The organism is Sphaerobacter sp., assembly GCF_019683595.1.
In the GTDB taxonomy this organism is placed as follows: domain Bacteria; phylum Chloroflexota; class Chloroflexia; order Thermomicrobiales; family Thermomicrobiaceae; genus Sphaerobacter.
Genome location: NZ_JADGHZ010000008.1, coordinates 1 through 46,473, shown reverse-complemented (window position 1 = coordinate 46,473; position 46,473 = coordinate 1). Strand labels below are relative to the sequence as shown.

Below are 46,473 nucleotides of genomic sequence, written 5' to 3'. Positions count from 1 at the left end.
AGCGGACCGTCGTCGGTCCCCACGGGTGTGGGGCGAATGTCGGCCTGACCGGGCTGACCATGGCTGAGTACCGTCGGTCCCCACGGGTGTGGGGCGAATCCGGGCGCCGAGTCACTGCGACCATCGACCATCGTATTTTTACGAACAACCGTCCGAAACGATTGCCGCCTCACCGGCGGCTCTTATCGGTAATTTACGATGAAGCTGGCAGGCTGTCAACACCCTGGCGAAGCCTTTCCCTTGTGGAAGAGGGGTTGGGGTGAGGGGGATGCGTCCCATCACAGCAGCCACGTGACAAGCCCGACTAACCCGCCGCCGAGGACCAGCCAGGCGGAGTTGACCCGGAAGCGGACGAGCAGGACCAGCGCGGCGAGGGCGAGCCCGGCCGTGAGCGGGTCGACCACGGCCGAGCGGGCAAGCTGCCAGGTGACCGCGGCCATCAGCCCCAGGGCCGCGACGTTGACCCCGTCCAGCAACGGGCCGGTCCAGGGAGAGCGCCGGAGCCGGGGAACGAGCGGGTTGAGCGCCGCGACGAAGATGAATGAGGGAAGGAAGATGCCCAGGGTCGCCAGCGCCGCGCCGGGGAACCCGCCGACGAGGTAGCCGACGAAGGTCGCGGTGGTGAAGACCGGTCCCGGCGTGAACTGGCCGACCGCGACGGCGTCCAGCAGTTGCTGGTCGGTCAGCCAGCCGAGGCGCAGCACGAAGTCGTTGCGGAGGAAGGCGAGCAGGACGTAGCCGCTGCCGAAGAGGACCGAGCCGATCTTGAGGAAGGTGAGGAAGAGCGTCAGCAGGCTGAACGGCACCGCGCCGGCCACGGCTGTCGCCGCCGGGACCGGTGCGCCGACCAGCGGCAGCAGCGCGGCAACCGGCGGCGGGCGTCGCGCCCGACGCGCGAGTGTAATCACGAACATCAACGCCGCACCGCCGAAGAGGAGCGCGATCTCGTTGAAGCCGAGCAGCGCCAGCGCGAGCACCCCCAGGCCGATCACGGCGGCCAGCACGCCCTTGACGGCCGTCTTTGCCAGGTTCCAGAGGGCCTGCGCCACGATGGCGATGATTACCGGCTTGATCCCGTAGAGCAGCCACTCGGCCTGCGGCGTCGTGCCGACGCGGGCGTAGGTCCAGGCGAAGGCGAGGACGATCAGCGCGGCGGGCGTGATGAAGCCGACCCCGGCGGCGACCAACCCTCGCCATCCGGCGCGGATGTAGCCGGTGTGGATCACCATCTCGGTGGAGTTCGGCCCAGGGATCAGATTCGTCGCGCCGAGCAGGTCGAGGAAGTGTTGCTCCGTCACCCAGCGCCGGCGGACGACCACCTCGTCGCGCAGCATGGCGATATGCGCCGCCGGCCCGCCGAAGGCGGTGAAGCCCAGCTTGACCGCTACCCATGCGACCTCTCGCAGGGCTCCGCGGCCGCGCTCGCCTGGTGCGCCGGTCTTGGATGCGTCCTTGTCCGTCGTGATCGTCACCGCCCCTCCGTTTCGGTGCGCCCGCCTCCCTGAGCCGGCTCGTGCCCCTGCCGGCCGTCGTCGAGGCGGGTGGTGCGACGGATCCCGCACCCCGGCCACGGGCCACGGCGCTGGACTTGTCGCACCACCCATCCCGCTCCAAGGACGACCGCGTGCCCTCGATTCGTTCGGCAAGCTCCATGCGATGACCGAGTAGTCTTATCGCACCGGCCGCCGGCTGGCAACGCACTCATCATAGCGACAGCGGGGGAGAGCGGATTGCGGACTTTTCCGTGGTCCGGGGTGATGCGCCGGCGCGGCGGACCCGGCTGTGGGAGAGTAGGCGAGGGCATCGAGGGGAGAGCCTATGGCAGGCGTTGACCTGGACGGGGATCGGCCCGCCTCCCGGCCGCGCGAATCGGTCGTTCAGCGGGCCATGCCGATCTACTACGCACTCCTGTTCGCCATCCTCACCGCGTTCGGGCTCTACCTGCTGATGCGCCTGAGTGGCGTGCTGCTGATCCTGTTTATCAGCCTCCTGTTCGCCGCGGCGGCAGCGCGTCCGGCGTCGCAGCTCGAGCGGCTGCGGATACCGTCCGGCATCGCCGTGCTGCTGGTCTACCTGGTGGCGATGGCCGTGGTAGGGGCCATCGGCTGGTTCGTGCTGCCGCCCCTTTTCGGGCAGGTCGCCACGCTGGTGGATGAAATCCCCAACTACGTCGATCGCTACCAGGCCCTGCGGGGGAGTTGGGAGCGCCTGCGCGAGCAATACCCGGAACTGCAACCGTTCGAGGAACAGGTCGCGACGGCCGGCTCGCGCCTGCTGAGCTCGGTCGGCAGCCGGCTGGCCGAGCTGCCGAGCCAGTTGTTCAGTCTCTTCCTCGACGTCCTGAGCATCTTCGTCATCTCGATGCTGCTGGTGACGACGCGCGGTCGGCTGCTGGGCTTCATCCTGTCGCTCATCAGCCACGAACACCGCGACACCGCGGAGCGCGTGATGCGCGAGATGTGGGAGCGTATCGGCTACTACGTGCGCGCGAAGCTGATCGTCATGACGATCATCGCGGTGATCACCTACGTGGCGCTGATCATCATCGGTGTGCCGTACGCGGTCCTGCTGTCGATCGTGGTGGGGCTGGGCGAGGCGGTGCCGCGCATCGGTCCGTGGCTGGCGCGCATCCCGCTGCTCATCATCGCGGCGCTCCAGGGATGGACGACCTTCCTCCTGGTGTTCGGTGCCTCGCTCGTCATCGAGAACGCCAAGGGCTACGCCATCTCCCCCTGGGTGGAAGGTGACCAGCTCGACATCCACCCCTTGCTCGTCTTCGTAGCCGTACTGGTGGGGGCGGCGCTGCTCGGCGTCGCGGGTGCGTTCGTGGCCGTGCCGGCCGCGGCGATGGTGCAGGTTATGTTCGAGGAGGTGATTCTCCCCTGGCGGCGCGCTCAGATCGCGCCGGAGCCCGCAGCGGAGCCCGCCTCGGACCGCGTACCCGCGCCGGCAGCACGCGAGCACGAAGGGTAGAGCGCGGCGGAGTCCGGCCCGGCGCCGGCGGCTGCCCTCACCGGCCGGCTGAGCCGACTGGCGGGTCGTGCCGGTGTCAGCCCGCTATGGGGCTCGACAGGAGACCCGGTCGCTCAGCTATTCTTAAGGCACGTGTGGTAGGAGTACGGACGAAGGCTGCCTCCGGCGTGCCGCGCCTCGTCGTGGCCGGGCGGGGGCATGGTACGATACCGCCCAGACAACTGGGCAGGTGGTGTTGTTGGGAAGGGCGATGCGGAGGAGATGAGTTCCCAATCAGGCCGGGAGGCACGGCGCTCCCGCAGAGCGGAGCGCCGGCTGGCGGCCGAGCGAGCGGCGCGACGACGGCGGCAGATGTCGATCTTTGGCGGTCTGGTCGCTGTCGCGTTGATCGCGGCCGTCGTACTGATCCTGATCAACCGTCCGGGAGCCGGCGAGGATATCTCGGACATCGCGGCGGCGGCGCCTTTGGACGCGGGTATCCCGACCAACGGGCGCGTCATGGGGCAGGAAGGCGCGCCGGTCCACGTGGTGGAGTGGGGCGATTATCAATGCCCGGGCTGCGGGTACTTTAACCGGAACATGAAGTCGCAGCTCATCGCGGACTACGTCGCAACCGGAAAGATCACGTTCGAGTATCGGGATTGGGCCTTCCTGGGTCCGGACTCGATCCGCGCAGCTCAGGCCGCCTTCTGCGCGGAGGACCAGGGTAAGTTCTGGCAGTACCATGACACCCTCTTCATGAACCAGCGCGCGGAGAACCAGGGTGACTTCAGCGCAACGCGGCTGAAGGAGATGGCGCGGCAAGTCGGCCTGGACATGGAAGCGTTCAACCAATGCTACGACAACGAGACCTTCAAGGACGAGGTCGAGGCCAGCTACAACGAGGGCAAGCAAGCCGGGCTCACCGGGACGCCCAGCTTCATGATCAACGGCCAGCTGCTGCAGGGCTGGAACGGTCGCTACGAGACGCTGAAGGCCGCGATCGATCAGGCGCTGGCGCAGTGATCCGCGGAACCGGCTGGCAGACCGCCTCGCTGGCCCTGGCGATCCCGGGGCTGCTGGTCGCCGGCTACCTGACCTACAGCCACTACGACACCGGCGCCCTCGTTTGCACTATCGGCGACTGCAAGACGGTGCAGAACAGCCCCTATGCGGAGATTGCGGGCATCCCCATCTCGATCCTCGGGATGGGGATGTACCTCGCGGTCATCGGCCTGGGCTTCCTCCGACGGACTCGGCCGGCCTGGGCCAGCACCGCCACCATGGCCGCTTTCGCGCTGGTCCTGTCCGGCGCGGTCTACGCCGCCTACCTGACGTACCTCGAGATCGCCGTGATCGAGGCCATCTGCCAGTGGTGCGTCACGTCGGCGGTGCTGACACTCGGCATCCTGGTCGCTGAGGGCGTCCTCCTCTGGCGCTTCCTCGGCGCCGGCGAGAGCGAGATCGCGTGAACTGTTTCCGCGTTACAGGGAGTGGCCAGACCCCGTGGTAGCGGCCCTCACCCCCAACCCCTCTCCCAACGCTGGGAGAGGGGCGTTTTTTCGTCCTTGACCGCGGCGATCAGTCCGCGGCCGGGGTGACGGCTTCCACCTCCTCGGGGCGGCGGAGCGCCCGGGTGTACAGGCCGAGCGACGGCACGAGCGCGACCGCCACGCCGATCATCGCGGCCGGGATCGAGGCGAGCGTGGCGACCGCGCCGAGGACCGGGCCGCCGGCGATCTGACCCAGGGCATCGGCCTGGCTTGCGATCGAGAGGACCGTGGCGCGCACCCGCGGCTCCAGCCGCTGGTTGACCCAGGCGGTGTAGAGCGGGTCGTGCGTCGTGCGCAGCAGGTAGGTCAGCCAGTAGGCGGCCAGGGCGACCGCGAAGCCTCGGGCCAGGCCGAAGAGCGTGACCGAGCCGATCAGCAGGAGGTTGATGGTCAGCAGCGCCCGTGCGACGCCGCGGTGGCTCGCGGTGTTGACCCGGCGCCGCGCGATCTCCGTCACCCCCGCGCTCAGGACCATCGCCACCGCGTTGATGACGCCGAACCACACGACCGGCTGGAAGTCGGCGATCTGCGGGAAGGTGAAGTTGTCGAGGAAGTGGACCGGCCAGAGCCGGTCGAACGCCTCGCTCGCCATGCCGTAGATGGCGCCGATCGCGAGGATGGTGATCAACACCGGCCTTCCCCGGACCGTGCGGGCCCCGTCGCGCAGGGTGCGGCGCATCGACTGCCACGACGAGCGTTCCTCCGGCGGCCGGGGGGTGAAGTGCCGTTCGGGCATCCGGAGGATGAGATAGAGGCCGAGGAGGACGAAGCACCCCCCGCCCGCCAGGATCGGCAGGTTGAGCCGGACGCTGGCGAGGGCGACGCTGACGCCGGTCGCCAGCAGTGCGCCGGCCTGACCCAGTTGCGTGCCGCGGAGGAAGGCTCGCCCGGCGCGCTCCTCACCGATCTCGTCACTGATCCAGGCGTTGACGGCACCGCTGGTGAAGGTGTAGCCGATCCCCCAGAGGGCCTGTGCCAGCAGGATCGTCCAGAAGATCGGAAGTGCCCCCTCCAGCAGGAACCCGGCGCCGATCAGGAAGACGCCGATGATGACCGACAGGCGGCGGCTGTAGACGTCGGCCACGACGCCGGTCGGGATCTCGAACAGGAAGACCGATGCTTCCAGCACCGTCCCGACCAGCACCAGTTGGAACGGGTTGAGCCCGGCCTGCTCGACCCGGTAGACCGCGCTGACGGTGAAGACGAGCGTGTAGAAGAAGGCCGACGCGGCCGCGAAGATCAGATAGACGGAGTAGGCGTTCCGTCGCTCACTATCCCGCATGGCAGACCGCCATTCGCGCTCCGTTCCTCCCCAGGGCGGGCGTGGTGCGCCGCCGTGCAGATCGATCCCTGCGCCACCTGCGTCAGAAGAAACGTCGCGGTTGTCACGGCACTGCTCCTTGCGGTCGGCGTGGTCCGCCCGGTGATCTGCCTGCGTCGGGCACGCGCGGGATTGTAGCCTACGGCGCTGCTTCCGCGCACGGGCGGGCACGAGCGGTTATCATGCCGGGCGGGCTGATTCGCACCTGAGCAGGGGGAGGCGTGGCATGGACGGGAAGACGATCGACTGGGCGGGCGTGGCCGCGGCGGTTGCGGCGGCCGAAGCGACCGGCGGCACGGTTGGGGCGACCATCGTCGCCCCCGGCGGTGAAACCTTTCGCCACAACGGCGACCGGCGTTTCCGCGCCGCGAGCACGGTGAAGATCCCGCTCATGGTCGCCGTCTACCGGGCGGTGGATGCGGGGGAGCGTGCGCTGACCGATCGGATCGTCCTGCGCGACGCCGACAAGTCGCCCGGGAGCGGCGTGCTGCTGCACCTGCACGACGGGTTGGAGTTGACGCTGGAGGATCTCGTCTACCTCATGATCTCGATCAGCGACAACACCGCGACCAACCTGCTGATCGACCTGGTTGGCCTGGAGGCGGTGAACGACGTCATCGCGTCGCTGGGCATGCGTGACTCGAACCTGGGCCGGAAGATGAAGGGGCGCCCGGCGCTCCCGGACGAGCCGGAGAACTGGGCCACGCCGGATGACTACGCCCTGGCCGTGAAGGCGCTGCTGGAGGGGCGTGCCGCGTCGCCGGCGTCCTGTGAGGCGATGGTGGCGATGCTGGAGAAGCAGCAGAACCCCCGCCGGATCGGGCGCTATGTGCCCGAGGGCGAGGGCATCCGCTGGGGCTCCAAGACCGGCAGCCTGACCGGCGTGGTCAACGACGTCGGCTTCGTCACCACCCCTGCCGGCACGCTGGTCGTCAGCGTCTTCACGGAGGATCTGCCCGACTCCCACGCCGGCGAGCAGGCGATCGGCGACATCACGTGCGCGGCACTCCACGCGACGGGCCTTATCCCATCGGGAGCAGCCTAGCCGGTACCCCGCCGGAATCTCGCGGAATCGGTCATCGCACCTCTTTCGCTGAGTGCGGGGCTGCGCTATACTCGGCGTGATGTGGCGTCCATTGTGATACGTGTTTGTGGCAACGCGCCCGTGCCAGTTCTGTGAGAGCGGTAGCGCGTAGGTGCGTCTTGGTTGCCGAACACGGCATCACCGGCGCTGAGCACGACCGGCAGGCAGCGAAGTATGGACAGCGGGTCAGGGGAGCGGGCCAGAGCGGCGGGGTCAGAAGCGCGCGGGGCGGTGTGGGAGACATCGCCTGCGGGCGGTGCGCCGACGCGGCGCCGGACCGTTTCCCGGTGGCTGATCGGTGTCCTGGCGATCGCCAGCCTCCTGGTGGCCCTCGCTCTGGACCTGACCGTCATGCCTCGGGGGCGGGTCGTCTCCCTGCTCTACGCGCTCCCCGTCCTGGTGGCGGCACGCTGGCTCTCTCCCCGAGCGGTGGGTGCCGTCGGCGCCGCCGCGGTGTGCGTGGCCGTCATCAGCGGCGCGGCCCAGGGGCTCCCCGTCGCGGTCTGGATCACGGACGTGCTCGGGCTGCTCCCGATTGTCGGTGCGGCTGTGCTCCTCGCCCGCCAGCGTGTGGCGTTGCTCCACGACGCGCGCGTGATCGAGGAAGTGAACCGCCGGCTGACCGACGCCCAACAGCAACTCCAGCTCTTTATCGCCGCGGTCACCCATGAACTGCGCCAGCCCCTGACCACCATCGTCGGCTACGCCCAGGGGCTGCAACGCCGCGCCCCACCGGGGCTGGCGGAGCAGGATCGCCGGGCGCTGGACGCCATCATCGAGGCGGTCTGGCGCACGCGACGGATCTCTACCGACCTCCACGACGCTGCCCGCCTCGGTGTCGGCCAGTTCACGCTCCAACCGGCCCCGGTCGACCTGGTCGCGGTCGTCCTTGAGGTCGTCGAGGCCCAGGCCGTCAGCGGGGGGCAGCACCGGTTGCACCTCGATGCCCCGGAGGAACTGACCGGCTGCTGGGACCGCGAGCGGATCACGCAGGTCGTCGCCAACCTCATCGACAACGCCGTCAAGTATTCCCCCGACGGCGGTGAGGTGCGCACCTCCCTCCGCCAGGTGGGAGAGTCGGCGATCCTTACCATCAGCGATCAGGGCCCCGGCCTGTCCGACGACCAGCAGACGCGGCTGTTCCAGCCGTTCTCCCGCGTCGGCGAGACGACCCTGGTCGGCAGCGGGCTGGGCCTCTTCATCGCCAAAGGGATCGTCGAGTCTCATGGTGGCCGCATCTGGGTGGATAGCGCGCCCAACCGTGGCTCGACCTTCACCGTCCGCCTGCCCCTCCGGTCGGCCGATTGCCAGCCCGCCGGGTGATCGCCCGCGGTTCCCCCGCCGGATACTTGTCACCCCAACCACGGCGTCGGAAGATGGGCCGGTGCGAGAGCTGTTCTCGCCGATGACGGTCCGATAGGGGAGGTTGGGCGATGAAGGTGTACATGTCGGTCGACATCGAGGGGATCACCGGCGTGGTCCATGGTGACATGATGATGTCGACCGAGCGGGAGTATGGCCGCGGCCGCAAGCTGATGACCGGTGACGCGAACGCGGCGATCGAGGGCCTGATCCAGGCGGGGGCGACCGACATCCTCGTCAGCGACGGGCACGGCCCGATGCGCAACATCCTGATCGAAGATCTCCACCCCGCGGCCCGGCTGATGACCGGCGCCGGGGAGGCCCGCGACGCCTGCCAGCTCGAAGGCGCCGACAGCGAGCGGTTCGACGCCGCCGTGTTCATCGGCTACCACGCGATGGCCAAGACGCCGCGCGCCGTTCACCCGCACACCATCGCCGGGGCGGCGGTGGCCGAACTGCGCATCAACGGCCGCCCGCACGGCGAAACCGGCTTGAACGCCGCCATCCTTGGCTCCTTCGGCATCCCGGTCATCATGGTCACTGGCGACACGGCAACCGTGGCCGAGGCGCGCGCGTTCCTGGGCGACGACATCGAGACGGTCGCGGTGAAGGAAGCGCGTGGGCGCAATGCGGCGATCTGCCGGCCCCCGGCAGCGACCGGGCCGGAGATCCGGGAGGCTGCCGCCCGGGCGCTGAGCAACCTGAGCCGGGCGCGGGTCTACGCGCCGGAGCGGCCGCTGCGGCTGGAGGTGGACTTCCTCACGATGCAGCAGTGCGACCGCGCCGCGCGCGTCGCCGGCGTCGAGCGCCTCGGCCCGGTCACCCTTCTCGTGCCCGGCGATGACCCGTGGCAGCAGTACCAGACCCTCTGGGCAGCCCTGCGCAACGCCCTCTACGAGCCGGCCGGCTGGCTCGGCTGAGATGTCTCGATCCGGGGTGCCGGCTTGCCCGATCGCGAGGACGGGCGGGCGGCCGGCGCCCCGCGGCCGCGGGGCCGTTTCGACCCGCCTGCTATACTTCAAAGACGTGATCGAGTCCCGCGATGTGGGGAAGGGTGGCCCGAGTGGCCGCGCGTCCGCTGGAACACCAGCTTGCAGACATCCTTACTCGGCAGGAGCTGACGATCGCGACCGCTGAGTCCTGCACCGGCGGCCTGGTCGCCCATCGGATCACCACGGTGCCGGGGAGTTCGGCCTACTTCGTCGGCGGCATCGTGTCCTACAGCAACGACCTGAAGGAACGACTCCTCCACGTGCCGCGGGAGGTGCTCGAGCGGTACGGAGCGGTCAGCCGCGAGTGCGCGCTGGCGATGGCTCGCGGCGTGCGGGCCACGACCGGTGCCGACATCGGCGTCTCGACCACGGGCATCGCCGGGCCGGGCGGGGCCACGCCGACCAAGCCCGTCGGTCTGGTCTACATCGCGTGCGTGACGCCGGCGGGCGAGGTCTGCGAGGAGCATCGCTGGGACGGCGATCGCGCCGACAACATCGCACGCAGCGCCGAGGCGGCACTTCGCCTTGCCGTGGAGATGGCGCGCAACGTGCCGAGTGCGGGGACTGGCGCCGCCTCGTAAGCGTGCCTCGGCGACACTTCGGATCTGTATCCTCAGAAGAATGAGGGAGACGTTGTACCAGAAGACGGTTCTGCCGAACGGCGTCCGGGTCGTTACCAGCCGCATGGACCATGTTCGCTCCGCATCGCTGATCCTCTACTTCCGTGTCGGCTCCCGCTACGAGTCCGACGAGCAGGCAGGCATCTCGCATTTTCTGGAGCACATGGTCTTCAAGGGGACCGAGCGCCGCCCTGATCCGATCATGTTGACCCAGGAGATCGAGGGAGTCGGCGGCATCCTCAACGCCGCCACCAGTCGCGAGAGCACCAACTACTGGGTCAAGGTTCCGAGCGCGCACCTGGCCCGCGCGTTCGACGTGCTGGCCGACATGCTGCGCCACTCCACCTTCGACCCCGAAGAGCTGGAGAAGGAGCGCTTCGTCATCATCGAGGAGATCCGCGGCATCCTCGACACGCCCGACGACCTGATCCACGACGTCATCGACGAGCTGGTCTGGGACGGGCAGTCGGTCGGCCGGCCGGTCATCGGCAGCGTCGAGACCGTGAGCGCCATCACGCGCGACGACCTCTTCACCTACCTGCGCACGCAGTACCGGCCCGACCGGCTGGTCATTGCCGCGGCGGGTGACATTCACCACGAGCAGGTCGTGGAGCTGGCCGAGCAGTACTTCGGCGACCTGCCCGCCAGCGACGTCAATACCTTCGTCCAGGCCGAGGTGCGGCAGCAGGAGCCGCGCGTGCGCCTGTTGACCCGTCCAACCGAGCAGGCGCACCTGTGCGTCGCCGTCCCGGCGCTCCCGTACACCGACGACCGGCGCTACGTCCAGGACATGATCGACGCCGTGCTCAGCTCCGGGATGAGCTCGCGCCTGTTCCAGGAGATCCGCGAGCGGCTGGGGCTGGTCTACGAGGTGTATGGGTACTTCCGCGAGTACGCCGACGTGGGCCAGGGCGTCGTCTACGCCGGGACCGACCCCGCGCGCGTCGAGCAGACCATCGAGGCGATCCTTCGCGAGTTCGACAAGCTGCGCCGGGAGCCGGTGCCGGCGGACGAGCTGGAGCGCACCAAGGAGCTGCGCCGGGGCCGGATCGTGATGGGGCTGGAGGACAGCCGCGCCGTCGCCGGCTGGATCGGAAGCCAGGAGGCCGTCTTCGGCGAGATCCTCACCCCAGAGGAAGTCATGGCGCGGATCGACGCCGTCACGGCGGAGCAGATCCAGGAGCTAGCCACCGAACTCTTCCGGCCCGACGTGCTAAACCTGGCGATCGTGGGGCCGTACGAGGCCGACAGCCATTTCCGGTCGCTGCTGCACCTCTGATGGAGGGAGGCGGAACGGAATGGCGCAGGAGCAGCACATCCTGGTCGTTGAGGACGAGCGCGCGATTGCATCCTTCCTGCGCCGCGGTCTGGTCTTCGAAGGCTACCGGGTCACGGTGGCCGACACCGGGGCGCGCGCGCTGGATGCGGTGCGCGACGACCCGCCGGACCTCATCATCCTCGACATCATGCTGCCGGGCGATATCGACGGCCTCGAGGTCTGCCGCCGGATCCGTGCGGCCGGCGAGGGGATGCCGATCCTGATGCTGACCGCGCGGGATGAAGTGGCCGACCGGGTGGCCGGGCTCGATGCCGGCGCCGACGACTACCTGATCAAACCGTTCGCGTTCGAGGAGCTGCTGGCACGGGTTCGCGCGCTCCTACGGCGTCAGGAGCGGCGCCGCGCCGAGGAACCGGCTGACGACGGCGTGTACCGTTTCGCCGACCTGACGCTCGACACCACCTCGCGTTTCGCCTACCGGGGCGACCGCCGTATCGAGCTGACGACCCGCGAGTACGAGCTGCTGCTGCTCTTCATGCAGCACCCGAACCAGGTGCTGACGCGGGACGTCATCATGGAGCGGGTCTGGGGCTACGATTTCCCCGGCGAATCGAACGTCCTGGAGGTCTACGTCAGCAACCTGCGGCGCCACCTCGAAGCGGGCGGCGAGCCGCGCCTGCTCCAGACCGTCCGCGGCGCCGGCTATGCCCTGCGCCTGCCGACGGAGGAGCGCGCCGGGTCGCACTCATCGTAGGAGCCATCGATGTCGGTTCGATTTCGGATCGCGCTCCTGACGACCGCGCTGATGGCCGTGCTCCTGGTGGCGGTTGGTGCAGGAGTCTACCTCACCCTTCAGCGCTCGCTCAGCGGCGAGGTCAACACCCGGCTGGCGGAAGCCTGGACGCGGGTCGCGCGCCAGGTGCGCGAGCAGTCGCGGGCGGTCCGGGTCGGTCCGGACGGGCCGAGTTTCCCCTTCCCGCCGCCCGACCTCGATCCGGTGACATTCCCCGGCCTCTACTCGCAGTTGACCCTCCCCGATGGGCGCTTCTACTTGAACTCCCCCCAGCTCGATGACTACATCCCGCTGCCCGAGTCGGTGCTCGAGCGTAACCTGCGGGGCGAGCCGGTCTACTACACGGTGCGATTCCATGGTGCCCCCGTACGGGTCCTCAGCGTGCTCCTCGTCGCCTACCCGACGGAGGAGCCGGTCGTGACCCTCCAGGTGGCCGAGCCGCTCACGCCGATGTACGACACGCTCAGCAAGCTCCGGCTGCTACTGGCCGTCTGCGGCGGGCTGGGGCTGGTGGCGACCGCCGTGGGGGCCTACGTCCTGGCGGGCCGCTCATTGCGCCCGCTGACGCGCATCACGCACACGGCCCGGCAGATCGGTGACGAGGGCGACCTGAGCCGGCGGATCGATCCGCCCCCCACGCGGGACGAGGTTCGGCAACTGGCCGAGACCTTCAACGAGATGCTCGACCGCCTGGAAGAAGCGTTCGCCGCCGAGCGCCGCTTCGTCTCCGACGCCTCCCACGAACTGCGCACGCCCCTCACCGCGCTGCGCGGCAACGCCGAGATCCTGCTGCGGCAGATCGACGCCGAGCGCTGGGATCCCGCCGACCTCCGCGACGGCCTGGCCGACATCCGCGACGAGGCGGAGCGCATGGGACGGCTGGTGGAGAACCTGCTGACCCTGGCGCGTGCCGACGTCGGCTGGCGGCCCGACCTGTCCGTCATCCAGCTCGACCAGGTCGTGGCCGATGCCGCGCGCGTGGTGGCCCCGCTCGCTGGTCAGCACACCTTCCGCGTCAGTAACGCCGGCGAGATCGACGTCATCGGGAACGCCGACCAGCTCAAACAGTTGCTCCTGATCCTGCTCGACAACGCCTTCACCTACACCCCGCCCGGCGGTGAGGTGGAGCTCAGCGTCCACCGCCGCGACGACGTCGCGGAGATCGTCGTGCGCGACACCGGGCCGGGCATCCCACCCGAGCAGCGCGAGCGCATCTTCGACCGCTTCTACCGGGGCGACGCCGCCCGCGCCCACGGCGCCGCCGGCGCCGGCCTCGGCCTCGCCATCGCCCGCTGGATCGTCGAGTGCCACAACGGAGCGATCGACGTCGACAGCGATGTGGGTAAGGGGACCTGCGTCCGGGTCACGCTTGCGGTAGCGGATCCCCCTACGACGGGGACGGCAGAGCCGCAGTCCAGCCGCCCCCATCCAGCATCTCGCGATGCCGCCGCACGGGGGAACATACCTACGCCGGTGGAGCCGGGGGCCGGATCGCGTACGTGGGCGGCTCCATCCCGAGTAGGTGGCGAACGAAGTAGTCCCAGCGCTTCCGGATGAAATAAGGATGGCTCTGCGAGATGTGCGTCTCCAGCGCTGCCAGCCCCTGCCGCGCGTCGAAGTAGGAGTGGTTGGTAAACGGGATGATCAGGAGGTCAAAGTCCTTCTCGGCCGCGATCAGGGCGTCGACCAACCGGAGTGTCAGCGAGGGGTGGACGTTGTCATCCATCTCGCCGTGTATGAGGAGAAGCTTCCCCTGGAGGCGATGCGCGAGTTTGATGTTGTCCTGTGTGGCATAGCGGTCCCCCTCGACGAGCCCTATCCAGCGTTCGCCCCAGCTCGCGTTGTAGCCGAGCTGGTCGTGGTTCCCCGCCGACGCCACGGCGACTTTGTAGAAGTCGGGGAACAGGAGCATCGCCCGCGTCGAGGCGTATCCGCCGCCTGAGTGCCCGTAGATGCCGACCCGCTCGAGATCGAGCGAGGGATCGCGCGCCGCGAGTTGCTTGAGCGCGACGACGTGGTCGGTCAATCCCCCGGCCTCACCGAAGTTCGCGCCGGAGGCGACATCGAGGAACTTCTTCGAGCGGTAGGGCGTGCCCATCCCGTCGATCGTCACGACGATGAAGCCGAGTTCGGCCAGTGCCTGGTCCTGCCAGAACCCGTTCGCAGCCGTGGGAAAGGCCTTGGGGGTGCGGATGATCTGGGGCCCGGGGTAGATGGCGTCCAGGACCGGGTAGCGCTGATTCGGGTCAAAATGGGAGGGGCGGATGATCGAACCATAGATGTCGGTGATCCCGTCCCGTGCCTTGACGCAGAAGCGCTCCGGGAGCCGCCAGCCGCGCTCCAGCAGCCCGGTGATATCGGCCTCGGCGAGCGTGTGGACCAGTTCACCGTCGCAGGTGCGGAGCACTGTGATCGGTGGCTGGTCGATGCGCGAATAAGTGTCGACGAAATAGGCGCCTGAGGGGGAGAAGCACACGTCGTGCTCGGCGTCCTCGGGCGTCAGGAGCGTCAGGTCGCGTCCATCCAGGCGGCAGCGGTAGAGGTGGCGGTAGTAGGGATCCCGCCCTGGCTCGCGGCCGCTGCCCATGAAGTAGATCCACCCGTTCTCGGCATCGATCCGGACGATGTCCCGCACGGTCCACGGGCCTGACGTGATCTGGCACCGCTCCTCACCGCTTGCCAGGTCGTAGAGGTAGAGGTGGCCCCAGCCGCTCCGGAACGAGAACCAGATGACGCGCTCATCGTCGCCCACGTCCCGGACCGTCGTGAGTGTCGGCCCTGGGTGCCCCGGCCAGACGGTGGTCGATCCACGCTCCTGCACCAGCACCCGTGCTTCGCCCGAGTTGGGATCGACCACGTAGAGGGAGACCTCTCGCTGGTCGCGCGAGGCGTGGACGACGTAGACATGTGTGCCCGACTCGCTCCACCAGGCGACCCGCTGTTCGAAGAGGCTGGTGCGGGGGCCGACGTTGATCGGTTCCACCGCCAGTGGCGTACGCTTTTTCTCCTCCAGGTCGAAGATGATCAGCTCGCCGACCGGTACGTGCTCGTCGCCCGGCAGCGGGTAGCGATACTCATGGGCAACGGGCCGCGACGATCCCGGTGGGGGGACAGACTGCAGGAGATGGAGCGTGCGGACCTGTCGCTGGTCGAGGCGATACGTCAGCAGGCGCTTCGAGTCCGGCGACCAGGCGACGGCGGGCGGTATCGGGCGCCCGACCAGCTTGTCGGTCACGGCAGAGAGGGACGATCCGGGGAGGGTCGCGTAGTCGTAATCCGGCTCGGCGTCATCAGTCAGCCGGATCTCCGTGCCGTCGTCGGTACGGCGTACATAGAGGTCACCGTCGCGGAGGAAGGCCGCCCAGGCGCCGTCCGGCGAGCGTACTTCGTCCTTCGGCGCCGCCGTGGCGGGCTCGCCTCGCGTGCAGCGGTACGTCGTGAGGTCGCAGGTCCACCGATGGCCTCCCAGGGTGAACTCGAGGACGTTCCCATCGGGGAAGCTCAGGTCGTCGATCGGGAGTTGGTTGTGGACGTGAGGAATTCCGGTCGCCTCCGACAGTCCAGCGGCGAGCCGGGCGTGGTCAAAGGCAGGACCGAGCGTGCCGTTCTCCGGGTCGACCAGAATGAACTCCGTCCCCTCGCGGCTGGCTCGGCGATACCAGAAGCGGTCGCTGCCCTCGATCCAGTGGGGCTTGACCTCGACGTTGAGGAGCAGATGCGAGACGTTCCAGGGGAGATACTGCTCCGCGCGTGCGTAGTCCGCGCGCGTCAGGCGTCGGCTCGTGCCCAGGTCATCGTGTTCCGTAGTCATCGTTCTCCTCGCTGCCTTCACGTGCTGCACCCGTGCGCTGTGGTCCAGCGCGGTGTCAGATCATCGCCGGGGGCCGCTCGGACGGCGGTACCGTGAGGTACCGCTGGAACGCCCGCTCAATGCGTGGGAAGGCGTCTTCCCAGGTCTTGCGCCAGGTGAACATGTGGCTCTCGCCGGGGTAATGAACCACGGCGAAATCCTTGCCGTGCTCAACACAGTCGCGGATGATCGCGTCGATCTGGGCGTAGTCAACTGCTTCGTCGGCGGTGCCCATAAGGTTGAGCAGCGGGCGCGTCATCTGCTGGACGAAGTTGCGGGGCGACGCCTGATACCAGGCCTCGGCGTTGTGCTCGCCCTTGGGGCCACCCAGGCGGGCAAGACCGTGCCAGCGGCTGCCTGGACTGACCTCCTCGCGCGACTGGTTGTACTGCTCGTAGTCCCAGATCCCGGCGATGTTGATCCCCAGCGCAAACACCTCCGGATACTTGGTCAACGCACCCAGGGTCAGATAGCCGCCATAGCTCAGGCCGTAGACCGCGATCGACTCGGGGTCGACGTAACCAAGGCTCGCCAGATAGCGAGCCCCAGCCACCACGTCGGCCAGGTCGCCCTGGCACATGCTGAGGTAGGTTGCCTGCTCATACTCGCGCCCGTAGCCGATGCTGCCCCGGTAGTCGACGGAGAGGATGACGTAACCCCGATGGAGCAGGTACTGGTGGAAGGAGTAGAACATGGCGTAGGAGCGCATGGGGTGCCAGCCGTAACGCATCTGCCGCGCCATACCCCCATGAACCCAGACGATGGCCGGATACCGCCGCTCGGGGTCGAAGCCCTTCGGAAGGAACAGATCGGCATGGACCGCGAGGCCGTCTTCGCTCGGATAGGTGATGTGCGTCGGCAGCGTGATCTTCTCCGAGGTCAGCGTCTCCGGCATTGAGTGGGAGATCTGACGTCGCTCGCCGCTTGTCGGGTCGACGACCCAGATGTCCGGGCTTTCATACGGTCCGCAGTGCACAAAGGCGATGAAACGGCCGTCCGGCGACCAGGCGGCGCAGGAGTCGGTGCCGGGGCCCGGGGTGAGGAGCGTCGACTCACCGCTCGCCACGTCGACGAGCCACAGCCGGCGCTGGTTCAGGTCCGTGTCCCGGTTGCTGGAGTAGACGATCCTGGCACCGTCGGGCGAGAAGGCGTAGGAGTCTCCCGCGTGCCCGGTGTCGTCGCACTCGCCGTCGGTGAGCTGGCGCAGTTCTCCCGTGCTCAGATCACGGTAGAAGAGGTGCGGCCAGTTTCCAGGCGTGAGCACGTAGGCGATCCCTGCGCCGGCAGGATGCACCACTGGCGGGAGTTCTCCCTTTAGGCCGCGCTCGCTCTCCTCGCGGGCCAACTCCTCCTCGGCGCCGGTCTCGACATCGATGAGTCGGTGGACCCGGACGCGGCTGCTGGGGTCGATGGCGGTGTAGTGCAGTCGGCGGTCGTCGACCCACGCGAAGGCGACCTCGTTGTCCGGCGTCTCGGTGCGCCACAGTGCCGTCCCGTCCGCCGTGAGCACTACCAGGTCGCGCTGGGATCCGTCGAGGATGCGGACCGCCAGGCGGGCGCCGCTGGGTGACCAGCGGATGCTCGTCGTGTCGCCGTAGCCGGACACGATCTTACCCGGCAGGGGGAGCACCGAGACGCACGCGGTGCCGAGGTCATGGATCCACAGGGTGCCATCCCGCGCGAAGGCGAGCTGCTGTCCGCTTGGGGACCAGGTGGGCATCGCATCGGTACCGCCGCCCCGCGTCAACTGTGTGGGCTCGTCACCCGGTGCCGCAATCCAGATGTCGCCGCCCTGGGCGAAGGCGAGGCGCCCATCGGGGCCCCATTGGAAGCTGCTGACGCTCGTCTCGCCGCGCGAGACCTGTACCGGCCTGCCACCGTCGACACGCGCCGCCCAGAGATGAACCAACCCGCCATCGTCCCAGCGCCACGCCAGCCACGCGCCGTCGGGTGACCACGCGGCTGGGTCCGGGTGTTTGATCGAGAGCACTTCATCGAGGGTGAATTCGGGCGCGTCCGCCGGCAGCGCCCGCGTCCGGTCAGTCATTCTCGCCTGCCCTTCCCTTTCACTCGCGATCGCGTCCGCTGCACACCGACGACCGACGCTGGCTCCTGCCCGGGCGGCACCGGCAGCGGCTCATCCCGGCCGGAGGGGTCGATGTCGTGCGGAACGAGTCGGCCGTCCGGAGTGGGGGTGCAGCCTGGGGGTGAGGGTGACCGGGCGGGGCGCTGTGTGCCGCCCCACCCGGCTGGGAGCCGGAACGGGCTGGGCCCACCGGCCGCACGCGCGTCTCGCTACTTATCGAGCCAGGCGCGGGTCAGCCCCAGAACTCGCCCGTGCCATTCGAGATCGTAGTCCTTGAGGTATGGCTGAATGGCGTTGATCGTCTCCGGATGCCACAGCCAGACGGCCAACTGATTCTCCTGGTAGAGCATCTGCGCTTCTTTCCCCAGCTCCAAGCGCTTGTCAAGATCGACGGTCGCCAGCATCTCATCGTAGAGAGCCTGGAGCCGGTCGCTGAGCGCCTTCATCTCCGGATCGGTTGCTTTGCCGATCTGGTTGATGGTCCAGAAGGCATCCGGGTTCCAGCCCGCCTGAATACCCGTCACCGCGTTCCAGGTGCCGCCGAGCGACATGTAGGTGAGATTCCACTCACCCTTGTTCTCGCGCCAGTTGTCGAGGTAGGTGCCCCACTCGAACGATTGGATCGTCGAGGAGATACCGATCTCATTGAGCTGCTCCTGGAAGATTTGGGTGTAGAGCGTCCACTCCTCGGAGTCGCGGGTGATGATGTTGAGATGGAGCTTCTGCCCATCGCGCTCGCGGATCCCATCCGACCCGCGCACCCAGCCTGCCTCGTCGAGGATGCGCTCCGCTTCCTCCGGGTCGTACTCGATCATCGGCACGTCGGAGAAATCGTAGGGGCTGCCCGGCATGGCGCCGCCACGGGCCTTCACGGCATACCCGTACATGACCTTTTCGATGATCTCGTCGCGGTTGATGGCACGCGCGATCGCCTTGCGCACGGCGAGCTCGGACGTCGGTGGTTGGGTGACGTTGAGACTGATCAAGCGGATGCCCGGACTCAAGTGTGATTCCACGATCACGCCAAGTTGCTCGACAACCTCGACGTCCTTGGGATTGACCGCATAGACGACATCGACGGTCTTGGCCTGGAGGTTGTCGAGCTGGACGTTCATCTCGGGGATGATCTTGATCTGCACGCCGTCCAGCAGCGGCGCCCCGCCCCAGTAGTCGTCGTTGCGCACGTATTCGGCATGGCTGTCCGGTACGTACGACTTGAACTTGAACGGCCCGGTGCCCGTCGGCTCGGAGGCGTAGTCGTCGCCGAGGCGCTCATAGGCGGTCGGGCTGATCTGGATGGCGCCCCAGCCCGCGAGGTGGAGCAGCATCTCAATGTCCACGTTCTTCAGGGTGAAGTTGACGGTCGTGTCGTCTGGGGTCTCGATGGTGTCGATCACCGAGAACGCGGGATAGAACGCCGAATCGGGCTTGTTGATGTAGCGCTCGAAGTTGAACTTCACGGCAGCCGAGTTGAACGGCGTGCCGTCGTGGAACTTGACGTCGTCGCGCAACTTGAGCGAGTAGTTCAGGCCATCTGGCGATACCTCCCACGCGGTCGCCAGCATCGGGTGCAGGTTTTCCTCATTGTCCGCCTGGATAAGGCGATCGTAGAGGTAGTGCACGGCCTGCCACGTCACCCAATCCGACTTCGTCAGGTCCCACGAGGTCGGGCTGGCCGTGACGGGGATGACCGCGACGCCGCCCTTCTTCGGTTCGCCCGAACTGGTTCCAGGGGTCCCGCCGGTGGACGGGGCGGTGGTTGCGGTACTGTCGCCGGTGGAGCCGCCGGTATCCGGGGCGGTGGTCGCGGCGTCAGGATCGCCGCCGCAGGCGGCGAGGAGTCCTGCCACCACGGGTAGAGCTGCCCCCGCCATCACGGCCTGCCGCAGGAGCATGCGGCGGCTACTGCGGGTACTCAAGATGGACTCACCTCGATCGTGGAGCGTGGACGCCGAACTCATCGTTGTTCCTCCTCACAATCCCTGAACGCATGGATGGGAAATGCCGACCCCCGCGCGGCATCAGCCCATCGCTCCGGCCGCCGATCCACTTCCGATGTCTTCCCCCTCCATTCCGCCGCCGGCCGCGGCCGCAGGCTCAGCGCGAGCGTCGCGTGCTGTGGCCCTAGTTGAGGTGCGGATCCAGCGCGTCGCGCAGCGCGTCGCCGACGATATTGAGTGCCAGGACTGTCAGCAGGATCATCAGACCCGGGAAGAGCACGAGGTGGGAAGCGTTCCGCATGTAGTTGCGCCCGGTGCTCAGCATCGCGCCCCATTCGGGGGTCGGCGGCTGCACGCCGACGCCGAGGAAGCCCAAGGCAGCAGCGGTGAGGAGCGATCCCGCGACGCCGAGCGTGCTATAGACGATGATCGGGGCCGCGGTGTTCGGCAGCAGATGGCGGAACATGATTCGGCTTCGGGTCGCGCCGATGGCGCGCGCGGCGTCCACGAAGTCGCGCTCCCGCAGGGAGAGCACGCTTGCGCGTACGATCCGCGACAGCGTCGGCGTGCCCCACACCGTCAAGGCGATGATGATGTTGAGCAGGCTCGGCCCGACGACTGCCACGATGAAGATGGCGAGCAGGATGCCGGGGAAGGCGTACATGATGTCGACGATGCGCATGGCGATTTGGTCGAACCAGCCGCCGAAGAACCCTGACAACAGCCCGATGATCGTGCCCAGTACCACGCCGCCGATCGTTCCAATCACGCCGATGAAGAGTGAGATGCGGGCGCCGTAGATCAGGCGCGACAGTTCATCCCGGCCGGTCTCGTCGGTGCCGAGCCAGTGCTCGGCAGACGGCCCCTCCAGCCGGTCCATGAGGCTTTGCTTGTTCGGCGGATAGGGGGCAACGATTGGGGCGGCCGCCGCGAGCAGCATCAGTATCAGCAGGTAGATCGCGCTGGCGGTCGCCAGGCGGTTCCGCTTCATCTCGCGCAACAGACGGCGACGGCCGGTCAATACCGTGCGTTGGGCCTCGCCTATCCCCGCCAGTGCCACGGCACCGCGCTGCTCATGCCCTTGATTCATCACCGGTTGGGTTGCCACCGAGCACTCCTCCTGCACCGCGGATGAACTCCGCGCCGGATCAGCCCCCTTGATCTTCCTCAGTCGTAACGGATGCGGGGATCCACATAGACGAGGATCAGGTCGGAGATGAGGTTGGCGAGGACGAAGGAGATTGCCACCAGCAGGACCGTCGCCTGCACGACCGGATAATCACGCCCGTTGATACCGCTGATCAGGTAGCGCCCGATCCCCGGCCAGCCGAACACCGTCTCGACGATGACGGTGCCGCTCAAGATGCGGCCGAAGCTGAGCCCAAGCAGCGTGACGATCGTCGGTAGCGCCGTGCGGAGTGCGTGCTGGAGGATGACCACCGACTCACGCAGGCCCTTGGCGCGCGCGGTCCGGACGTAGTCGTTGTTGATGACCTCGAGCATGCTGGAGCGCGTGTAACGCGCGAGCGAGCCGGCTCCGCTGAGTCCCAGCACCAGGGCGGGCAGGACGATGTGCTTGAACCCCTCCACGGTGTAGATCGGTCCACCCCACCCCGACGGCGGGAACAGGCCCAGGTTCAATGAGAAGAAGAGGATCAGGATCAGCGCGAGCCAGAAGTCCGGGACCGACACGCCGAACAGGGCGCCCACCATCACGGTCCGGTCGATCCAGGTGCCGCGCCGGACCGCGGATATGACTCCGACCCCAATCCCCAGCACGGTTGAAAAAAGGAGCGCCAGAACCCCAAGCTGCAGCGTGTTGGGAATGCGTAGGAGAAGATCCTGGGCCACCACCGTGTTCTGGCGGATCGAGCGACCGAAGTCGCCGGTCATCATCTGCTTGACGAAGGCCACGTATTGCACGTGGAGCGGCTTGTCCAGCCCGTACTGGGCGCGGATCTGCGCCTTGAGCTCCTCGGTCGCCGGTCCTGGCGTGTCCGGCGGCACGAAGAGCGCGACCGGATCGCCCGGTACGATGCGCATCATGAAGAAGACCAAGGTGACGGCACCCAGGATGGTGGGAATCGCCAGGAGCAGGCGCTTGATCAGATACTGCTGCACAACCGCTGTTTTCCTTTTCCTCGCACGCCGCCGGTTGAGATACCTGCGGACGGACCGTACGGGTAACCGTCCCCTGCTCGGAGCGGCACTGACCACCGGTAATGCCTGCTAGCGCAGGCAACAGCATGCTGGTCGGCCACCCAGGGGGTGCGGATGGACGCGCAATCCCGTAGGATGCTGGCACGTGGCGGTGTCGCCTCGGTTCCCAATTCCTCCGATCCGATGCCGGACCGGCGGGCTAAGCCGAACGGTACTTACGAAAAGAGTGACCAAGTGTCCACTCGGCGTATCGCGTAGCAGGAGCACTCACGCCCGCGGTCAGTATTCAAGGGTCGATACAACTATTATAGCAGTATGAATGATATCTGGTACTGTGCCGAGAGTACCATCCGGCATGACGTCGTGTCAATACCGGCTGAAACGGCTAAGAAATGATTCATTCGCGCCGGATGAGGTCATGCCTTGCCCGGAACACATACCTTTCCTCTGGTTTGCTGTTGCTGGGTGAGCCCGCTCCGCCGGGGAGTTGCGGGTGCGGGCCGTTGGGGTGATACTGGCGGTACGCTGGGTATCAGTTGGAGGAACTGCCGGGGTGCGCCGGCCCGTCCGTCTCCGGAGGGCGGGAGTATCCCCGAACGACGGCCGCGGGAGGTGCGCGATGGAAGTCGTCAACCCGATTGTCCGCCGTTGGCAGCAGGAGGCGGCCGACGATTACGAAGGATTCTGGGCGCGCGCGGCTGAGCAGATACCCTGGTTCCGCACCTGGGACCAGGTGTTCGCCTGGGATCCGCCCGGCTTCCGCTGGTTCATCGGTGCAGAGACGAACCTGTGCTACAACACGCTCGACCATCACGTCCGGCGCGGCTGGGGCGGACACGCGGCGCTGGTGGCCGAGAACGAGCGCGGCGAGCGGCGCGTTCTGACCTACGCGCAGTTGCTGCACGAGGTGGAGCGTGTGGCGGCCGCCCTGCGTGGGCTGGGGGTGCGTCGGGGCGATCGGGTCGGTATCTACATGCCCACCTGCGCCGAGGCGATCATCGCGATGCTTGCCACCGCACGCATCGGCGCGATCCACCTGGTCGTCTTCGCCGGGTTCGGGAGCGGGGCGTTGGCCCAGCGGCTGCAGCTCGCCGGGGCGCGGGTCCTCCTGGCCGCCGATGTGACCTGGCGCAAGGGTCGCACTGTCCCGTTGAAGCCGATCGTGGACGCCGCGCTCGACACGCTCGACGGGCAGGTCGAGCGGGTGGTTGTGCTGCGGCGGACGGATGACTCCGCCATGCAGCCCGGGCGCGACCTCGACTGGGACGACTTCCTGGCGCTGGGAGCCGGGCAGAGCGCCGAGCACGAGGTGATGGAGGCGAACGAGCCGGCGTACATCCTGGCCACCTCGGGGACGACGGCCAGCCCGAAGCTCGCGGTGCACAGCCACGGGGCCTATCAGGTCGGCATCCACAGCACGGCGAACTGGTGCTTTGGGTTGAAGCCGACCGATGTGTGGTGGTCGACCTCCGACATCGGCTGGGTGGTCGGTCACAGCTTCATCGTTTACGCGCCGCTTCTGGTGGGTTGTACCACCATCGCCTACGAGGGCGCGCTGGACCACCCCGGCCCGGAGACCGTCTACCGGATCATCGAGGAGAATCGGGTCACCGGGATCTTCACCTCCCCCACCGCGGCCCGACTGCTGATGCGCTACGGTACCGAACCGGCGCGGGCGCACGACCTGTCGTCGGTCGAGCGGGTTTTCTGTGCCGGAGAGCTGCTCAACCCGCCCGCCTGGGAATGGTTGCAGAAGGAGGTCTTCCAGGACCGCGTCCCGGTGCTGGATCACTGGTGGCAGACCGAGACCGGTGGACCGGTGGTCGGCAACCCCTATGGGCTCGGCATCCTGCCGATCAAGCCCGGCTCGGCCGGCGTGCCGCTGCCCGGATTCGCACTCGCGGTGATGACGCCGGACGGGGAACGGTGCGGTCCGGGCGAGCAGGGGATCGTGGTCATCGAGCGGCCCTTCCCGGGGCTGACCCCGACGATCTGGGGCGATCCGGAGCGCTACGCCAATGAGTACTGGCGGCGCATTCCCGGGGTCTACTACACCGGCGACTCGGGCGCGATCGACGAGGACGGCTACGTCTGGTTCTCCGGCCGGGCCGACGAGATCATCAAGATCGCCGGGCACCGCATCGGCACGGCGGAGGTGGAGAGCGCCTTCCTGCGCCACCCGGCCGTCGCTGAGGCGGGGGTAACCGGGCGGCCGGATCCGGTCCGCGGCGAAGTCATCTCGGCCTTCATCGCGCTCAAGCCGGGCTGGCAGCCCTCGGAGTTGCTCAAGAGCGAGTTGATCGGCACCGTCCGCCAGGAGCTGGGGCCGGTGGCGGTCATCGGCGAACTGAACTTCGTCAGCATGCTGCCGAAGACGCGCAGCGGGAAGATCATGCGCCGTGTCTTCCGGGCGGTCATTTTGAACCAGGACCCCGGCGACGTCTCGACCATCGAAGACGAGGCCTCGGTCGAGGAAGCTCGCGCCGCCTGGCGTCGGATGCGGGCGGAAATCAAGGGCGGCGAAGGGAACGGCAGCGCGTCCTGAGCCGGATCGGGGGCGGGCGTCTCGCCTGACCCCGTTGCGCGAGAGTGGCCCTCACTCCCGACCCCTCTCCCAACCTTGGGAGAGGGGAGCTACGTACGAGGGCCGAGCAGGACGCCCGCGACCATCAGAGCCGGGAGCGGGCAAGAGGCCCGCGCTCCTGGGGAGCGGGGTGGGCGGCTCGCCCGTGCTAGAATCGCCGCGGCGGGGTGAGGTCCCGCTACGCGATGCTTCCTCGCGGCAGGACGCCGGTAGGCGAGCCGCCGTGCGGAAAGGGGGAGTGGCCCGCTGGGGCCGAACGACGATGATTCACCCACATGTCCTCTCGCTCATCGGGGAGACGCCGCTGGTCCGGTTGAACCGGGTGACGCAGGGGATTGCCACGCCCGTGGTCGCCAAGGTCGAGTTCGTCAACCCCGGCGGGAGCGTCAAGGATCGCATCGGCTTCCGCATGATTGAGGAGGCCGAGCGGCGCGGCTGGCTCAAGCCGGGCGGCACGATCGTCGAGCCGACCAGCGGTAACACGGGCGTGGGCCTGGCGATGGCGGCGGCTGTACGGGGCTACCGCTGCGTGTTCGTCATGCCGGACAAGGTGTCGCAGGAGAAGGTGGCGCTGCTGCGCGCCTACGGCGCCGAGGTGGTCACCACGCCGACCGCCGTGCCGCGCGAATCGCCCGAGAGCTACTACAGCGTAGCCGACCGGCTGACGCGCGAGATCCCCGGCGCGTTCCAGCCCAACCAGTACTTCAACCCGATTAACCCCCGCGCCCACTACGAGACGACCGGGCCGGAGATCTGGCGGCAGACCGAGGGCAAGGTTACCCACTTCGTGGCCGGTGTCGGCACCGGCGGGACCATCAGCGGCGTCGGCCGCTACCTGAAGGAGCAGAACCCGGACATCAAGATTATCGGCGCCGATCCCGAGGGATCGATCTACACCGACCCGGACAACATCCGGCCCTACAAGGTCGAGGGCATCGGGGAGGACTTCTGGCCGGGTACGTTCGACCGCGGGATCGTCGACGAGTTCATCCAGGTCAGTGACCGGAATTCGTTCCTCACCGCCCGCCGGGTGACGCGTGAGGAGGGCCTGCTGGTCGGCGGCTCGGGGGGTACGGCCGTCTGGGCGGCGCTGCAGGTTGCCGCCCGGCTGAACGACCCGTCGGCGCTGGTGGTCGTGCTCTTGCCCGACAGCGGGCGAGGCTATCTATCGAAGATCTACAACGACGACTGGATGCGGGAGAACGGCTTCCTCTCGCGCTTCGCGCACGGGTCGCGGGTGGCGGCCCTCCTGGCGCGTGAGGTGGACGCGGAGATCCCCGCCGTGGTCGCGGCGACGGTCGATCAGACCGTCGAGGAGGCGATCGACCTGCTGCGGCGCTACCGCATCTCGCAGATGCCGGTGGTGCGGGCCGGCGGCAACGGGGACGGCCGGATCGAGGTCCACAGTGTGGTCGGCAGCTTGCAAGAGCGAACGCTGCTCGACCACGTCTTCCGCCGCCCGGAGGCGATCCGCGAGCCGGTCAGTACGGTGATGGACCCGCCCTTCGCGCTGGTGGATGTCAAGGAAGAGGTCGAGCGCGTGTTCCCGCTCCTGGCGGCCGGTTCCCCGGCGGTCCTGGTGCAGGAGGAGGGGGTGCTGGTCGGTATCATCACCCGCGCCGACCTGCTGGACTTCGTAGCGCACCAGAAGAACGGCGGGTAAGGGGAACGGCCCTCGCTCCGTTCCGTCCCCCACGCTTTGGCTCCATTCTGGGTAGGCTCGCGGGAGGGGACGTATACGGGGCAACGCATTACGCACAACAGGGGGTGAGGGGGCGTCCCCGTACCACACGAAAGGACACGAATGCATATGGCGACGGATGAGACGACGCCGCGATTCGAGACCCTTGCCATTCACGCGGGGCAGGACCCGGACCCGGCGACCGGGGCGGTGATCGTGCCGATCTACCAGACCTCCACCTTCGCCCAGGAGGAGGTCGGCAAGCACAAGGGGTTCGAGTACGGCCGCACCGACAACCCGACCCGCAGCGCGTTGCAAACGGCACTCGCCGCGCTGGAGCAGGCCGACTGGGGGCTGTGCTACGCCTCCGGCCTGGCGGCAACCCAGAACACCTGGTACCTGCTCAACCCCGGCGACCACTTGATCCTGTCCGACGACGCCTACGGCGGCACCTACCGCCTGGCGGCGAGGGTCGCCTCCCGCTACGGCATCACCTTCTCGATGGTCGACCTGACCGACCTAGACGCGGTGGCGGGCGCCATCCAGCCGAACACGCGCATGATCTGGGTCGAGACGCCGACCAACCCGTACCTCAAGATCGTCGACATCGCCGGGATTCGGGAGGTGATCGGTGACCGGCCCATCTGGCTGGTGGTCGACAACACCTTCGCCTCGCCGTACCTGCAGCAGCCGCTGACGTTGGGCGCCGACCTGGTGCTCCACAGCACCACCAAGTACCTGGGCGGGCACAGCGACGTGATCGGTGGCGCGGTGTTGGGGAACGACCCCGAGATCTACGAAACGCTGAAGTTCCACCAGAACGCGGCGGGCGCGGTGCCCGGCCCGTTCGACTGCTGGCTGGTGCTGCGCGGGATCAAGACGCTGTCGGTGCGCATGCGCGAGCACAGCGCCAACGGCAAGGCCATCGCCGAGATGCTGCGCGAGCACCCGGCGGTTGAGCAGGTCTTCTACCCCGGCCTGCCGGATCACCCGGGTCACATGGTGGCGCGGCGGCAGATGCCGCGCGGCTTCGGTGGCATGGTGTCCTTCACCGTGCGGGGAGGCTACGAAGCGGCGCGAACCGTCGTCAGTCGCACGCGTCTCTTCACCCTGGCTGAGAGCCTGGGGGGTGTCGAGTCGCTCATCGAGCACCCGGGACAGATGACGCACGCCAGCCTGGCCGGCTCCGGCTTCGAGGTGGCGCCGAACCTGATCCGGCTTTCGGTCGGGATCGAGCACGTTGACGACCTGATCGCCGACCTCCGCGAGGCCCTGTCCGCGGTCGTCCCGGCGAGCGTGCCCGGGAACTAGCGGTAGGGGCCGCGGCCGACGCACCGGGATGAGGCGCGGTGCCCGTTCACTGCGCGTGATGATTCGGACGGGTGGTGCGAGGGTCCCCGCGGTGTGGCGCGGGCTTGGTTGGTGCAAGGATCTCCGGCCGTGACATGAGCCCGGGGCTAAAGCCGCCGGGCTCACAACGAAAGCCCGCTGAAGCGGGCTGAAGGCAGTGAGCCGGACGGGTGGTGAGAGGATCCCGGCGCCCGGTGTGTGCCCGGGGCTAAAGCCGCCGGGCTGACAAGGAAAGCCCGCTCAAGCGGGCTGGGGTGGGACAGGCCTCACGCCTCGGCATGGGGTCCCACCGCCCGGCATGTGCCCGGGGCTAAAGCCGCCGGGCTGACAACGAAAAGCCCACCGAAGGGGCTGGGGACGCTGGGTTCGGTCGGTGGCCGGATCCAATACGCTGAGATGTCGCCATCGCAGCCCCTTCAGTGGGCTTACCAAACTATCAGCCCGGCGGCTTTAGCTCCGGGCACGGGCCGGCAATGATGCTCCGCTCACCAGCCCGCTAGACTTCGTCGTCGTTCCCAGCCGGCTTCAGCCGGCTTTCCTTGTCAGCCCGGCGGCTTTAGCCCCGGGCACGTGCCGACCACCTACACCCAAATTAATTCGTCAAACTCCATTACCCCCTGGCACGTGCCGACCGCGTACATCCGTGAAATTCGTCGAATTCCATCACCCCCGGGCACATGCCGTCCTGAATTCTTCTACGTCGGCCGGTACTCGCCCCAGACTTCGCGGAGGCGGCCGCAGATTTCGCCGACGGTGGCGCCGGCGAGGAGGGCGGCCTTCATCGGGGGGAGGAGGTTGTCGGTGCCGCGCGCTGCGGCTTCCACCTCGTCGAGCGCGGCGGCGACGCGCGCTCGGTCCTGGCGCTCGCGGTAGGCGATGACGCGCTTGATCTGCCGCTGCACCGACTCCTCGTCGATGCGCATGATCGGCACCGAGATGTCTTCCTCGACACGGTACTTGTTCACTCCGACGACGGTGCGCTCGCCGGATGCGACGGCCAGCTCCCACTGGTAGGCGCTGTCGGCGATCTGGTCCTGGATGAAGCCGGACTCGATGGCCGCGACCGCGCCGCCCCGCTCTTCGACCTCGTCGATCAAGGCCCAGGCGCGCTGCTCCAGCTCGTCGGTCAGGGTCTCGACGAAGTAGCTGCCGCCCAAGGGATCGGCGGTGTCGGCGACGCCCGTCTCCTCGCTGATGATCTGCTGGGTGCGCAGGGCGAGGGTGGCCGCCTCCTCGGTCGGGAGGGCGAGGGCCTCGTCGAAGCCGTTGGTGTGGAGGCTCTGTGTGCCGCCGAGCACGGCGGCCAGGGCCTGAAAGGCGACGCGCACCACGTTGTTGAGCGGCTGCTGGGCGGTGAGGGTGCAGCCGCCGGTCTGGGTGTGGAAGCGGAGCATCCAGGAGCGGGGGTTCTTGGCACCGAAGCGCTCGCGCATGATTTTCGCCCACATGCGCCGGGCGGCGCGGAACTTGGCGATCTCCTCGAAGAAGGTGCTGTGGGCCGCGAAGAAGAAGCTGAGGCGCGGCGCGAAGTCGTCCAGGTCCAGCCCCGCGTCAAGCGCCGCCTGGACGTAGGCGATGCCGTTGGCGAGGGTGAAGGCGATCTCCTGCACCGCCGTCGCACCCGCCTCGCGGATGTGGTAGCCGCTGATGCTGATCGTGTTCCAGTTGGGCAGGTGCTCACGGCAGTAGGCGAAGGTGTCGGTGACCAGGCGCATCGATGGCCGGGGCGGGAAGATGTACGTCCCACGGGCGGCGTACTCCTTGAGGATGTCGTTCTGGATCGTGCCGCCCAGCTTCGCCGGGTCCACCCCCTGCTCCTCGGCGACGATCTGGTACAGGAGCAGCAAGAGCGAGGCGGGGGCGTTGATCGTCATGGAGGTGGTGACTGAGGACAGGTCGATCCCGTCGAACAGCCGCCGCATGTCGTCGAGCGTGCTGATGGCGACCCCGACGCGACCGACTTCGGCCCGCGCCGCCGGGTGGTCGGAGTCGTAGCCGAGCTGCGTCGGCAGGTCGAAGGCGACGCTCAGCCCGGTCTGCCCGCGTTCCAGGAGGAGCCGGAAGCGGCGGTTGGTCTCCTCGGCCGAGGAGAAGCCGGCGTACTGGCGCATCGTCCAGCGGCGTCCCCGGTACATCGTCGGGTAGATGCCGCGCGTGAACGGGTACTCGCCCGGATCCGGCTCAGGTGGGCGTTCCGTCGCGCGGTAGACCGGTTGGATGACGATGCCGGAGTCGGTCACGACCTCCCGGCGCCCCTTCTCGGCCATCGGATGCTCCTCTGTGCGTCATGCGTCACGCGTCATGCGTCATCACTGGTCCCGACTGCGTGCTGCGTATTCGGTGGCGCGATCAGCGGTTGCGGAGCAAAGGCAATGCATCACGGAACACGCACCACGCATGACGTATGACGCCTGACGCGTGACGCGTGACGCGTGACGCGTGACGTCTTACTCCACCTCCACCAACTCCACCAGCACGCCGCCGCAGGAGCGGGGGTGGAGGAAGGCGATGCGCCAGTCGTGGATGCCCCGCCGGGGCTCGGCGTCGATGAGCTCGATCCCGGCCTCAGCCAGCCGGCGCAGCGTCCCGCGCAGATCGCGCACGCCGAAGGCCACGTGGTGCATCCCTTCGCCGCGCGCCGCCAGGAAGCGTGCCACGCCGGTGTCGGGGACGGTCGGCGTGAGCAATTCGATGTGGCCCGGCCCGGCGTGGAAGGAGGCGACCCGCACGCCTTGATCGGGAACGTCGAACACCTCGGGCTCACCGAAGCCGAGTGTTCGGTAGCGTGCGACTGCCGCCTCCAGGTCGTGCACGACGATGCCGACGTGGTGGAGGGCCGGTTGCCCGAGCGCCTCCGGGATCATGACCACCTACCTTCGCTGTGGCACCCCGGAGCGGCGCACCGGCACGTTCGCCGTCAAGCTCTCGCCGCGCTCACCCCGGGTGATGTGGATCTGCAGGGCGTCGGCGTCGATGTCGAGGTGGCGCGAGAGGATCTTGACGATGTCCTGGCGGATGGCCTCCATCGCGGCCGGCGTCAACTTGACGTGGTCCTGGATCAGGACCTCGACAAGCCGCTGCTTGGCCACACTGGCGCTCGCGGGTTGGGACGGTCGCGATGCCTGGCGGCGGCCAAACAACGTGTCGAACAGGCCCATCAGCCCCCTCCTCCCCGAACCGCGACGCCACCCTGGTTCCCGCCGCCTAAGCCGATCGCTCGGAGGAAGCGGCGGAAGGCGCCGTCCGGCTCTTCCATCACCATCAGCGGCACATCCTGCCCAGTCAGCCGCGCGGCGATGTTGCGAAATGCCTGCCCAGCACGCGAGCGGGGATCGAGCGCGGCCGGCTCGCCCCGGTTGGTGGAGGTCACGATCGTCTCGTCGTCCGGCACGATCCCCAGGAGGGGAATCGAGAGGATGTCGGTGACATCCTCGACGCTCATCATGTCGCCCCGCCGCACCAGCATCAGGTTCAGGCGGTTGACGATGAGCCGCGGCGTCGGCAATTCCGCCGCTTCCACCAGGCCGATGATCCGATCGGCGTCGCGTACCGACGACACCTCCGGGTTCGTCACCACCACGACCTCGTCCGCGCCCGCGATCGAGTTGCGGAAGCCCTGCTCGATCCCGGCCGGGGAGTCGATCAGGATGAAGTCGAATTGCCGCCGCAGCTCATCGCACAGCGCCTTCATCTGCTGCGGCGAGACCGCTTCCTTCTCACGCGTCTGTGCTGCCGGGATCAGGTGCAGGCTGTTGAGCCGCTTATCGCGGATCATCGCCTGCCGTAACCGGCAGTTGCCCTCAACGACGTCGACCAGATCGTAGACGATCCGGTTCTCCAGGCCAAGCACGATGTCGAGGTTGCGCAGGCCGATGTCGGCGTCGATCAGGACGACCGACTTGCCGAGGGCCGCCAGCGCGGCACCGACGTTGGCCGTCGTGGTGGTCTTGCCGACCCCGCCCTTCCCCGACGTGAATGTGATGACGCGTCCGAGGGTGGTCTGCTGCTGTTCCTCTCCCATAGTCCCCACCTTGTATCAGGCGGTCCGGTCCCGGTACGCCGGGCGCGGCTGCCTGCGCCCGGTACCCCCGCCTCAGCGGCTCAACCGGTCCGCCCGCCACGACTCGACGACGATCTCACCGTCCTGGATCCGAGCGAGCATCGGCCCCTCGGCCCGTGCGCCCTGCTCGTCGGGAGGGCGAGCAAAGATGCGACCGATGCGCAACTGCGTCGGCATCAATCGGAGGGCGCAGATGATGGCACCAGGATCGCCATCGATCCCGGCGTGGACCGTCCCGCGGATTGCCCCCCAGACGACGACGTCCCCGGCGGCATAGACCTCGGCGCCGGCGTTGACATCGCCCAGGATCACCACGTCGCCGTCACTCTGCACTGACGCTCCTGAGCGCAGGGTTCGGCGCACGTAGAGTGCGACCCGCTCCCCCTCCGCGGCTGCCGGGGCATCGCGGTCACCCCCCTCGTCGCGGCTGACGAGGCGCAGCGGGTGATAGCCCCAAGTGTGGAGCAACTCCCGGTGCGCGGGCACGCTGGCGGTGACGGTGCGCAGGGTGATTCCGCGCTCGGCCAGCAGCGCCCGCAGCGCGACGATCTCTTCCACGTTGGGGACCCGGGTGCCGTAGTCCAGCACGATCTCCGCCTGCCGGAAGAAGTCGCCCCCGCTGTCGATGTGGCTGCGCACCTGGCTGAGCAGGACCGGCAGCGGCACTTCGGGTGGCAACTGAATGACGAGGCCGTCCTGGGTGCCGCGCACCCGGACCTGTCCCGACTCGCTGCGGTGCGGCTCCGCCATCGGACCCCGCTCCTTCCTAACACCGAACTGGACGCCGGGTCCGGCCGGCGCCCCGCGCGCCCTGGGCGCGCGTCTCATACCGCCTACGGCGTCTTCCCGAAGTAGGCGGCGAGGACCGCGTCCGCCACCGGGGTCGACACGACCGCCCCTTCCCCGCCCGCCGGAATGAGTACGGTCACCACGATCTCAGGATCATCGTACGGGGCAAAGGCGGTAAACCAGGCATGCGACTGCCGGTACCTCCCGTCGACAGCGACGCCATACTCGGCCGTCCCGGTCTTCCCGGCGATCGGAATGTCGTCGCCCGTCCGGGGAAACTTGCCGTAGGCCGTACCGATGCGGTCCGTTATGGTGCGCCGCATCCCGCGCCGCACCGTCTCAATGTGCTCGGGCGCCACGTTCAGCCGGTGCACGACCTCCGGCTCGAAGCGCCGGATAATGTTACCCGCTCCATCGGCCAGTGCCTCAACCAGCCGCGGCCGGTAGTAGGTTCCCCCGTTGGCAATTGCCGCGATTCCGCATGTCAACTGCAGCGGCGTGCACGACAAGTGCCCCTGGCCGATGGAGACGTTAATAGTATCGCCGACGGACCAGTATTCGCGCAAAGGGGATTGGAACAACCACTTGGGATTCGGCACGACGCCCGAGGACTCGGCAGCCAGCTCGATCCCGGTCGGCGCTCCCAGGCGGAACTCCTTGGTCAGCCCCTCATAGATGCGATCGATCCCGAGGCCGTGGAAGAAGTGGGGCTGCGGGTCGCCGGGATTGTAGTAGTGCAGTGGGAGGTCGGCCCCCTCCGCCTGCTGGTTCGGCGCGCCCACGTTGTAGAAGTAGACGTCGCACGAGACGGCGATGGCTTCCTCCATCGCCACCGCGCCGTGGCCGCTCCGCACCCAGCAGTAGTAGTACTGGCCGCCGTTTTCGTCCCCCACTACCGGCACCCGGATCTGCCCGGCGCAGTAGACGTAGTCGTTCGGCCCGACGACACCGGCCTGGAGCCCCAGGCAGGCCAGGAGCGGCTTGATGGTGGAGCCGGGCGGGAACTCACCGCTGATGGCGAAGTTGGTCAGCGGCTTGAACGGGTCGTTGAGATAGGCGTCGTACTGCTCCTGGGAGATGCCGTCGACGAAGAGCTGGTTGTCGAACGTCGGCCAGCTCACCAGCGCCAGGATCGCGCCGGTGCGGGGATCGAGCGCGATGACCACGCCGTTGCCGACCGGCTCCCGCCCATCCTTCATGGCAGCCTCGTGGGCCCTGGCGATCCCCTCGCGCAGCGCCTCCGTCGCCTTCAACTGAAAGTCGCGGTCGATCGTCAGGACGACGGTCTTGCCGGGCTGGGGCTCCTGGCGCAGGGACTCGAGCTCGTTGACCTTCACTCCATGGGCGTCGACCTGCACCCAGCGCAGCCCGTGCTGCCCGCGCAGCACGTCTTCCATGTGCTCCTCGATGCCACCCCGGCCGACCCAGTCGTCGAAGAGGTAGTTCCCGTCCGGCCCGCCTGCCGCCTCGTACTCCTCTTTGGTGATCGGGCCGACATAGCCGAGGATGTGGGAGAACTCCGGCCCGGCGGGGTACTGACGCACCAGCGTCTCGTCGCTGACCTCCACGCCCTTCAGATACAGTCGGTTGCCTTCGATGGCGAGGGCCACTTCCCGGTCCACGTCCTTCTTGAGCAGGACCGGCCGCGGCGCACCCGGGTTGGCCTCCAGGGTGTAGCGGACGCGGTCCATGACGTGCACGCCCGGGAACCGCTTGACCTCCTCGCGGAGCCGTGCCGCCTCGTCCGGCGCGAGATCCTCGCGGATGACGTACAGATCGTCGTCGCTCCCGCTGCGCAGCACAGTCCCCAGGAGGCGGGCCGGCTCGATCCCGACCAGCGCCGCCAGTTCGCGGAGCACATACTCTTCGGACCCCTCGGGCAGCGCCGATCGACGGACGACGAGCAGGTCGCGCAGGTCGAGCAGCCGGATGAGCTGCTGGGCGATGGCGTCAGCCTCCTCGGGCTCGTCGGGGAAGAGGGCAGGGACGATCGAGACCGTCCAGCTGATGCGGTTTTCGGCCAGGATGTTGCCGTTCCGATCGACGATCAACCCGCGCGGGGCGCGGATCGGCTCGTCGCGGAATTGGTTGCCGGCGGCCACCAGTTCGTATTCGGCGGCGTCGATCACCTGCATCTTGAACAGCTTGGCCACCAGGGCGCCGAAGCCACTGAGGAACAGCCCCTTGAGCAAGAAGGCGCGCCGCGTGAGGAACACGGCGTCGTCCGGCCGGTTGTCGGCGTGCCGCCGTCTCCGATCCGCCGGGCGGACCAGCTCCATCCGCTTATGCCCGCGCCGCACGCCCCACCCCCATGCGCTCCATCAGCAGCACGAACAGGTACATCGGTGGCACCACCAACACGTTGAGCAGCGCCGTCAGGATGCCCAGTCGCACGCTCGCCAGGAGCGGGTAGCTCGTCCCGGCAAGGAGCGATACCAGCAGCGTCACGATGTGGTGGGCCAGCGTGGCCGCGACCACCGCCACCAGCGGGATGATCACGCCGCTGTGGAAGAGCCGTCGCCGCGCGAGCCCCCCGATCAAGGCGACCGGCACCAGTGCCAGCCCGTTGGACCCGAGCGGGTCGAGCGTCAGGACATCGAGCAGCAGCCCGAGCGGGAAGACCCAGAGGAGCCCCTCGGGCGTGCCCCGCAGCCCGCTCCAGACGAGCACGAGGACGAGGATGAGGTTCGGACCGATCCCGAGCACATTGACAATCGGGAACACCGTGATCTGCACAAACGCCGTGATAATGAGGATCAGCGCAAAGAAGAGGCGTGTCACCCTCGCCGCGTCGCCCTGCTCGTTGTCGGAAACGGACTGCCACCCATCCCGGCGAATCGTATCATAGGCCCTCTTCGGGCCACAAACGGATAGCGGGCCCGAACAGAAGCGCCGGCAGGAGTCCCTTGCGTGCACCACGCCACTTGGTCATGTCGTCAAACTTGATGAGGCCGGCGCCTCCGATGCTCCCGATGCGCGGCGGAGCACGACGGGATGACAACGCCGGTGCGCGGCACGACAATAGGTCGCCGGGCGAAACGCCGTGATCCGCATCGAGGAGGAACGATGAAGATTGCCTTCGTGATTTACGACGGGATGACAGCCCTCGACTTCATCGGCGCCTACGACCCGCTCACGCGCCTCAAGACGATGGGGTTCATGCCCGAAGTCTCCTGGGATATCTGCGCCTACACCGCGGAGGTGCGGGACGGCGCCGGGTTGCAGTTCACCCCCACCCGCGTCGGTGAGCCGCTGGCGGGGTACGATCTGGTCTACGTGCCGGGTGGCTTCGGCACCCGCACGCTGGTCCAGGACCCAGGGTTCCTGGCCTGGCTGGCGACCGCCCGCGACAGCCGCTGCCTGGCCTCGGTCTGCACCGGGTCGTTGCTGCTGGGGGCGGCGGGACTGCTCGCCGGACGCCGGGCGACCAGCCACCCATCCGCCTACGACGAACTGCGCGCCTACACGCCCCAGGTCGTGGATGAGCGCGTGGTGGACGAAGGGGACCTCGTCACCGGCCGGGGCGTCTCCAGCTCCATCGACCTGGGGCTCTATCTGGTGGAACGCATCGCGGGCCCGGAGGTCAAGTCCCGTATCAAGGCGCAGATGGACTATCCGTACGGCGCATAGCCGGGGAGGGCGCCATCCGAGAGGCCGCCAATGGGACACGATCGGGGGCATGAGGGGGAGCCGGCCCCGTTCCGGCGATCCACGGAAGGGGAGGAGCATCGCGTGGCAACTATCGAGGACTTCGAGAAGATCGACATGCGGGTCGGCCGGATCATCGAGGTCGAGGAGTTCCCGGAGGCCCGCAAGCCGTCCTACAAGCTGACCATCGACTTCGGTCCGCTCGGCATCCGCCGCTCGTCGGCCGGGTTGAAGCCGTACTACCAGCCGGAGGAGCTGATCGGGCGCCAGGTGGTCTGCGTGGTCAACTTCCCGCCACGCCGCGTGGCGGGCTTCCCGTCGGAGGTCCTGGTACTGGGGGCGATGCAGGCGGACGGCCGGGTGGTCTTGCTCCAGCCGGACCGCGAGTCGGAACTGGCCGCCCCAATCGCCTGATCGAGCATCCCACCGACCGGGGTGCCTAGCGCACCCCGGTCGCAACCAGGGCGAGGAGCAGCACGCCCAACCCGAGCCGGTAGACGACGAAGATCATCGTCGAGCGTGTCCGCAGGTAGCGCAGCAGGAACGCAATGGCCAGGTAGCCGACGATGGCCGCGGTGGCCATCCCGGCGAGGAAGACCTGTTCCTCCCCCGGGGCCAGCCCGGTCTCCAGGAGCGAGCGTGTCTCGAACACGCCCGCGCCGACGATGGCCGGTATACCCAGCAGGAAGGAGAAGCGCGCCGCCGCGTCCCGCTGTAGCCCGCGGAAGAGCGCCGCGGTGATGGTGCTGCCCGAGCGCGACACCCCCGGCAGCAGCGCCAGCGCCTGGGCCAGGCCGACCACCAGCCCGTCGCGCCCGGTGACGCACTCGAACGACCGCTCGTGCTTGGCAATCCGCTCGGCCAGCGCAAGGAGCACGGCCAGCGCGATCATGAGGAGCGCGACGAGGACGATCGCGGTGTTTCCCCCGTCGCCACCGTGGAAGAAGGAGTCGATCGCGTCGGCCGCGATGAACCCGGCAATAGCAGCCGGGATCGAGCCGAGGAGGATGATCCAGCCCAGCCGCGCCATCGGGTCGGCCAACGGACGGCGCTCGATCAGCCCGCGCGGCACGGCCACGGCAATCTGAGCGATCTCCCGCCAGAAATACACCAGCACGGCAACCAGCGTCCCGAGGTGCAGGGCGACGTCGAACGTCAGGCCCGACTCCTCCCAGCCGAACAGCCAGGGGACGATGATCAGGTGGGCCGAACTGCTGATCGGCAGGAACTCGGTCAGCCCCTGGACGGCGCCCAGGACGATCGCGCGCAGGACGTCCACTTCAGTCCCCCACCTCTTCGGCCGACAGACCTCGCACGGCGCGCCAGGAGAGGCTCTCGCGCCACCAGTGGTAGAGGCCGACAAGCGTCACCGGGAAGTAGAGCGCAGCGTGGACGGCGATGGCGTACGAGAGGGCAGTCCCTCGCTCGATACCGACCGCCCCGGCCAGCGCCAGAAGGATACCGGCCTCGAAGGGCCCGATGTAGCCCGGGGAAGCCGGGATCAGGGTCGCCAGGTTCGCCACGGCGGTGACCAGGAGCACCGTTCCCGGACCGAGCCCCAGCCCGAAGCCCTCGGCGATCACCCAGTACATGGAGGCTTCCAGCAGCCAAGCACCGAGCGACGCGACGGCCACCGCGATCAGGTCTTCCCGACGCCGCAGAATCGCCAGCCCGTCGAGGAAGGTGTGCGCCGCCTGCCCGACCGGCTCGGCGACCCGCGCCGGGAGCCGGCCCAGCCCCCGATCCAGCAACCACCGGCGCGGCCACTCGGCCGTCAGCACGATGAGCCCGACCAGCAGCCCGCCGAAGAGCAGCCCGGCAACCACCGCGACATGACGCACCTGCGCCGTCAGCGCCACCGACAGCGAGGCGACCAGCATGAAGCTCAGCATCGTCAGCCCGTCGAAGACCTTCTCGACCGCGATAGTCGCCAGCACCGACGACGCCCGCACGCCACGGCGGTTCGCGAGCATATACGCCCGCACCAGCTCGCCGGCGCGGAGCGGCAACACGTTGTTCGCCATAAAGCCGACGGTCACCACCGGGAAGAGGTCGCGCGGGGCGCAGCGGTGCACCGCCCGCAGCAGGGACGACCAGCGGATCGTTCGCACCCACAACCCGGCGAAGTAGAGGAGGACGGCCGGCAGCAGCAGCCAGTAGTTGGCGCGCGCCAGCGACGCCCCGATTTGGCCCAGATCCTGACCGTGGAAGGCGATCACCAAGAAGATGAGGCTCACGGCGCACCCGAGCCAGACGCGCGGCTTACCCACCCAGCATCTCCAGCCGTGTAGCGTGTCGTCGATGCCGCGCCCCGGTCTAGTCCGTGACGGGCCTCCAGAGTATACCGTCCCTACGCCTCACGACAGCAGTTCCATGAACTGCTCCATGCTGGCTCCCCCGTGGATACGAACCCGAGGGAGGAGCAGCGAGTCCTGCTCGGCCGTCGCACGGCCGCCTTGGGTGGTCACCGCGATCTCGTAGCCGGCGTCCCGTACCGCAGCCACGCTCCGCGCGTCGACGCGGCCGACCGGGTAGCAGAAGGCGCGCACCGGGTGACCCAGGTGGGCCTCGAGCACCTGCTTGCTGTCCACCGCTTCGGCCCGCACCTGCGCCTCACCGAGCGACGGGAGCTGGTTGTGCGATACCGTATGCGAGCCGATCTCGACAAGCCCCGATCGATCTATTTCCGCGATCATGTCCCAGGTGACGTAGGGCTCCTGACCCACCACGCCGGTGATGACGAAGAGCGTGGCCTTGAACCCGTACTGACGCAGCACCGGGAACGCGGTGGTGTAGAAGTCCCGGTAGCCGTCATCGAACGTAAGCACGATGGGCTTGGGCGGCAGGGCGCGGCGCCGCGCCCGGACATCGGCCAGTTCCCCGAGCGTGATCGGGGTGTAGCCCTCCTGCGCCAGCCAGGCCATCTGCTCGGCGAAACGCTCCGGACTGACCGAGAGATCGCGGCCGATCGGGTCACCCGGCCCCGGGTCGGGGCGGACGTAGTGGTACATCAGGATCGGGACGGGGACGACCTGCCCCTGCGGCTCCGGCGTCGGTGTCGGTGTGGGCGCCGGCGTCGGTGTTGCCGTCGGTGCCGGTGTGGGCGTTGGCGTCGGCCGTGGGGTCGTCGTCGGGGTAGCGGGCACGGGCGTTGCGATCGGGCGCCCGGGGGGCGCGGGCGTTGAGCTCTCCGGCGTGACCGGCCCCGCGGCGATCACGGGCAGGAGGAAGGTCGACGTGGGTGACGTGAGTAACGAGAGATTTGAGAGCGCCACGGCGAGCACCAGCAGGCCCAGCACCAGTCGGGGCCACACTGGCTCGCGCATAACTTTCTTCCCCTCCCGAGCAAGCAATGCGCAGTGCGCGAACGATCCGCCAGAATCCTACCGTCGCCAGCCGCGAGCCGTCGAGTCCCTATCGTAGCTGACATGTTTGACATGCATAGCCCATTTGGGGGCGGATGCGCACTGCGTACCGCACACCGACCTGCGACGCTGCGCAGCGTCGCGCGAGGTCCGGCACGCGCCGTCGGGACAGCTTCAACCGGCGGAAATCCGCGCCGGGGCGGGTCTCTCGTGCTATGTGCGGAGACGGGCAGGGGAGATGGACGGGTACTGCGCGGTACGCGCGTCTTGTCCAATTCGCGTAACTGGGTCCGGCGGGCACGACTGCATGGAACGTTTGTCAGGCTGGGTCGAGTAGACAAACGGGCAAACAGATGCTATCGTCTTTCTGGGTTGTTTGTGGGGTGGGGTGCATACGGGTGCCCCCTGGACGACCCATTTGATCGAACGGTGGCCTGCGGGGCCGGGAACGACGAGGTTCCCACAGGGTGCCCACGGACCCGGCCTTGTGGTCCATGCCCGTTGGGCGCCGCGGATGCGCCCGGTGCGTGGCCGCGACCCGTCGCCGCCACGTTCCCCGGCGAGCGCCAGTGGGCCCCGGGCAACGCTGGGCTCCCACAGGGCACCGCGGCACCATCATCCTCGTCACGCGATCCGCCCGGAAGTCTTTCGCCGGTGCACCGGGCGCGACGGACGCGCAGGCGGTGCGGGCCGGCAGGCCAGTATTGGGGGGGTCGCGGAACGAACGAGGAGCCGCCCCGATCGGCTCGATGGACATCCGATACGGCCATCGCGCCGGCTGGTGCGGAGCCTCGTAGCGGGCGCCGGCGCAGCACCAAGGCCCCAGTTCCGGCGCCACACAACGCCGCAGTACGGCGAGGAGGGAGGACGCGTGCGGCTGCTCCGATCGAGGCAGCGTCCGCCGCGCCCCGGCTAGCAGCGTGTGGCGACACCACCGGAGTCGGCGGGTGGAGGCAGTCGCCCGGCAACCTCGCCGAAGCGTGGTGTACGGCATCGTCCCACGCCTTGGGTCGCCTCGAACGAGGTAGCCACGACCATGAGGCTGCGACGGGCTCGGCACAACGCATGCCTGAACGAGAACTGCAGGGAGGACCGAAACCGTGGAAAACGAACGCAGCGAGCGCAGACCAACGTCGACGGAAGTGCGGCAACGCATCGGCCCGGCCATTCGCCGGCTACGCCAGCAACAAGGGCTGTCACTTTCCGACCTTGCTGAGCGCACCGGTATATCAGTGTCGTACCTGTCCAGACTCGAGAAGGGCCGCAGCGTCCCGTCGTTCACGCTGCTATCCCGGCTCGGCAACGAGCTCGGCGTCGACATCGGCTTCTTCGTCGAGACCGAGCGGGAAGCCCAGGACGTGGACCGCGCCCTCGAGGAGGAGCTCAGCAAGACCTCCATCCCAGAGGACGTCTGGCCCGAGATCTTCTCGCTGAGCATCGAAGCCCGGAAGGCGCTCCTCGACTACTTCGAAGCCCACGCCCGCGCCGGGGGGCGATAGGTACAACGTGTCTCGACCGGGGTGTGCCCGCAGGCACGGCCCGGTCGACTCCCCAACGCACACGATCGCACCGAACGCGCCAGGCGCGTCGGTGCGTTGGTGTGCGCCTGCGTCGCCACGCGTGATCGTCAGGATGTCAACCCCATGAGTGACACGCACGAGCGCTATATGCGCCTGGCTTTGGAAGAAGCGGCCAAGGCGAAGGCGGACGGCAACGGCGCCTACGGCGCGGTCGTCGTCCGCGATGGGCAGGTGATCGCCACCGGGCGTAATGAAGCGACCACCACGAGCGATCCCACCGCGCACGCCGAAACCATCGCCGTGCGCAATGCCGGCATCGCCCTTGGCACGCTCGACCTGTCGGGCTGCACCCTCTACGCGACCTTCCAGCCGTGCCCGATGTGTTGCGGGTCGATCCTGGTCAGCGGGATCAGCACGGTGGTCATCGGTGCGGTGCCGGACGGCCCGGCACAAACCCGCTGGCCGACCTACTCGGTCGACCGGCTGGTGGAGTGGCTCGGCTACCAGGATCGCATCACCATCATCACCGGCGTCCTCGCCGACGAGTGCCGAGCGATCCTGCAGCAATAACCCAGGCGCTGACTGTATCGCTCCCAAGGCCCGCCCGGGGGCGTCAGCCGGCTGGGATCAGACAGGTCTCACATCCCGGCGTCAGGGGCCGCCGCCCGGCATGTGCCCGGGGCTCAAGCCCCGGGCTGACAAGGAAAGCCGGCTCAAGCCGGCTGGGGTGACACAGGGTTCGCGCGTCGGCATGATGGACCCCGCCGCTCGGTTCGTGCCCGGCGGCCCTAGCCCCGGGCACACGCCGAGCGCGTACACCCATGTAAGTTGTCAAACTCCATAATCTCCGTGCCGAAAAAAGCCCGTTAGAGCCGGCTGGGTTGCATTGTGCTCACCCTCAGATGACACGGTGCCCTCCGCCCGGCCTGTGCCGGGGGTGAGGCTGCCGCACTTCCTGTCAGCGCGCTTGGGGGGCGTTGCCCCATACCTCGACGCGGTGGCCGGCGCGCTCGCCGGACCAGAGTGGCACGGTGCAGGTGCGGCGGAGGAGGTGCTTCCAGAGGAGCGCGTTAGCGAAGATCGTCTCGTCGGCGCTGAAGAGGTCGAAGACGGAGCGGGACGCCACGAGGATGATCTTCCGCTGTGCCCGGCTGAGCGCCACGGTGAGGCGGCGTGGGTCCAGCAGAAACTCCCCGGCGGACAGGAGGTAGTCGCGGTCACTCTCGGTGGCGGAGACGACGATGGCCGTGCGCTCTCCGCCCTGGAAGCGCTCCACGGTGTCGATGGCGCTGAGAGCAATCGCGCCGGTGTTGGGGTCGATGCGGCTCAGCCTCGGGAGTGCGTCCTGAAGCGCCGCCCGCTGGGCGCGGTGCGGCACGACGACGCCCAGCCCACGCTCCGGGTCGAGGTTGTACACCGCCGGGTCGGCGAGCGCTTGGAGAATCGGCGTAATCAGCGCCTGCTCGAACGGGTTGCGCACCTGACTGCTGTCCTCGTCGTGGACGACCACGACCATCGGGTGCTCGGGCGACAGGACCGCGGCGACGAACGGGTCCGGGTGCGGGTGCGGCTCCAGCAGGTCACGCTTCTCCGAGAAGTAGGGGATGCCGTCCTGCTCGTAGACCTCGCGACGGAGGAACGCGGCCATGTCGGCGTGGAGCCGGAAGCTCTGGCTGAACTTGATCATCGGCGGATTGAGCTCACGCAGCGCCAGGAAGAGCGACTGGTAGGTGCGGAACTCCTGGAAGGTGCGGCGCGGCTCGGTGTCCCAGGCGTGATGCACGATCGGCGGGAGTTGACGGTGGTCGCCGACGACGATGAGCTGGCCGTCGGGCGTGAGCGGCAGCGCGGCCATAGCCGCCTCGGGCAGGCTCATCTGCGAGGCCTCGTCGAGCACCAGGCAGGTGAAGAGGTCGTGGCCGAAGAGGCTCTGGCTGCCCCACCGCTTGCTCACCAAACGGTAGACTGCTCCGGGTGTCGCGGCCGCAACGCACCAGCGCTCGCCCGCCAGTCGGTCCCAACTCCCTCTCTCGGCGTCAAGACGGATCGCCCCAGGGACATCTTCACGGAGCCGGATCTGGAAGAGCGGCACGTCGAGTAGCCGCGGGTCGAAGTAGCGCATGAAGAGGGCTCGGTCGCGACCGGCCAGACGGTCCAGGCGTCGCTGCGCCTCGGCGATCTGCTGCAGCGCGACCTTGGTCGCCGCGTGCGTCTTGCAGGAGACGAGCACACGGCACTCGCGCCCGGCCGCGAGCGCTCCCTGGATCCGGGCGAGCACGGCAAACCCAGTAGTGTAGCTCTTGCCGGTGCCCGGTGGACCCTGCACCAGCAGGACCGGGTCGGCGCCGTGTTCGCCGATGTAGGAGCGCTTGCTTTCCTCGAAGCCGTGGAGGTGTTCCGCTCTGTGGAAGGCATCGAGCCCGGCCAGGAAGCGGCGCTGGCCCTCGGCCGCGGCCTCCGGCCAATCCACTGTCGCGCCGTCGAGGTCCACCAGCCGCTCGTAGAGCGTGTTCGGTTCACCGCGCGCCAGTCCCTCGGAGACCTTGAGGGCGTAGTACCCGTTCCAGTCGTTCGGATCGGGGTCGAGGGTGTACACCTCGTCGTCCCGCAGTGGCTGGGCGAGGAATGAGGAGAAGACGAAGCCGTTCGACCATGACCCGCCGCGTGACCCGGCGATCTCGACCTCGACGACGGCATCCACGGCGCGGCCCTCGTCGTCCCGCTCGACCGTGATCCGCCGAATCCAGCCGCGCAACTGGTAGAGCATCTGCTTCGGCGTCGGGGTGAACGGCGTCTGCTCCGTCTCCGGCAGCCGGGAGTCCACATCCCAGCGCGGGCAGATGATGACCGAGTCTCCGGGTTTCAGGGTTGAGAGCGCCAGGACCTCATCCAGGTCGCCGTCAACGCCCTCCATCTCGCAGCGCAACCGGACCGTCTGCCCGACGATCAACCCCCACCAGTCGCTCGCCTCGCGCTGTTCCCGGGGCAGGCTCACCCGTTTGGCGTCCGGGTGTCGGGCGCGGTACGCCTGCTCGTACTCTGCCCGCAGGCGCGCCCGGTGCCCGGCCTCGCGCATCGCACGGCGGACCTCCGGCGACTGGTCATCGGCGCGGTAGCGCACCAGCAGCGTCTCGCCGGCCAGCACCCGGCGCTCGGGCGGGGCGAGCCGCGCACCCTTCCAGGCCCCGAGCTGGACGTGCCGCTCGATGATGACGAACTCCTCCATCGCCTGGCCCAGGGTGCGGGCTTTCTCCTCGAACGTCGCAAGGTCGGGGAGGCGGAAGCTGGTCTTGGTCGTCTGCCTGTTGCCGGGGAAGTCGGCGGCGATGTGCTCTATCGCCTCCAGGCGCCTGGCCTGGAAGCCGAGCAGGAGATCCCGCGTGGCCCGGCGATAGGGCGCGTAGTCGTCATGGCCCTTCTCCGGCGGCTCGGGCAGCTCACCCCAGGCGGCGTAGGCGTACTCCAGCGGGATGTGGCTGCCGAAGCGAGCGCGCCGGAAGTACCAGCGGTTCGGCCCCTCGGGGTCGGCGTCGTCGCGCTCCAGCTTGCCCCAGAAGTCGAAGAGCCGGGCGCGGAAGATCTCGCGGTACGGCTCGGGCGTGTTCCAGTCGAACTTCAGGTAGGCGGCGACGGCGTGGAGCGACTGGCACACCATCGGGTAGTTCTTCAGCTCGCGGATCTCCTGGTCCAGGAAGGTGACCAGGGGCGAGTCGAAGGCGGCGAGCTGCGTCACGAAGTCGTAGAGCGGGGTCGCTCCGAGGATCGCCTCGAAGTGACGCGCCAGGCCCTCGAGGAGCAGCCGCTGCTCGTGCCGGTCGTAGAAGATCAGGTGGATTGGCGCCTCGCGCTCGCCCCTCTCGTCCGGCGCGGCGAGGGCGACGATGGCGCGCACGGTGTCGCGGATCCAGCGGAGGAAGACCGCTTCCTCCTTGGCCGGGCTGTCGGGCGGTCCGTCGCTGATGTGGACGATGTTCTTCGTCCGCACCGGGACGCCGCGCTCATGTGCCACGACCCGCGCGCCGAGCAGGTAGATGCGGTCGTGCAGGTAGTCGTGTTGGGCGTCGATGTAGACGCAGACGAGGTTCGGGTTGTGCTGGGCGTCGCGGTAGGGCAGCGAGCCGTAGCCCTTACTCGGGATGACCGAGGGCGCCGGCATGTGCTCGCCCTTCCAGTGACGATAGCGACGCGCCCGGTGGACCAGCTCGTCCAGCCGTGGGCCGACCGGCCAGGTGGTGCCGAGCTGGCGGATCAACTCCTCCCGCCCCGCAGCCGGGATGAGGTCGCCGTTGGCGCCGTTCGCCGGCTGTTTGAGCAGCGCCAGGTCGCGCACGCGGTTAATGCCGGCGCGGCGCAGGGCCGTCTTGTCGAACGGCGTCAGGTGGGGCAGCAGCGAGAGGTCGTCCTGCTCGGCGCTCCACTTCATGCAGAACTCGTTGTAGAGGCAGCCGTCGCAGCGGTAGGTCAGGTGGAAGGGGAGGTCCGCGAAGTCGGCTTCGGCGACCCGCCGGGCCAGCGACTCCGGCCCGGTTACCAGGTCGTGCACCGCCTCGCGGAAGCTGTCCGGATCGGGGATGATGTCGAGAAAGGCGTCGTCGATGCCGAAGATGCTCCGGGCTGCTTCGCGCTGGCGGGCGCGCTCTTCGGCTTCTTCTGCCCGCAGCTCCCGTTCGGTGTGGGGCGAGCCACGGTAGAGGACGGCGAGGTCGCAGCGCGCGCAGGCGATGCCGGCCTCGTCCAAGATTGCCGCCAGCATCTCCCCGTAGCAGGCCACCTGCAGCCGGTGCTCCAGCCGCGCGGCGGTGGAACTCTTGATGTCGGCGATCAGCGCGGTGAGGGCGCCGTCGTCGTCGCGAGCCAGCCGCAGGATGTCGACGTCGCCGCGCAGGTGCCAGTCGCCGATGGTCGCCGCCAGTCGGGGCTGGAACAGCACCACAGCCTCGCCCGGCGACAGATCACGGATGATGTCGAGCACGGCGGCGTTGTCCGGCTCACGGTCGCTAGCCCCATCCGGCGCCGCGAAGCGGACCGTGCGGGTAGTCGCCTCGATCGCCGCCTCCACACGCTGCTCGAAGGCGCGGCCGGAACGGGTCAGCAGCGGCGGGAGCGACTGGGGGACAACGTCGTAGTCGCGGAGGAAGCGGGACCCAGCCACGCGCTCATGCAGCCGCAGCCGCAGGTAGCGCCGGCACTGGTCCAGCCGGATGAACTGCGCCAGGTCGGTCGGCGCGATGAGCCGCCTGCCGTCCGGTCCCGGCGGCGCAGCCGGTGCCGGTGCCGCGGCCGACCTGTCCTGATTCGCCACGATCCGCGTCCCCTTCATCCACTCGACATGATGCCACGTGGACGATGCGTGCAGGGATGTGGGTATACATAATGGTAGCAAGTTGCCCCGAGAACCGGAAGGGCCGGGTGCGATGGGGTTGACCGCTCCACGCTAGCTGGGTGTGGGGTGGGTAGTGGGAGGGTGCGACGCCGTGGTAGGTG

The 46,473-nt window shown here is 68.3% G+C and carries 35 protein-coding genes; 17 read left to right on the top strand and 18 right to left on the bottom strand.

The window, feature by feature from the left end; genetic code table 11:
• Positions 1-278 precede the first annotated feature (278 nt).
• Positions 279-1,472: a chromate efflux transporter gene (chrA, locus tag IRZ30_RS01875; RefSeq protein WP_294082326.1), complete on the bottom strand. Its 1,194-nt coding sequence runs from the start codon at positions 1,470-1,472 to the stop codon at positions 279-281.
• 346 nt (positions 1,473-1,818) lie between these two features.
• Here chrA and IRZ30_RS01870 point away from each other — a divergent pair, with 346 nt between their 5' ends.
• The 3 genes from IRZ30_RS01870 to IRZ30_RS01860 all read left to right on the top strand — a co-directional run bounded on the left by IRZ30_RS01870 (position 1,819) and on the right by IRZ30_RS01860 (position 4,424).
• Positions 1,819-2,973: an AI-2E family transporter gene (locus tag IRZ30_RS01870; protein ID WP_294082313.1), complete on the top strand. Its 1,155-nt coding sequence runs from the start codon at positions 1,819-1,821 to the stop codon at positions 2,971-2,973.
• 261 nt (positions 2,974-3,234) lie between these two features.
• Entirely contained in the window at positions 3,235-3,978 is a 744-nt protein-coding gene (locus IRZ30_RS01865) for a DsbA family protein (RefSeq protein ID WP_294082311.1), read from the top strand.
• Complete coding sequence (locus tag IRZ30_RS01860) at positions 3,975-4,424, top strand: vitamin K epoxide reductase family protein (RefSeq protein ID WP_294082309.1); 450 nt, start codon at positions 3,975-3,977, stop codon at positions 4,422-4,424. Before IRZ30_RS01865 ends, IRZ30_RS01860 begins: the two co-directional genes overlap by 4 nt.
• A gap of 109 nt (positions 4,425-4,533) precedes the next feature.
• Here IRZ30_RS01860 and IRZ30_RS01855 read toward each other — a convergent pair whose 3' ends face one another.
• The gene (locus IRZ30_RS01855; RefSeq protein WP_294082307.1) at positions 4,534-5,787 is read right to left on the bottom strand and encodes an MFS transporter; all 1,254 of its coding nucleotides are present in this window, start codon (positions 5,785-5,787) and stop codon (positions 4,534-4,536) included.
• Positions 5,788-6,052: 265 nt separating this feature from the next.
• Between IRZ30_RS01855 and IRZ30_RS01850 the strand changes: the two genes are divergently transcribed.
• The 7 genes from IRZ30_RS01850 to IRZ30_RS01820 all read left to right on the top strand — a co-directional run bounded on the left by IRZ30_RS01850 (position 6,053) and on the right by IRZ30_RS01820 (position 13,513).
• Entirely contained in the window at positions 6,053-6,871 is an 819-nt protein-coding gene (locus tag IRZ30_RS01850; protein WP_294082305.1) for a serine hydrolase, read from the top strand.
• Positions 6,872-7,084: 213 nt separating this feature from the next.
• Positions 7,085-8,233, top strand: a complete 1,149-nt coding sequence (locus tag IRZ30_RS01845; RefSeq protein WP_294082304.1) for a HAMP domain-containing sensor histidine kinase — start codon at positions 7,085-7,087, stop codon at positions 8,231-8,233.
• A gap of 110 nt (positions 8,234-8,343) precedes the next feature.
• Positions 8,344-9,192, top strand: a complete 849-nt coding sequence (locus IRZ30_RS01840) for a M55 family metallopeptidase (RefSeq protein ID WP_294082302.1) — start codon at positions 8,344-8,346, stop codon at positions 9,190-9,192.
• Positions 9,193-9,335: 143 nt separating this feature from the next.
• Complete coding sequence (locus IRZ30_RS01835; RefSeq protein WP_294082301.1) at positions 9,336-9,845, top strand: CinA family protein; 510 nt, start codon at positions 9,336-9,338, stop codon at positions 9,843-9,845.
• Positions 9,846-9,897: 52 nt separating this feature from the next.
• Positions 9,898-11,163 (top strand): pitrilysin family protein, encoded by a 1,266-nt coding sequence (locus tag IRZ30_RS01830; protein WP_294082299.1) that lies wholly within the window; start codon positions 9,898-9,900, stop codon positions 11,161-11,163.
• A gap of 19 nt (positions 11,164-11,182) precedes the next feature.
• Positions 11,183-11,917 carry a response regulator transcription factor gene (locus IRZ30_RS01825; protein WP_294082298.1) on the top strand — a complete coding sequence of 245 codons (735 nt, stop codon included), beginning with the start codon at positions 11,183-11,185 and terminating at the stop codon, positions 11,915-11,917.
• A 9-nt stretch (positions 11,918-11,926) separates the two neighbouring features.
• Positions 11,927-13,513, top strand: a complete 1,587-nt coding sequence (locus IRZ30_RS01820; RefSeq protein WP_294082297.1) for an ATP-binding protein — start codon at positions 11,927-11,929, stop codon at positions 13,511-13,513.
• Here the strand turns inward: IRZ30_RS01820 and IRZ30_RS01815 are convergent.
• The 5 genes from IRZ30_RS01815 to IRZ30_RS01795 form a co-directional block, all read right to left on the bottom strand.
• Entirely contained in the window at positions 13,422-15,767 is a 2,346-nt protein-coding gene (locus tag IRZ30_RS01815; protein WP_294082295.1) for a DPP IV N-terminal domain-containing protein, read from the bottom strand. The two genes, IRZ30_RS01820 and IRZ30_RS01815, sit on opposite strands and share 92 nt — an antisense overlap.
• 55 nt (positions 15,768-15,822) lie before the next feature.
• Positions 15,823-17,853, bottom strand: a complete 2,031-nt coding sequence (locus IRZ30_RS01810; protein ID WP_294082294.1) for a prolyl oligopeptidase family serine peptidase — start codon at positions 17,851-17,853, stop codon at positions 15,823-15,825.
• Between the two features lie 248 nt (positions 17,854-18,101).
• A complete protein-coding gene (locus tag IRZ30_RS01805; protein ID WP_294082292.1) occupies positions 18,102-19,853 on the bottom strand; it encodes an ABC transporter substrate-binding protein in 1,752 nt (583 codons plus the stop codon).
• 163 nt (positions 19,854-20,016) lie between these two features.
• Positions 20,017-20,940, bottom strand: coding sequence for an ABC transporter permease (locus tag IRZ30_RS01800; RefSeq protein ID WP_294082291.1), 924 nt, complete (start codon positions 20,938-20,940; stop codon positions 20,017-20,019).
• Positions 20,941-20,999: 59 nt separating this feature from the next.
• Complete coding sequence (locus IRZ30_RS01795) at positions 21,000-21,953, bottom strand: ABC transporter permease (protein ID WP_294082289.1); 954 nt, start codon at positions 21,951-21,953, stop codon at positions 21,000-21,002.
• A 658-nt stretch (positions 21,954-22,611) separates the two neighbouring features.
• On the opposite strand from IRZ30_RS01795, the gene IRZ30_RS01790 reads away from it, so the two are divergent.
• The 3 genes from IRZ30_RS01790 to IRZ30_RS01780 all read left to right on the top strand — a co-directional run bounded on the left by IRZ30_RS01790 (position 22,612) and on the right by IRZ30_RS01780 (position 27,568).
• The gene (locus tag IRZ30_RS01790) at positions 22,612-24,537 is read left to right on the top strand and encodes an acetate--CoA ligase (RefSeq protein ID WP_294082287.1); all 1,926 of its coding nucleotides are present in this window, start codon (positions 22,612-22,614) and stop codon (positions 24,535-24,537) included.
• Positions 24,538-24,838: 301 nt separating this feature from the next.
• On the top strand, positions 24,839-26,239 hold the full coding sequence (locus tag IRZ30_RS01785; RefSeq protein WP_294082285.1) for a cystathionine beta-synthase: 1,401 nt from the start codon (positions 24,839-24,841) through the stop codon (positions 26,237-26,239).
• Between the two features lie 141 nt (positions 26,240-26,380).
• Positions 26,381-27,568, top strand: coding sequence for a cystathionine gamma-synthase (locus tag IRZ30_RS01780; protein WP_366945308.1), 1,188 nt, complete (start codon positions 26,381-26,383; stop codon positions 27,566-27,568).
• Between the two features lie 734 nt (positions 27,569-28,302).
• Here the strand turns inward: IRZ30_RS01780 and IRZ30_RS01775 are convergent.
• From IRZ30_RS01775 to mreD, 7 genes are all read right to left on the bottom strand, one after another.
• Positions 28,303-29,874, bottom strand: a complete 1,572-nt coding sequence (locus IRZ30_RS01775; RefSeq protein ID WP_294082282.1) for a methylmalonyl-CoA mutase — start codon at positions 29,872-29,874, stop codon at positions 28,303-28,305.
• 180 nt (positions 29,875-30,054) lie between these two features.
• A complete protein-coding gene (gene mce / locus IRZ30_RS01770; RefSeq protein ID WP_294082280.1) occupies positions 30,055-30,471 on the bottom strand; it encodes a methylmalonyl-CoA epimerase in 417 nt (138 codons plus the stop codon).
• Between the two features lie 6 nt (positions 30,472-30,477).
• A complete protein-coding gene (gene minE / locus IRZ30_RS01765; protein ID WP_294082278.1) occupies positions 30,478-30,765 on the bottom strand; it encodes a cell division topological specificity factor MinE in 288 nt (95 codons plus the stop codon).
• The gene (minD, locus tag IRZ30_RS01760) at positions 30,765-31,628 is read right to left on the bottom strand and encodes a septum site-determining protein MinD (protein ID WP_294082276.1); all 864 of its coding nucleotides are present in this window, start codon (positions 31,626-31,628) and stop codon (positions 30,765-30,767) included. Before minD ends, minE begins: the two co-directional genes overlap by 1 nt.
• Positions 31,629-31,700: 72 nt before the next feature.
• Positions 31,701-32,417 (bottom strand): septum site-determining protein MinC, encoded by a 717-nt coding sequence (gene minC / locus IRZ30_RS01755; RefSeq protein WP_294082274.1) that lies wholly within the window; start codon positions 32,415-32,417, stop codon positions 31,701-31,703.
• Positions 32,418-32,500: 83 nt separating this feature from the next.
• Positions 32,501-34,756, bottom strand: a complete 2,256-nt coding sequence (gene mrdA, locus IRZ30_RS01750; protein WP_294082272.1) for a penicillin-binding protein 2 — start codon at positions 34,754-34,756, stop codon at positions 32,501-32,503.
• Positions 34,740-35,237, bottom strand: coding sequence for a rod shape-determining protein MreD (gene mreD, locus IRZ30_RS01745; RefSeq protein ID WP_294082269.1), 498 nt, complete (start codon positions 35,235-35,237; stop codon positions 34,740-34,742). Before mreD ends, mrdA begins: the two co-directional genes overlap by 17 nt.
• Positions 35,238-35,522: 285 nt before the next feature.
• Between mreD and IRZ30_RS01740 the strand changes: the two genes are divergently transcribed.
• Entirely contained in the window at positions 35,523-36,086 is a 564-nt protein-coding gene (locus IRZ30_RS01740) for a DJ-1/PfpI family protein (protein WP_294082267.1), read from the top strand.
• Between the two features lie 102 nt (positions 36,087-36,188).
• Positions 36,189-36,518: a tRNA-binding protein gene (locus IRZ30_RS01735; protein WP_012872492.1), complete on the top strand. Its 330-nt coding sequence runs from the start codon at positions 36,189-36,191 to the stop codon at positions 36,516-36,518.
• Positions 36,519-36,543: 25 nt separating this feature from the next.
• On the opposite strand, the gene uppP is transcribed toward IRZ30_RS01735, so the two are convergent.
• The 3 genes from uppP to IRZ30_RS01720 form a co-directional block, all read right to left on the bottom strand.
• Positions 36,544-37,383, bottom strand: a complete 840-nt coding sequence (gene uppP, locus IRZ30_RS01730) for an undecaprenyl-diphosphatase UppP (protein WP_294082251.1) — start codon at positions 37,381-37,383, stop codon at positions 36,544-36,546.
• A 1-nt stretch (position 37,384) separates the two neighbouring features.
• A complete protein-coding gene (locus IRZ30_RS01725) occupies positions 37,385-38,374 on the bottom strand; it encodes a lysylphosphatidylglycerol synthase transmembrane domain-containing protein (protein ID WP_294082249.1) in 990 nt (329 codons plus the stop codon).
• A gap of 87 nt (positions 38,375-38,461) precedes the next feature.
• Positions 38,462-39,430 carry a polysaccharide deacetylase family protein gene (locus IRZ30_RS01720; protein ID WP_294082247.1) on the bottom strand — a complete coding sequence of 323 codons (969 nt, stop codon included), beginning with the start codon at positions 39,428-39,430 and terminating at the stop codon, positions 38,462-38,464.
• 1,139 nt (positions 39,431-40,569) lie between these two features.
• On the opposite strand from IRZ30_RS01720, the gene IRZ30_RS01715 reads away from it, so the two are divergent.
• Both IRZ30_RS01715 and IRZ30_RS01710 read left to right on the top strand, forming a co-directional pair.
• Positions 40,570-40,968, top strand: coding sequence for a helix-turn-helix transcriptional regulator (locus tag IRZ30_RS01715; RefSeq protein WP_294082245.1), 399 nt, complete (start codon positions 40,570-40,572; stop codon positions 40,966-40,968).
• A gap of 144 nt (positions 40,969-41,112) precedes the next feature.
• Positions 41,113-41,559 (top strand): nucleoside deaminase, encoded by a 447-nt coding sequence (locus IRZ30_RS01710; protein WP_294082243.1) that lies wholly within the window; start codon positions 41,113-41,115, stop codon positions 41,557-41,559.
• Between the two features lie 388 nt (positions 41,560-41,947).
• Here the strand turns inward: IRZ30_RS01710 and IRZ30_RS01705 are convergent, their stop codons facing one another.
• Positions 41,948-46,291, bottom strand: a complete 4,344-nt coding sequence (locus IRZ30_RS01705; RefSeq protein WP_294082241.1) for a bifunctional RecB family nuclease/DEAD/DEAH box helicase — start codon at positions 46,289-46,291, stop codon at positions 41,948-41,950.
• Between the last annotated feature and the right edge of the window lie 182 nt (positions 46,292-46,473).

What these genes read in the sequence shown, in the direction of transcription:
- IRZ30_RS01870 (WP_294082313.1), top strand. Translation starts at nt 1,819, where the DNA reads ATGGCAGGCGTTGACCTGGACGGGGATCGGCCCGCCTCCCGGCCGCGC.
- IRZ30_RS01865 (WP_294082311.1), top strand. Translation starts at nt 3,235, where the DNA reads ATGAGTTCCCAATCAGGCCGGGAGGCACGGCGCTCCCGCAGAGCGGAG.
- IRZ30_RS01855 (WP_294082307.1), bottom strand. Translation starts at nt 5,787, where the DNA reads ATGCGGGATAGTGAGCGACGGAACGCCTACTCCGTCTATCTGATCTTC.
- IRZ30_RS01850 (WP_294082305.1), top strand. Translation starts at nt 6,053, where the DNA reads ATGGACGGGAAGACGATCGACTGGGCGGGCGTGGCCGCGGCGGTTGCG.
- IRZ30_RS01845 (WP_294082304.1), top strand. Translation starts at nt 7,085, where the DNA reads ATGGACAGCGGGTCAGGGGAGCGGGCCAGAGCGGCGGGGTCAGAAGCG.
- IRZ30_RS01840 (WP_294082302.1), top strand. Translation starts at nt 8,344, where the DNA reads ATGAAGGTGTACATGTCGGTCGACATCGAGGGGATCACCGGCGTGGTC.
- IRZ30_RS01825 (WP_294082298.1), top strand. Translation starts at nt 11,183, where the DNA reads ATGGCGCAGGAGCAGCACATCCTGGTCGTTGAGGACGAGCGCGCGATT.
- IRZ30_RS01820 (WP_294082297.1), top strand. Translation starts at nt 11,927, where the DNA reads ATGTCGGTTCGATTTCGGATCGCGCTCCTGACGACCGCGCTGATGGCC.
- IRZ30_RS01815 (WP_294082295.1), bottom strand. Translation starts at nt 15,767, where the DNA reads ATGACTACGGAACACGATGACCTGGGCACGAGCCGACGCCTGACGCGC.
- IRZ30_RS01810 (WP_294082294.1), bottom strand. Translation starts at nt 17,853, where the DNA reads ATGACTGACCGGACGCGGGCGCTGCCGGCGGACGCGCCCGAATTCACC.
- IRZ30_RS01805 (WP_294082292.1), bottom strand. Translation starts at nt 19,853, where the DNA reads ATGAGTTCGGCGTCCACGCTCCACGATCGAGGTGAGTCCATCTTGAGT.
- IRZ30_RS01790 (WP_294082287.1), top strand. Translation starts at nt 22,612, where the DNA reads ATGGAAGTCGTCAACCCGATTGTCCGCCGTTGGCAGCAGGAGGCGGCC.
- IRZ30_RS01785 (WP_294082285.1), top strand. Translation starts at nt 24,839, where the DNA reads ATGATTCACCCACATGTCCTCTCGCTCATCGGGGAGACGCCGCTGGTC.
- IRZ30_RS01780 (WP_366945308.1), top strand. Translation starts at nt 26,381, where the DNA reads ATGCATATGGCGACGGATGAGACGACGCCGCGATTCGAGACCCTTGCC.
- IRZ30_RS01775 (WP_294082282.1), bottom strand. Translation starts at nt 29,874, where the DNA reads ATGGCCGAGAAGGGGCGCCGGGAGGTCGTGACCGACTCCGGCATCGTC.
- mce (WP_294082280.1), bottom strand. Translation starts at nt 30,471, where the DNA reads ATGATCCCGGAGGCGCTCGGGCAACCGGCCCTCCACCACGTCGGCATC.
- minE (WP_294082278.1), bottom strand. Translation starts at nt 30,765, where the DNA reads ATGGGCCTGTTCGACACGTTGTTTGGCCGCCGCCAGGCATCGCGACCG.
- minD (WP_294082276.1), bottom strand. Translation starts at nt 31,628, where the DNA reads ATGGGAGAGGAACAGCAGCAGACCACCCTCGGACGCGTCATCACATTC.
- minC (WP_294082274.1), bottom strand. Translation starts at nt 32,417, where the DNA reads ATGGCGGAGCCGCACCGCAGCGAGTCGGGACAGGTCCGGGTGCGCGGC.
- IRZ30_RS01740 (WP_294082267.1), top strand. Translation starts at nt 35,523, where the DNA reads ATGAAGATTGCCTTCGTGATTTACGACGGGATGACAGCCCTCGACTTC.
- IRZ30_RS01720 (WP_294082247.1), bottom strand. Translation starts at nt 39,430, where the DNA reads ATGCGCGAGCCAGTGTGGCCCCGACTGGTGCTGGGCCTGCTGGTGCTC.
- IRZ30_RS01710 (WP_294082243.1), top strand. Translation starts at nt 41,113, where the DNA reads ATGAGTGACACGCACGAGCGCTATATGCGCCTGGCTTTGGAAGAAGCG.